Genomic DNA, 57,671 nt, shown 5'->3' on the forward strand with positions numbered 1-57,671 from the left:
CGCCCGCGGAAGCTTTCGAAACATCAGCATCAACGAAGAGCACAGACTTCCCTTGCTCCATCGCGATACTCAGCGCTAGATTAACCGCCGAAAATGTCTTCCCCTCTCCCGGCAACGCACTAGCTACCATGATTAGGTTAGCATGCTGCACTTCTGTAGCACCTTTGCCATCAATATTCAGCAACAAAGGTCGCTTAATACCACGATACTCTTCAGCGATTTGGCTGTTAGGCATCGAGGGAGAAAGCATACCCAACGCAGCCAAACGAGATACCGGAATATTAATAAAGCCATGTTCAGACTCTACACCCTCTGGCACAACAGAAGTAGCTGGCTGCTGCGGCGCGCTACTAACGGGCTCAGCAGCTACCACCTCTTCCTGAGAGGCCGACAGATTTGAGGAATTAGCGCCCACATCTTGATTCTTATCCAGATTGCGAATCGCTTTCTCTATAATACTCATGCGCCTCCCCTTATAGCCTGAAGCAGCGAGCTAACGCCTGACGTTTGAGCATCAAGCACTGAAATACCAACAAATACTAAAATCAAACACGAGAACACAGAGAAAAAGAGCACGTTATTTAGCAAGCTTCGACGCTTATCTGACGATGTTTTAATCTCAGCAACCGCACCCAACACAGGGAGACCTGTCACCTGCGTCAGCGACTCTCTGGTAATAAATACAGGCTTAAACAATGAAATAACAAATGCTAAACCAGCCCCTGCGCCAAGCGCTAAAATAAAGACAACAGCATTTAGCAGTAGCTTATTCGGCTCATTTGGTTCAAGCGGCACGAACGGAGGATCTATCACGCGAAACTTTACATCATTTGCTTGCTGCTCAACATTGTCCGAAATCCGAGCTGATTCACGGCGTTTCAGCAGTGTATTATGCTGAGCCGATATCACATCGTAATCACGGTTCAATTGCTGCAGCTCGCTTTCGATAAGCGGAATATTATCCACTTTCTCTTCAAGACTCTTAACGCGACGAGCATACTCATCCACTCGCGTTTTAAGCTCAGCTTCAGTCGCTTCAGTTTGCGCCAACATAGTTCGCATCTGCTGATAAACTGGACTATTCAAAAGCCCCGAGAATTGCTCAGGCAAATTGCTTTCAGCTCGCGCTATTGCACTTCCCTTCTTCGCCTCTAATGACGCAATAACCTCCTTGACTTGCAGGACATTAGGATGGCGATCCGTATACTTCAGCGCTAATGTATCCAACTGCTGTTCGAGTGCAGAGATACGCTCATCAATCGCTAGGACTTCAGGCGAGTCATCAGCCTGCCCTGCCAAGAAGACTGGTTCTTCTCCATCGATTTGGCGAACAAGCTCTGCTTTACGGTTGCGTGTTTCACGTAACTGCAAGGAAGCAGCCTCAAGCTGACCACGTTCGATCTCCAAACGCTTATAATAACCACCTGTCTCACCAGGCAACACACCTACGTTACGCTGTTTAAAGTCAGCTAGGCGTGCTTCAGCTTCAATAAGGCGCTGCTCATAATCTGCTATTTGCTTATCAAGGAACTCTTGCGCACCACTACTATCCTTACGCTTATCACCAAGGGCACTTTCAACAAATACAGTAATTAACGACTGAACGACTTTTTTGGCAGTATTTCGGTCTTCATGCTTAAAGGATATCGAGTAAAGCGAAGCGTTTCTTCGCTCTCCGGCCAACGAAATCGAGCGGCGCAAGTTATCGAGCAACTCCTCCTTCTCGCCGTCATTCTTTACATAAAGATCCAGATCCGCCATACGCATCAGCTTTTCCAGATTCGGCCGACTTAGCAGGGTTCGGCTCATAAGAGCAATCCGCTGATCCACATCAGGCTGGATTGCTAAACCACGCAACAAAGGCCTAAGAACCGAGTTGGTATCCACATGTATACGGGCCGTAGCAATATATTTTTCTGGTGTCAGTGATACAGCTAACCAACCACCCATGGCAATTAACCAAACCAGAACTAAACCGACCCAACGAAAGCGCCACGCGCCCCATAATGCACTGTGTAACTGAGCAACAATCTCACGCATTGATTTTTATACGCCCTTGTAAAAAGAAGATTAAAACCAGGCTTCAGGAATTACTACGATGTCGCCAGGCTTCATCGCCATGTTCGCAGCGATATCACCTTCATTAAGGAGCGAATCCAAACGCAAGCTATAAGTCTGCTGCTCACCGTCTACCATACGAATGAGCTTAGCCGCATCTCCGTCTGCAAACTCATTAAGGCCACCCACCAAAATCATGACATCAAGCAGAGTCATGTGCTTAGAGTAAGGGACACCTGTGGGGCTAACGCCATCACCAACAACCCTAATCTGCTGATCAGGAATGGTGACAAACTCGTCAATAATGACAGTTACAATAGGGTTCTTGATATATTGGGAGTAGACCTCTTCGATCTCGCGCGCGAGCTCGGTGGAGGTTCTTCCGCTCGCCTGCAGATCTTCTGCTAAGCGCGTTGTAATCTTGCCATCTGGGCGAACCGGCACGGTTACGGAAAGATCGTCATTACCCCATACGAAGATCTGCACGTCATCGCCAGGTCCAATAACATAGTTGTAGTCGTATTCAGCAAAGCGCTCCTCTTCAGCAACCATCGGATGATCTGAGTTAATGCTACAGCCGGATAACACAGCCGCACACACTGCCAAAGGTAGAGACTTTCTCAAAAACTTCGATACAAAAAGGTGCACTTCCTCGCCCTCCAAAATCAGGTTCCAATACTCTACAAAGTAGGACACTTTGGCCCATTACGCACACACCGTTGTCAATCTAACATACAAAAATGTCAGATCGAATAACTACTTATCGAGCCAATACGGGGAACACTATCGATATAGAATTAGGGGAGGCATGATACCCCCCTGAAAATGACGACAAGATGAACGCAGCCAATTGGCTACGCTGTTTGACCAAACTGAATGGCAGGTGGGGTAATTTCGATCATTTGTTTGTCAAGCCTAGCCACTGACAGCAAGTGCTTAAACTGATCAAATCCATTTTCAACGGGCACCTCAACATCTTCTAGGATGTGATAGTCAAAACCCAACTTTTTATGAAGCTTCATAAACAAGCGCGTACGAATACCTTCCGAGATGTATAGAGAGTACAAAAAACCTTTATTTTTGGCAGACTCAGTTAAAGCGTTGCAAAACTGCAACAGATCAACCTTATTACGATACTTAGGATCAATGGCTAAACGCGACCATTGGCAGTATTGCGATAACGGCTCTTGCTCGATGGAGAGGTATCTACGTATATCAACATCACCCGCTTCAAACGGCAGCCGGTGTCCGGGTAACTTCGCTGGATCAAGCATTCTAACACCACCAATACAACGATCCCCGTCACGAATGACCAGCACATCGCTCAACCCATCATAGCAGTCTTCCCCCCCATCAAAGCCCGCAACACCGAGCTCTAAACGGAAGCACTGTTCACGTATCCTGTAGTACTGTTGCAACATTCTCGGCTCACGAGACAGCTCAAAACTAACACTCATGTAGCTACTCTCTTTTCTGACTGTGTGATTGCGGCATAAAACAGCAGCGGGATTGCTATGAAAAAAACACGCCAATTAAAAAAGTTTCTTTTAACATCATAACTTTACGACCCACAGCACCCTCCAAAGGGCAGCAAAGTGTCACCACTTTGCGACAAAATAAGACCGCGAATTATTATTTTTAGCTAAATCATATAGTTACAGAAAGACACTATAATGACAGGTTTGCATTTGCTGCACACAAACTTAACGGCTCGAAACAAGTTAACAAATAAATAAGAAATGTGTAGTGTTTTTTTAGGAAAATGTGAAACTTTTGAACTTGAATCAAACACAAGTTTGATTAAGCGCAAATTAAAAGAGCAAGGAAGGGAAGCGCGCACCTAACAAAACGATGCGCGTCGAACTCTCAGAAAGCCAGTGATTAATGCAGGCTGTCAAAAAGAGAAATAAACTCTAGCGTAAGCTTGTGGCTCGGGGCTTGGAAGATCAATGGTAAGCAAGCAGCGTGAGACTCCTTCATTTTCACGGACGCGGACAGCTTTTGCTCTAGAATCGGCAGCCCTTCTGCTTTTAGCTCCGCAACAACTTGCTGCGGCAGAGATGCTCTAGCTTGATATTGATTCACCACGATCCCCTCTATTGTTAACGCCTCGTTGTGATCTAGGCACACCTCACGAACGTTTTCCATCAAGGCATACAAACCCGCCCGCGCAAAATCGTCACAATCAAACGGCACCAAGCACCGCTCAGCAGCTACTAAAGCCGACAAAGAAAAGAAGTTAAACGCAGGAGGCGTATCAATATAAATGGCATCAAACTCACTTAGTTGGTTTAAAGCATCTCGAAGTTTATATATTTTATGCTTACTCTCGAGCTTGCTTTGCAGATCGCCTAAAGAAGAATTCGAAGGGATAACAAACAAGTTGTCGTGATCAGTGGCGTGTATAAACTCTTGTGGAGCTTGAGGCTTAAGTTGAAAGGTTAGCACTTGCTCGAAAAAGTCCTTAATGTCCTTTCCCTCTCGAACCTCTTTGCCGAGAAGATAGTCCGTCGCATTCCCTTGAGGATCTAGATCAACCACGACTGTTTTCTTCCCTTGCGCAGCGCTAATAGCAGCCAAGTTAACAGCAATGCTCGACTTCCCAACACCACCTTTCTGATTGTATACAACTCGTTTCACAGCTATCCCTCCTGATGGTTAGCCCTGAGAAAGTAATTCACGAAGATCGATAATCGCCGCATTAGCTCGGGATATATAAGATGCCATCACCAGCGAGTGATTGGCCAAGAAACCAAACTCAGTGCCATTCAAAATGACAGGGCTCCAAATAGTGCCTTGAGTCGCCTCTAATTCGCGAATGATCTGCAACAGACTCACACGTGCGTTTTTCTTATCCAAAGCAGGCCCAAAATCGCGCTCGACCGCTTTTAACAGATGAATCAATGCCCACGCAGTACCGCGAGCTTCGTAAAAAACGTCATCGATCTCAAACCACGACGTTTTGACTTCAAGCTCGCTGGCAGAGGGGTTCGTAACACCTGCCGGTTCCGTATCAAGGTTGACGCGCTTTTGACCAACGCTAGCACTAAGGCGCTGAGATAAACTACCTAAACGAGTGCTTACATCCCCCAACCAACCATTGAGGTTGTCCGCACGGGCATAAAACTGGGCAGATTGCTCAGCAGGATTCTCTAAACGGGCTAAATAACCTCTAAACCCTTTTAACGCTTTCTTATACTCACTTTCTGTTGCTGGAAACAACCAACTATTATTGTTGAAGTTCAGCATGGGCTCTGCCTTGGCCAAAGACGAGTCTTCGGTTGATTGGGATTGAGAGCGGCTAAAATCCTTACGCATCGCACGCGCCATATCTCGCGCTTGCACAAGAACGCCGAACTCCCAGTTGGGCATATTATCCAACCAAATACCTGGAGGCAGCTTATCGTTGCTGATATAACCACCCTGCTTCTCCAATAAAGCCGCCGTCACATCGATCAGAGCTGTCGTCGTTGCCACACCCGCCACGTCTGACTTAGCAGGCAATGCAGGCTGGTCTGGCTCAATACTCCAGAAAACACCAAGCGCTCCAGCAACTGCTACATAAAGCAATACCAGCAAGGCTACACCTTTAAGAAGAACGCTTCCCGAAAACACGCCTAACACACCATCCCACAACGAAAACCAAACCCTTTGCAGTCGATCTAACATATCTATCCCCATCTAATTTACACTCAGTATGCCAAATTGTGCACCGCAATAAAATCTTAGCAGCAGAGCTCATTTAACTTGTTGCAGACAAACACAAACCCATCCACCTTTTACGCTAACAACAAAGTGGCTATTGTACATGTTTTGAACAGCAAAATTACGTGAACGCCAGATAACTAAGAGTTACGAACGTCGTCAAACTCGCATACATCCTGCTGATAATTACATAAAAACTGGACTCTTAAAATTCTTTAATGCAAACTTACCGCAGGTCATCCGTTATCTGGAATTATTAACCGTTTTAAGGCAGCTTTCATGTCCACGTTTTTGTTAATTAATGGTCCCAACCTTAATTTGTTAGGCACGCGTGAACCTGAAATCTATGGTGCTGACACACTCGCTGATGTCGAGCGATCGCTCAGTGCTGAAGCCACTACAAGTGGTCACGACTTGCTATGCTATCAAAGCAATAGTGAAGGCGACCTCGTAAATCGCATCCATCAAGCTCGCGATGAAAACGTAGCCGCCATCATCATCAACCCCGCAGCTTATACTCATACGAGCGTCGCGATTCGCGATGCACTCTTAGGAGTAGAGATCCCTTTCATCGAAGTTCATCTATCGAACGTACACGCAAGGGAACCTTTCAGGCATCACTCCTATCTATCAGACATCGCTAAGGGCGTTATCTGTGGCTTGGGAGTTGCAGGGTACAGCTATGCACTGTCATCTGCCATCCAGATAACCACCGATCAATAAACACTTAATTTACTTGAACGCAGAGATTACAGAATGGACATCCGCAAGGTTAAAAAGCTGATTGAACTTCTTGAAGAGTCAAACATCAACGAAATCGAAATCAAAGAAGGCGAGGAGTCTGTACGCATCAGTCGTGCGTCCAGCGTTCAACCACAGATGGCTATGCCAATTGCTCAACCAGCGGCAGTTGCTGCTGCACCAGCACCCGTAGCGGCGGCTGCGCCTGTTGCTGAACCAGCGGAAGCAAAGCATAACGGTCACGTTGTACTTTCACCGATGGTAGGTACGTTCTATCGCGCGCCATCACCAAGCTCACCTGCTTTCATCGAAGTAGGCAAAACAGTGAAAGCTGGTGATGTTATCTGTATCGTCGAAGCGATGAAAATGATGAACCAGATCGAAGCAGACAAATCAGGCGTTATCGAAGCCATTCTAGTGGAAGACGGACAGCCTGTTGAGTTCGACCAACCACTGGTCACTATCGTCTAACTTCACAGAATCTACAGCTAGAGGAATGAACCCCAATGCTGGATAAAGTCGTTATCGCCAACCGTGGCGAAATCGCGCTACGCATACTGCGTGCCTGTAAAGAGCTCGGCATCAAGACGGTGGCTATACACTCAAAGGCCGACCGTGATTTGATGCACGTACGCTTGGCAGACCAAGCTGTTTGTATTGGTCCTGCGCAATCAGCGCAAAGCTACTTAAACATCCCTGCGATCATCAGTGCTGCGGAAGTAACAGACGCCACAGCTATCCACCCAGGCTATGGTTTTTTGGCTGAGAATGCCGATTTCGCAGAGCAGGTTGAACGCTCCGGATTTACCTTTATAGGTCCTCGTGCAGATACAATTCGCCTAATGGGCGACAAAGTATCTGCTATCGATGCCATGAAGAAAGCGGGCGTCCCGACGGTACCAGGCTCCGATGGCCCACTACCAGATGACAACAGCAAGCTTCACGCGATTGCCAAACGTATTGGCTACCCTGTGATCATCAAAGCCGCTGCAGGTGGCGGTGGCCGAGGTATGCGCGTCGTGAACTCAGAAGCTTCCCTGATTAGCTCAATCCACGTGACTCAATCAGAAGCTGCAGCTGCGTTCGGTGATGCAACGGTTTACATGGAGAAATTCCTAGAAAACCCACGTCACGTTGAAGTCCAAGTCCTGGCTGACGGCCAAGGTAATGCGATTCACCTGTATGACCGTGATTGCTCATTGCAGCGCCGCCACCAAAAAGTCGTTGAAGAAGCGCCAGCGCCACACCTTGATCCAACAGCACGTGCAGAGGTATTGCAAGCCTGCGTGGATGCATGCATCGAGATCGGCTACCGCGGTGCTGGCACATTTGAGTTCCTATACGAAGATGGTCGTTTCTACTTCATCGAAATGAACACGCGTGTTCAGGTAGAACACCCGGTCACTGAGATGGTAACCGGTGTTGATATCGTAAAAGAGCAACTACGCATCGCTGCAGGACACCCACTGTCCATCAAGCAAGAAGATGTGAAGCTGCGCGGTCACTCATTCGAATGTCGTATCAACGCGGAAGATCCAAAGTCTTTCCTACCGAGCCCAGGCAAGGTTATCCACTTCCATGCTCCAGGTGGTAATGGTGTTCGCGTTGACTCACACCTTTATGATGGCTATACGGTACCGCCTCACTACGACTCGCTGATCGCTAAGTTGATCACGTTCGCAGATGACCGTGAAACCGCATTGATACGCATGAAGAACGCACTGGACGAGATGCTAGTTGAAGGCATCCGCACCAATATCGAGCTGCATCAAGATATTGTTGATGACGGCGCGTTCCAGCAAGGTGGGGTGAACATCCACTACCTTGAGAAGAAGCTAGGGCTATAAGTTAGCTCCCTGCAAACAAAGCCCGCCCAGTGCGGGCTTTTTTACACAAGTCACTCTTACTATCGTGTCTTTCGCTATAGTATTAGAAAGATCGAACCCTATTACGGAAACTTCCATGCCTTGGCTCCAAGTAAAGCTAGATATCGCTCCTGATCAATCAGAATCATATGAAGAGATTCTTATGGCAGCAGGCAGCGCAGCTGTGACCTATGAAGACGGCGCAGACCAACCTATTTTTGAGCCTGATTTAGGTACAACACCCTTGTGGAATAAAACCCGCATCACTGGGTTATTTTCAGCAGACCACAATATCAAGGCACTGCAAAGTTACATCACCGAAGCACACCAACTTGTTTTTCAGCAAGATGACGCGCCTCAAATCCACGCAGAGATCCTCGAAGATAAAGATTGGGAACGTGAGTGGATGAGCAACTACCATCCGATGCAGTTTGGCGAACGCCTATGGATATGCCCAAGCTGGCGTGAAGCACCCGATCCGGATGCAGTTAACCTATTGCTAGACCCCGGCCTTGCGTTCGGCACCGGAACTCACCCAACAACAGCATTGTGCCTAGAGTGGCTCGACCAACAAAATCTGGTTGATAAAGATGTCACCGATTACGGCTGCGGTTCGGGCATTTTAGGGATTGCTGCTCTTTTGCTAGGTGCGAAACACACGGTTGCCGTCGATATTGACCCGCAAGCCCTCACCGCGACCAATGATAACCTAGCGCGTAACAATCTTGCGCCAGCCAAGCTGGATACCTATCTGCCAGAGCACACACCCGCTCACCAAAGTGATGTATTAGTCGCCAATATTCTCGCCGGGCCTCTTGTGGAGCTCGCACCAACAATTGCCCAACACGTAAAATCAGGCGGCTTGCTGGCACTGTCAGGTCTATTAAAAGCACAAGCTGACGAGATCGTGACCACCTACAGCGAATGGTTTGATCTTGATCCTATCGCCTACAAAGAAGATTGGATTCGCGTTACCGGTACCAAAAAATGACCACAAAGCTCACAGCGCGCTGTCCAGCCTGTAATACAACATTTCATATTACACCGCAGCAATTGCAAGTTGCTGAAGGACGCGTGCGTTGTGGGCAATGCTCAGCCCTCTTTGATGCAAAGCCGAGTAGCACTGAGCCACTATTGCCACCGACGGGGTCCATGCCGCCTCTGACCTCAGCGGAAAAGGCACTGAGCATGACTGACGATACGCTGTTTACCCTCGACAGCACGCTACCAACCATTCGGCCTAAACAGCGCCACCTGTTATCGTGGTTATTAATTATTTTGCTCAGCTTGTTGCTGGTGTGCCAGGTTCTCTGGTTTAACCAGCAATACTGGCGCACCTCGCCGTTTCTCTTACCTCTGTACGAGCAGTTTAACTTGTCACCCTGGCAAAACATTAAACAGATTCGGAACGAGCAACTTGTGGTTCAGCCACACCCCGAATTCCAAGATGCCATCCGCGTCTCGTTGCGCCTAAAAAATACCGCTCCAATTCCACAACCATTCCCGCGCCTAAAGCTCACATTTTCTGACTTGAAAGGTCGCGTGGTCGCATCGCAAATTTTCACCCCAAAGACCTATTTAGACCGAGAGCGGTTCGACCCAAAATCGATGCCTTCCGGCACTCCCTTGCAGTTCCAACTCGACCTTCTAGCACCGAGTCGACGCGCTGTCAGTTACCAGCTTGAGCTCTTTCCTGCAAGCTAAAAAACGCTCAAAATTTCACCAAAAATCCTTGGACGATCTACCGCTAAACGGTATGATTACGCCCTTTCCTTTGAACACCCATCCAGCCATTATTTCGATAGCGGTTGGTATCTATTTATCTGAATTTAAGGTCTGTCATGTTCCAAATTGGCCCTTACAGGATTGACAGTCAGGTCGTACTTGCTCCCATGGCAGGCGTTACCGACCAACCCTTTCGAAAGCTATGTCGAAAGCTTGGTGCAGGTCTTGTTGTCTCGGAGATGGTCACGTCTGACACGCGCCTTTGGAACAGCCGAAAATCTCAGTATCGCCTCAATCACGCAGGCGAAGAGGAACCACGCTCAATACAAATTGCAGGCGGTGATCCACAGATGATCGCTGAAGCTGCACGTATGAACGTTGAGCGCGGTGCTCAGATAATCGATATCAATATGGGTTGCCCGGCGAAAAAAGTGTGTAACAAAGCAGCAGGCTCAGCTCTGCTTCAAGATGAGCCTCTTGTGCTTGAGATTCTTAAAGCTGCGGTAGCCGCCGTTGATGTACCTGTTACGCTCAAAATTCGCACCGGATGGTCACCAGAGAACCGCAATGCTGAGACGATTGCACGTATGGCAGAGGATGTTGGCATTCAAGCGCTAGCGATTCATGGCCGTACCCGTGCATGTGGGTACCGTGGTGACGCTGAGTACGACACCATCGCCCGCGTTCGCAACAGCATTGAGATCCCCCTGTTCGCCAACGGCGATATCACCAGCGCCCGCAAAGCCAAGGAGGTGCTTGACTGTACCGGCGCTGATGCAGTGATGATCGGCCGTGCAGCTCAAGGTAACCCTTGGATATTCAAAGAGATTAACCACTTCCTTCAACATGGAACAGAACTGCCCAAACCAACGTCTGAGGTGGTCAAAACCACACTCTTGAACCACTTGGCAGCTTTGCACGAGTTCTATGGCGAATACATGGGAGTGCGTATCGCGCGTAAGCACGTCGGATGGTACTTGCATCATCAGCCAAATGGCGTATCGTTCCGCGCTCGCTTCAATAAACTAGAATCAGCAGTCGAGCAGGTAGCCGCTATTGAGCACTATTTTTCCGCTGCTCACTCATCATCAACGGCCGCCTGATTCATTAATAGGTATATAAGAACTGTGGATATTAAAGAAAATACAAACACCTCTTTCACTCCTAACAACGGCACACTGGACACACCACAGCAACAAACGTTGCGTGACAGCGTTCAATCGTCATTAGGCCACTACTTTAAGCAACTGGATGGCCAACCAACGACTGACGTCTATCAAATGGTATTAGCCGAAGTGGAAGCGCCTCTGTTTGAAACAGTGATGGCATATACCAAGGACAATCAAACCAAGGCATCAGAGCTTCTGGGTTTAAATCGCGGTACATTGCGCAAGAAGCTTAAGCAGTACGGACTTCTGTAAATCAACCTTCCAACGATAGTGACAACACCATGGCCGAGCAGAACTACACTCCCATCCGACGCGCCCTAATCAGCGTCTCTGACAAAACCGGTATTGTTGAATTTGCCCGCGAGCTAAACGCTCAAGGCGTCGAAATTCTCTCTACAGGTGGTACCTATAAGCTACTGTGCGACAACCAGATTCCAGCGGTTGAAGTATCAGACTACACAGGTTTTCCAGAGATGATGGATGGCCGAGTCAAAACCCTGCACCCGAAAGTACATGGCGGTATTTTGGGTCGCCGTGGTCAGGATGATGACGTGATGAACGCTCACGGTATCAACCCTATCGACATGGTTGTGGTTAATCTGTACCCCTTCGAGTCGACCATTGCTCGCCCTGATTGCGACCTCCCGATGGCGATCGAAAACATCGATATTGGCGGACCGACCATGGTGCGTTCAGCAGCGAAAAACCACAAAGATGTCGCTATCGTCGTCAATGCTTCGAGCTACGATGTAGTATTGGCTGAGCTACAAGCAAACCAAGGTTTGTCTATGAAGACTCGCTTTGACCTCGCCGTGCAAGCGTTTGAGCATACCGCTAAATACGACGGTATGATCGCAAACTACCTAGGCGCGATTGTCGAAGACGAAACTCATGAAGTAGCCGCAGACTTCCCACGCACTTTCAATACTCAGTTCGTGAAAGCGCAAGACATGCGTTACGGAGAAAACCCACATCAGCGCGCTGCGTTCTATGTGGAGTCCAACCCAGCCGAAGCGAGCATTGCAACAGCACGACAACTGCAAGGTAAGGCGTTGTCCTACAACAACGTTGCAGATACCGATGCAGCGCTGGAGTGCGTTAAACCATTCCGTGAGCCTGCGTGCGTTATCGTCAAGCATGCTAACCCGTGCGGTGTAGCCATCGGTAGCGATATCCTAGAGGCGTATAACCTCGCTTTCCAAACCGACCCAACATCAGCGTTTGGTGGCATCATCGCGTTTAACCGTGAACTCGATGCACAAACCGCTGCGGCGATTGTTGAGCGCCAATTTGTTGAAGTCATTATCGCACCATCGGTCTCTCAAGAGGCATCTGATATCGTGGCCGCTAAGCCTAACGTCCGTTTGCTAGCATGTGGCGAGTGGGATGCGGTACGTGCAGCAGGTTTTGACTATAAGCGCGTTAATGGTGGACTGTTGGTGCAAGACCGCGACTTAGGCATGGTCGATGCATCTGAGCTTAAAGTGGTGACACAACAAGCACCTTCTGAGCAACAAATCCGTGACCTGCTGTTCTGCTGGGAAGTGGCGAAATTCGTTAAGTCCAATGCTATTGTGTACGCTAAAAATGGCCAAACGATCGGCATCGGTGCTGGCCAAATGAGCCGTGTTTACAGTGCCAAAATTGCGGGCATTAAAGCCGCTGACGAAGGCTTGGAAGTACGTGGCTCAGTCATGGCTTCTGATGCATTTTTCCCATTCCGTGACGGCATCGATGCCGCTGCGGCAGCGGGCATCAGCGCGATCATTCAACCGGGTGGCTCAATGCGTGACCAAGAAGTGATTGACGCAGCAAATGAGCATGGCATGGCGATGGTATTCACTGGCATGCGCCACTTCCGCCACTAATCAAAGCTCGCATTCCATATAACGGCCGCCGCACTGCAGCGGCACGAATATAGGCAGATTTTACAATGAAAGTACTCGTAATTGGTTCTGGTGGTCGTGAACATGCACTGGCATGGTCTGCTGCAAAAGACACGCGCGTCAGCGATGTATTTGTTGCTCCAGGTAACGCAGCAACTGCGCTTGAAGACAAAATGCAAAACGTCGCTATTGATGTAATGGATATCGATGGGCTACTCGACTTTGCGGCCTCAAACGCTATCGATTTAACGATTGTTGGTCCTGAAGCACCGCTAGTTGCCGGCGTTGTCGATAAATTCCGCGCAGCAGGTCTGGCGATCTTTGGTCCAACCGCAGGTGCAGCTCAACTTGAGGGCTCTAAGGCATTTACCAAAGACTTCCTCGCACGCCAACAGATCCCGACTGCTGAGTATCAAAACTTTACCGAGATCGAACCTGCATTGGCGTACGTTCGCGAAAAAGGCGCGCCGATTGTTGTTAAGGCAGACGGCTTAGCGGCGGGTAAAGGCGTAATCGTTGCCATGACACTGGAAGAAGCAGAAGCTGCGATCAAAGACATGTTAGCTGGAAACGCCTTCGGTGATGCGGGCAGCCGCGTTGTCATCGAAGAGTTTTTAGATGGCGAAGAAGCTTCTTACATCGTTATGGTTGATGGTGACAACGTATTGCCCATGGCAACAAGCCAAGACCATAAGCGTGTGGGCAATGGTGATACAGGCCTCAATACCGGCGGTATGGGCGCGTACTCCCCTGCTCCTGTCGTCACAGCTGAGATTGACCAACGCGTTATGGATGAAGTGATCATGCCAACCGTTAACGGCATGAAGGCTGAAGGTAACGAATACACCGGTTTCCTTTACGCAGGCCTTATGATCATGGCAGATGGCACGCCAAAAGTGATCGAGTACAACTGCCGTTTTGGTGATCCAGAAACACAGCCCATTATGTTGCGTTTAAAATCTAGCTTGGTTGCGTTGTGCGAAGCCGCGCTCGCTAAGAAGCTTGATAGCACAACAGCCGAATGGGATACACGCCGCTCAGTAGGCGTTGTTATGGCAGCCGGTGGTTATCCTGGCAGTTACGATAAAGGTGCGGTGATCAGCTTCCCTGAGCAAGAGCCAGAGGGCACCAAAATTTTCCATGCCGGTACCCAGCAAAACGATGCGGGAGAGGTGGTTACTGCTGGCGGGCGTGTTTTGTGTGTAACAGCACTTGGCGACACCGTTACCGAAGCTCAACAACGCGCTTATGCGCTAGTCGAGCAAACGGGCTGGCAAGATGCCTATTACCGTACGGATATCGCTTACCGTGCCATCGCACGCGAAAGCGAATCCTAATCAACAAAAGCCACCGCAAGGTGGCTTTTCTGTATCTAACTACGCAATTACCGCTATAATCGGCAAGCAATATTGTTGCAGGACGCGGCAAGCTTGCTACGATGTAAAACGTTGTAACTCGTTAATTTATAAAAAGATAGCGCTTCATGGATATTAAACCCACTCGGATTGCCCTACTGATCAGCCTAGCCTTGGCTGGCACCTACAGCCACAGTGCAGAGCAGACCTACTGCAACGATAACAGCGGTGCCTGTGATAAAGCTCTGGAACAAGGCGTTAGTGCTAAATCGCTCGCTTCAACGGACGAAGCATGGATGAACGGTAAGCTTAGAGAGATCAAAGCTTGGCTACACCAAGAGAAAGGCACAGCGACTGAGCAACTACCCAGCCCAACCGACCTCAAGTCGGCAATCCCTGCTAGTTCGCAAATTTCAGTACGGGACCCTCAAGCAGAAGATCCTGAGTTGATGCGTATCGAAGCCCTATCACAGGCGGGTAATCATCGTGGTGCGATGTCGGCAATCAACAGCTTTTTAGCAAACAATCCCGACAGCCTAGAGGGTCAGCTGACCAAAAGCCTTGTGCTCAATAAGATGGGCCAGCACAAAGAAGCTGAAGCACTACTAAAAACCAGTATCCGCAACAACCCTAACTCCCCAGAGCTTTACAACAACCTTGCTGTGCTTTACGCCGAGCAAGGCAATCACGGTAAAGCGATTGAAACACTGCTGAAAGCGTTCAGTACTCACCCAACTTATGCACAAGTGCATCAAAATCTGCGCGAACTGTATGCCACCGTTGCTTCACAAGCATACAACCGAGCGCTTGATATCAAAGATGAGACTGAAACGCCCAACCTTGTTATGTTGCGCCGTGCTGCCGACAGCACACCGAAGCCGCTAAACTATGAACCAGCAGCTGTGGCCATGCAGCCCGCCCAAGTCGCTACTGCACCTAAAACGACGGTAGCAACAGCGCCGGTTGTGAAGCCTACGCCTATGGCTAAACCTGAAGTCATCAAACAACCAGCAGCGCCTGTAAAACCCGTCACAACGGTTGAACCTGCGGTTGTCGAAGTCACTAAACCGGTCACTAAAACACCTGTAAATACAGTGACTGCTGCGCCGACCAAAACGCAAGCGCCAAAGCCAGACACAGCATTAGAAGTACAACGCATTCGTGAAGCGATTGCCGCGGTACGCAGCTGGGCGTCGGCATGGGAGCAACAAAATGTCGATGGTTACCTAGATGCATACGCTGATGGCTATCGACCCGGCAATGGCTTATCTCACCAAGCGTGGCGAGCCCAGCGTAAGCAGCGCCTCAACAAACCGAGCTTTATTAAAGTTGAGTTATCTGCTGTAACTGCTCGAATCGAAGGCGATTCAACAGCAGTCGTGAGCTTTAATCAGGCCTACCGCTCTAACACTTATCGCGATAACACACGTAAGCAAATCACGCTAAAGCAGAGCCCAACTGGCTGGAAAATCATCAAAGAAGCCTCACTCTAAGAGGCTTCATTACCTACAGGTCGAACATCAAGATTTAGCTCGTCCATGATAAAGAAGCGCTCTCCTACTGGCAGGATAAGGAGCGCTTTGTGGGTATTATCTTGATAATTGGGCGAGCGATAGAGCTGCCAAAACTCTGCGCGATATCCACCTTCCGTTTTGCTAAACGTCAATGGCCCTAATTCAATCCGGATCCATTCAGGGGAAAGCAGACGTTCAGTACGCCAATTCCGCCACTGGGTGGCCGACATATGTTGATACGCACTGTAAGCTGGCAGATAAAAACCAAAGTACGCCTCAATATCCCGCTGCTGCCACGCTCGCGACCAATCCGTCACTAGCCTCGTTAATGCCGCTGTTGGTATGTTAGCGACAGGGGCATCCTCTCTAGCCACAGGTTGATGGCTAATAGACGCCGATTTAACTATCGCATTTTCAATAGGCTGCTTGGGTTCTTCCGGTACAGCAAGGTACCCATAAAGACCAGCTGCCGTTAGCAGCGGTATGGCCCCTGCCGCTAGCCTGTAGGCCAATGGACGTGGGCGGGGGGGTGTCGAAACGGGCCGCTCTAACTGCACAACTCGCTGGCGAAGCTCGGTAAACTGAGGATCAGCAAGCTGTACTAACTCCCCTTCCAAAATAACTTTCAGGGCAAATTGGCAATCGGCATTGAGTGGAGATAAAGACAACAGCTCAGCAAGCTCGGCTGTGTTGCAGTCGGCTAAGCGGAGTATCAGCCATGCATCACCACCCGCTTCGGCCCAGCGATTTAGATAGAACGCTCGATACTCTGGCGCAACGTTGGGCAAGCCTAATTGCTCAAACATCGCACTTACCAACCCCTGTTGAGCATCAGGGCGCATGATCGTGAGTGCGTGGCCCTCTAGCACTGATTCTAAACCTGCTATTCGGGCGCTAGGCACCAGAGCCACGCCATATTCGGGTAAGACCCGCTGCAGAAAGGCGGCATCATTGGCGGCTAAAGCGTTGGTTTTAAGATTGGGTTGTTCCGCATGAAAGAACAGGCTGGTGTGTCGGCTACTCACTTACGGAATACCTTGGGACGGCTCCCCTTCGTAAGCGATCTTCCAGCGTCCTCCCTCTTTAACCCAATACTGGCGTTTAATGGAGTCGCTGTGGTAGTTATCCGACTTATAATGCTGCTCGAAAGAGGCAACCATCAGGTTAGGATCATTCGGGTAACGGAATAAGCTCACTTTGTTCAATTTGACATCAATGTAGCTTTTCGCACCGTTAACACGCTGCTTGTGTTTAGAAAACGCGGAGAAGTCTTTGCTGCCATCGCTAAAGGAGGGGGAGTAATGCGCAATATACTGATCATGCAAACGGCTCTCCCAGTCGCTACGCCATGCTTCGAGAACCGCTGTCATCTCTTTCTGCTGTTGCTGCCATTGTGCCACGGATATCCAGTTAAAGTGTTCACCTATCAGCACCGGCGTATTCTTAATATCGACCAGTTTATCGAGTTCCAGAAAGTCAGGGTTGGTCAACGATACACAGCCCTCACTTGCCAACGGCGGACGGCTATAGGTGTTCACCGGTGAGCCATGCACCCAAATACCACTGCCCGTGCGGCCATGGCGCTTATCCCACACATTCGGGTAGTTGATCGGCAGCGCTCCGGAGCCGTAACGCTGTGGAAGGTCCTTATCAAGCAAACGCTTCGTGACAAAGTAAACACCAAGCGGTGTTTTTAGGTCGCCACGCTTCTCTTTAACAACACCTCCGCGGCCATAAGAGGCGTAGTAATCTTTCACGACACGCGGCGTACCGTTGTGATTTTCGATCACAAAGAGGCGCGACAGGCCGGTATCTACCGCCAGCAGGTATTGCTGGTCTTCGCTCATCTTAATCAGGCTAGATGGAATCAAACCGGCTTGCGGTTTCTTGCTCTCCATCTGCAAACGCGCACGCGCCTCGGCAATTAAGCCCTCAATCTCTTTTTGGCGTTTCGCTAAATTGCTACCCACTTGCCCTAGAGGATTTACTTGTGCGGCTAGCAGGTCGGCATAAACCAACTGCGCTAAACGAAAATCAGGACGAATCTCGGTAAGCTCACGAAACTGCTCCAAGGCGGAATCAAAATCACGCGTTGAGAGCGACTGCAAGCCCTGAATCAAAAGCTCTTCATTTCCCTCAGAAACACCATAATCTGGCGCTGCTGACGTATTTAACGATGCCGCTAAAAGACACCCTGATAAGAGAATCGCTACTTTTTTCATCAACACCCTGTTATACCGAATTTACCGTTTATATCGCGTGGATTGACAACATTTAACCACCATTTATCCGTTAATCACAGCAATAACCTGTGATCCGCTCAACAGCGTAGCCAACGGACATACCTTAGAAAAATAGTCAGAAATGCTTCAATGCACAAAATTACCACAATCTGAACGCCTGTTTGAACAGCCATGCGCTGAAAAACCCCAAACATTGACTATTTTGCAGCGCAAAAATTCGACGCTGATTCACATAATTAGCGCTCTTTCGCTCGGAACTTTCTGATTTCTTGTGCTATCCAGAGTAATACAGGGCGGCCAAAAGCCGCTTTCGCATATCAGCTCGTTTTCCACCGCACGAAACCAACGGAGGACCCCGTTATGTTTACCCAGATGGAAACAGCAGGCATTGCAGAGAACCATCTCTACCACGATCACGCGACCGGCTTGCGCGCGATTATTGCCATACATTCGACACGTCTAGGGCCAGCGATTGGTGGCTGCCGTTTTATTCCATACGATCATGAAAGCGATGCCATCGCCGATGCCATGCGCCTTGCAAAAGGTATGAGTTACAAAGCCGCACTGGCAGGGTTGCCCCATGGGGGTGGTAAGTCAGTCATCATAAAGCCCGAAGGGGCGATGGATCGAACGGCCCTGATGCAAGCGTTTGGGCGCTTTATCGATACGCTGCAGGGGCGCTACATCACCGCCATGGACAGCGGCACACTCACATCCGATATGGACGCTATTGCCACCAGCACACCTTGGGTGACCTGCACAACAACCTTTGGAGACCCAGGCCCCTTTACCGCACGTGGCGTGGTACGCGGCATGATGGCCGCAGTCGAGCATAAGCTTGGCACCCCAACACTCGCTGGAATGCATGTTGCGATTCAGGGGCTTGGCAATGTGGGCATGGCAGTGGCGCAACTGCTCCATCAACACGGCGCACGTCTCACCGTAACTGATATCAACCCAGCGCTGGTTGCCAGCGCCGCCAGCCGCTTTGGAGCGGCAACGGTGATGCCCGATGCAATTTACAGCGTTGCGGCGGATATCTTCTGCCCTTGTGGCTTAGGTGGTGTGCTCAACCCCACAACGATTGATGCACTGAACGTTTCAGTGGTGGCAGGCTCTGCGAATAACCAACTGACCAGTACCGCTGCGGGTGAGCAGTTGCATGATAAGGGCATCTTGTATGCGCCGGATTATGTGATCAACGCCGGTGGATTGATCTACGTCGCACTCAAACACACCCACACTCCGCAAGAGGCGATCAGCGCCCAAACTGATGCGATTCAAGAGACACTCAGCGCGCTGTTTGCCGATGCCGAAACCGCAGGCCAAGCGCCCTTTCTTATCGCCGATGCGAAAGCTGAACAAGTGATCGCAAAAGGGTTAGCCACTGAACCGACGAGGGCTTTCGCATGAAGACACAATATGAAGGCAAGATCACACTCACTGAGTATCTAGCACCGTCAGGCGAGCTACTGCACCCATTGCCCGATACCGCACCTGATCGCGAGACACTGCTGCGCTATTACGAAAAGATGGTACTCGCGCGCCAGTTCGACAACAAAGCGATAGCCCTGCAACGCACGGGGCAACTCGGCACCTACGCCTCCCTTGCAGGTAGTGAAGCGATTGATGTTGTGACAGCGCTGCAGATGACCCAAAGCGATGTACTGGTGCCCTATTACCGAAACCACATCATGCAGCACCTCAGAGGGATGGATCTTGCTGATGTACTGCTTTACTGGGGTGGCGATGAACGCGGCAACAGTGCGGAAGCTCAGCATCAAGACCTCCCTAACTGCGTCCCCATTGCGACGCAGTGTTTACACGCCTGTGGCGTTGCGACAGCGATTAAATATCGCGAAGAGGCACGTGCTGTAGTAACGGTCTTAGGCGATGGCGCCACATCAAAAGGGGATTTTTTAGAGGCGCTCAATGTGGCAGGTATTTGGCAACTTCCTGTCGTATTTATCATTAATAACAACCAATGGGCGATCTCCGTACCACGCGCGTTACAAACCATCGCCCCCACCTTGGCGCAAAAGGCACTCGGGGCCGGTATTCGTGGCGAACAGGTGGACGGCAATGATGTCTTCGCCATGCACGAGCGGGTCTCTCAAGCGCTTGAGCGAGCGCGCTCCGGCAAAGGGCCAACGGTCATCGAAGCGGTTAGTTATCGTTTGTCAGACCACACCACCGCCGATGATGCGACGCGCTACCGCTCCCCTGATGCACTCAAGACCGGATGGGAACGAGAACCCATCAAACGGCTACAAACATACCTGCACCAGCAAGGCGCATGGGATGCAGAGCAGGAGCAAGCGCTACAAAACACTGTCGCCGATGCTATCCAGCAAGCGGTGGATCGCTACCTAGCAACGCCGGCACAGCCAGTTGCGTCGATGTTCGAACACCTCTACGCAGAGATGCCACGTTCACTCCGCCAGCAGCGAGATATCGCCGTTGCGCGGGAGGAGGAAACCTCATGAATACATTAGCAACCACGGCCCAACTCACCGAACCGCTTAGCATGGTTGATGCGGTCAATTTAGCGCTACACCGTGCCATGCGCGAGGATGCTGATGTCGTTCTACTCGGGGAAGATATCGGCCCAAATGGTGGCGTATTTCGCGCCACTGCAGACCTGCGCACCGCCTTTGGTGAAAAGCGGGTCATCGATACACCGCTGGCGGAAAACATGATCGCGGGTCTAACCGTCGGCATGGCAACACAGGGCCTCAAACCGGTGGCCGAAATTCAATTTATGGGATTTATCTTTCCTGCGATGGAGCACATCATCTGCCACGCTGCGCGCATGCGAAACCGCACACGTGGCCGCTTAAGTTGCCCGTTGGTGATTCGCGCTCCGTTCGGTGGTGGTATTCATGCACCCGAGCACCATTCAGAGAGCACCGAAGCACTGTTTGCTCACACGCCGGGTTTGCGAGTTGTTATCCCCTCATCACCACAACGTGCTTATGGTTTGCTGCTCGCGGCGATTCGCTGCCCCGATCCTGTTATTTTCTTGGAGCCGAAGCGGATCTATCGCAGCCACAATCAGCAGATCAAAGATGATGGCGAGGCGCTACCGTTAGATACCTGTTTCACCCTGCGTGAAGGTCAGGATGTCACGCTCATCAGTTGGGGCGCAATGATCAAAGAGACGCTCGCCGCAGCGGATCAGCTGCTTAGCGAAGGGATCGAATGTGAAGTGATCGATATTGCCACGGTGAGCCCACTCGACCGCGACACACTGCTCGCCTCTGTCAGTAAAACAGGCCGCTGTGTCATCGTGCAGGAAGCGCCACAAAACTGCTCAGTTGGTTCAGAGATCGCCAGCATGATGGCCACCGAGGCGCTATTCGACCTTAGAGCGCCGGTGGCGCGGGTATCAGGCTACGACACCGTGATGCCCTATTTCCGACTTGAACAGCACTACATGCCGCAAACCGATCAGATTGTGACAGCCGTCAAACAGACAATGGAGTTCAGCTGATATGAAATACTTCAAACTACCCGATTTAGGCGAAGGGCTTCCCGAAGCTGAAATTGTTGAGTGGCACGTAAAAGCGGGCGATAGCGTCTCTGTTGATCAGCTCTTGGTGTCCGTGGAAACCGCAAAAGCGGTGGTGGATGTACCCTCTCCTGTAGATGGAGTGATCGCTCACCTCTTTGGTGCCGAAGGGGACTCAATCCATACCGGTGAGCCTCTGGTGGAGTTTGTCAGCGACGCTGACGATGATACCGGTACGGTGGTCGGCACGCTGTCGCAGGCTGAACAAACCGGTGAAGATCACTTTATTATCGGTGCATCCCCAAGTACCCGCGCGCACCAACAGCAGCGCACAACGCCCGCTGTGCGAGCCTTAGCCCAGCGACTTGCAATTGACTTAGACACCCTGCAAGGGACAGGCCCCAGCGGTGTGGTAACCATGTCTGATCTTGAGCAGGCATCGCGCCTTAACAGCCAGTTTGGTGTTCCCCAAAAACTCAAAGGGGTGCGCAAGCAGATGGCTATCAATATGGCGGCATCTCATGAGCAAGTAGTGCCCGTATCCCTATTCGATGACGCTGATATCTCTGAATGGCCAGACAATACAGATATCACGATGCGCTTGATCCAAGCGCTTGCTCACGCCTGTACAGAGGTGCCGCTGCTTAACAGTTGGTTTGACGGCCAGCAACTCGCGCTACGCCAGCACGACAGTGTCGATCTAGGGGTTGCCGTCGATACCGAAAAAGGGCTTTTCGTACCGGTACTGCGTGATATCGGCAAACGCAGCGAAGAGGATCTTAGAGAGGGTTTAAACCGGCTCCGCGCTGACGTTGAGGCCCGCACGATCCCACCCAAAGAGCTGCAGGGGGCAACGATTACGCTCTCTAACTTCGGAACATTAGCTGGCCGCTATGCGACCCCGATCATTGTTCCACCGCAAGTGGCCATCATTGGTGCCGGAGTCATCCGAAAAGCACCGGTGGTGCGTAACGAGAATATCACTGCAGGTCGAATCTTGCCGGTCTCACTCACGTTTGATCATCGCGTGGCCACAGGCGGCGAAGCAGCACGTTTCTTGAAAGCTTTTATCCACCACTTAGAGGGTGTTTAGCCAAGCACTGAACCACCCTCTTTGCTAGGTATCTAATAAGTTAAGTTAATAAAAACTGGACATTTTTTATTCAATTGATAGGAAGACAGGGAAAAACCTGAACTACACTGAACATACTCGGCGAAAGAGATAATACGTGTCACACCATTAAAAGTTCGCCGCAGCAAGAGGGTAAATGCCATGAGTATTTTTGAGCACTACAAGTCGCGCTACTCCTCAACCGCACAAGAAGAGATGTCTCTTGATGAGTACCTCGAAATCTGTAAGAACGATCCTATGGCTTACGCGAGTTCCGCCGAGCGTATGCTCAAAGCGATCGGAGAACCTGAACTTGTCGACACCTCCCGCGATCCTCGCCTAAGCCGAATTTTTGCCAACAAAGTGATCAAACGTTATCCCGCGTTTGATGAATTTTACGGCACAGAAGAAGCGATCGAAAACGTCGTATCCTACTTTCGCCACGCCGCCCAAGGTCTTGAAGAGCGCAAGCAGATTCTTTACCTACTCGGCCCAGTGGGGGGTGGTAAATCATCGCTAGCCGAGCGCTTGAAACACCTGATGGAAAAGATCCCCTTTTATGCCATCAAAGGCTCGCCTGTCTTTGAATCTCCGCTTGGGTTATTTGATCCAGAAGAGGATGGTGACATCCTTGAGCAGGAGTACAAGATTCCAAAACGTTACCTCAAGGGCATTATGTCCCCTTGGGCCGTTAAGCGCTTGAACGAGTATGGTGGAGATATCTCTAAATTCCGGGTCGTTAAACTGTACCCGTCTATTTTAAATCAGACCGGCATCGCGAAAACGGAGCCGGGCGATGAGAACAACCAAGATATCTCGAGCCTTGTGGGTAAAGTGGATATCCGTAAGTTGGAAGAGTATCCACAACACGACCCTGATGCCTACAGCTTCTCGGGCGCGCTCTGCCGTGCTAACCAAGGCTTGATGGAGTTCGTCGAGATGTTTAAAGCGCCGATCAAGGTGCTTCACCCACTCTTGACCGCTACGCAAGAAGGCAACTACAACAGCACCGAAGGCATGGGTGCTATCCCTTACGACGGTATTATCTTGGCCCACTCGAATGAATCTGAGTGGCAGTCATTTAAGAACAACAAAACCAACGAAGCCTTTATCGACCGGGTTTACATCGTCAAGGTACCTTACTGTGCACGGGTTTCCGAAGAGATCAAAATCTACGAGAAACTGCTGGAAAACAGCTCCCTGCGCGAGGCACCGTGTGCTCCCGATACGCTCAATATGCTCGCACAGTTCTCAATTTTGTCGCGCTTGAAAGACCCAGAGAACTCAAATCTCTACTCCAAAATGCGCGTTTACAACGGCGAGAACTTAAAAGACACCGACCCTAAAGCCAAATCGATGCAAGAGTACAAGGATATGGCAGGCGTCGATGAAGGTATGACCGGACTATCCACCCGTTTCGCCTTCAAGATCCTTTCTAAGGTCTTCAACTTCGACCCCTCCGAGGTGGCCGCGAACCCTGTGCATTTGATGTATGTACTGGAGCGAGAGATCGAACAACAGCAGTTCCCGCAAGAGGTGCAGGATAAATACGTTGCGTTTATCAAAGAGTACATCGCGCCTAAGTACATTGAGCTGCTCGGTAAAGAGATTCAAACCGCTTATCTTGAGTCATATTCTGAGTATGGCCAAAACGTGTTTGACCGCTACGTCACCTATGCAGACTTCTGGATTCAAGACCAAGAGTATCGCGATCCAGAAACCGGCGATATTTTGGATCGTCAGGCGATCAACGATGAGCTTGAGAAGATCGAAAAACCGGCAGGCATTAGCAACCCGAAAGACTTCCGTCATGAGATCGTCAACTTCGTCCTACGCGCCCGCGCTAACAACGATGGAAAAAACCCGTCGTGGATGAGTTACGAGAAGATGCGTACCGTTATCGAGAAGAAGATGTTCTCGAACACCGAAGATTTGCTACCGGTTATCTCCTTCAATGCTAAAGCATCGTCTGAAGAGCAGAACAAACACGGCGAATTTGTGAAGCGCATGATCGAAAGAGGATATACCGAGAAGCAAGTTCGCTTGCTGTCTGAGTGGTATATCCGTGTGCGCAAGTCGCAGTAGCAGCCGCTGACTGATAAGGAGACCGAGCATGAGTTACATCATTGATCGGCGTCTCAACGGCAAGAAGAAAAGCACTGTGAATCGACAGCGCTTTCTTCGCCGTTACAAAAAGCAGATTAAGCGCGCCGTCGAAGACGCTATAAAAAATCGCTCCATTCAAGATATGGATCGCGGCAGTGAAATTACGATCCCTCGTAAGGACACTTCAGAGCCGTTCTTCCACCATGGTGCAGGCGGCCAGCAAACGCGCATCTACCCTGGGAACAAGGAGTTCACAACGGGCGACGAGTTTGATCGCCCGCAAGGAGGTGGCGGTGGTGGCGGCTCGGGTCAAGGCCAAGCCAGTAATCAAGGCGGAGGCGAAGATGACTTCACCTTCACCATTGATCAAGAGGAGTTTCTGGACTTTATGTTTGAAGATCTTGAGCTGCCTTACTTGGTTAAGAAGCAACTCAAGGATTCAACGCAGTTTGAATTACGCCGTGCCGGTTTTACCCAAACCGGCTCACCCGACAAGCTCAATGTGGTGCGTTCGTTACGTGCGGCTCATGCCCGCCGTATTGCGCTGGGCGGAAGCCATAAAGCAGAGGTGCGAGAACTTCGAAAACAGCTTTGGGCGCTGGAGTCCGAAGCTCCCTCTGATGAGAACAAACTGCAAATAGAAGCGCTTAAAGAGCAGATTAAAACGCTGACACAGAACCAAAAGAAGATCCCGTTTATTGACGACTTTGACCTGCGCTTTAACAACACAGTAAGGGTCCCAACCCCATCCAGCAAAGCCGTAATGTTCTGCCTGATGGATGTATCTGGGTCGATGACGCAGACCATCAAAGAGATCGCAAAGCGCTTTTTTATTCTCCTCTATATGTTTTTAAACCGAAACTACAAACATATTGAAGTGGTGTTTATTCGCCATCACACCCACGCTAAAGAGGTGGACGAGCAAGAATTTTTCTACTCTCGGGAGACTGGCGGCACCATCGTTTCCAGTGCGCTAGAGCTGGCAGCTGAAGTGCTTGAGGAGCGCTACCCAAACAATGATTGGAATGTATATGTGGCGCAGGCGTCTGATGGGGATAACTGGGAAGGCGACTCGCAACGTTGCTCTGAACTGCTGATCAAACGCATCCTACCGCTGGTTCAGTACTACGCATACGTGGAAATCACCAACGGTCCGCACCAAAACCTATGGGACGAGTACGAGGCCATCCACGAGCGTTTTCCTGATCAGTTTGCTATGCAACATATTGAAGACGTATCGGACATCTACCCGGTATTCCGCAAGCTCTTTGAGCGTAAAACGGAGGGGGCAGCATGAAAAAAAACAAACCGATTTCAACGGGGGCCGAGTGGACGTTTGAGCTCGTCGAGCGTTACGACCGTGAGATTGGCCGCGTTGCTGCAGAGTTTGGTTTAGATACCTACCCAAACCAAATCGAGATCATTACATCAGAGCAGATGATGGACGCATACGCCTCGGTTGGTATGCCCCTGAACTACCATCACTGGTCCTATGGTAAGCAGTTTGTCGAAACAGAACAGCGCTATCGACGCGGCCAAATGGGTCTGGCGTATGAGATCGTCATTAATTCCGATCCCTGTATCTCCTATCTAATGGAGGAGAACACCATGACGATGCAAGCGTTAGTGATCGCGCATGCATGTTATGGACATAACTCGTTTTTCAAAGGCAACTACCTTTTCCGCACCTGGACGGATGCATCAGCCATTATCGACTATTTAGTGTTTGCCAAAAGCTACATCGCTAAATGCGAAGAGCGCCATGGTGTTGAAGAGGTCGAGGCTATTCTCGACTCCTGCCATGCGTTGATGAACTACGGTGTGAACCGCTATCAGCGCCCCAAACCACTAACCGCGGAAGAGGAAAAGGAACGCTTACGCGCGCGCGAAGAGTATAACCAGCGTCATATCAACATGCTGTGGAACACAATTCCGCGTAAAGAGAACGCCGACCAAGCCGAGGAGCAACCCCGCTTCCCAGCAGAACCGGAAGAAAATATCCTCTACTTTATCGAGAAAAATGCTCCGCTCTTAGAACCTTGGCAGCGTGAGATCGTACGTATCGTGCGCAAAGTCTCACAGTACTTTTATCCACAGAAGCAAACTCAAGTCATGAATGAAGGCTGGGCTTGTTTTTGGCACTACACGCTACTGCACCAGCTTTTTGATGAGGGCCTCGTAACTGATGGCTTTATGATGGAGTTTCTGCACTCTCACACGAGCGTAGTGTACCAACCAAGCTTCGACAGCCCTTACTTCTCGGGCATCAACCCGTACACGTTGGGCTATCACATGATGCAAGATATCAAGCGCATCTGCGAGTCACCTACCGCTGAAGACCGAGATTGGTTTCCCGAGTGGGCTGGCTCACCTTGGCAAGAGGTGTTAGACAACGCGATGCGGAACTATAAAGACGAGAGCTTTATCCAACAGTTTTTGTCACCACGCCTTATCAGAGAGTTAAAGCTCTTTTCAATTTTTGATGATTCTGACAAACCCACCCTCAAGGTTAATGCGATTCACGACGAAGGGGGTTACAAAAAGATTCGTGAAGACCTTGCTGCGCAATACAATCTCGGTAACCGTGAGCCAAATATCCAAGTCTATAACGTCGATGTACGTGGTAACCGCTCACTCACTCTGCGCCACTTTATGCACAATAATCGCCCACTTGGCGACGAAACTGACGAGGTCATGAAGCATATACACAGGCTTTGGGGATTCGATGTACATCTTGAATCTGTCACCCCAGATAATAGTGTGATCGAAACGTTCCACTGTCCTGCTCGCAGCTCGCTCGTCCTCGAGTGAGCTGTCGTTTTTTCAGTCTGTCTAGTTGAGTGAGCGGATTAGCTATCGCTATACTGCCGAAAACAACACTAAAACGAGACAAGACCATGGATTGCCTTTTTTGTAAAATTATCGACAAGCAGATTCCCGCCGAGATCGTTTATGAGGACGATCTCGTGCTCGCTTTTAAGGACATCTCTCCACAAGCACCGTTCCACGCACTCGTTATCCCTAAAAAGCACATCGCAACGCTAAATGACATCGCCGAAGAGGATCGGGCTGTCGTTGGTCATATGGTGATAGTGGCAGGCAAAATTGCCAATGAGCAAGGGTTTGCCGAAGCAGGCTATCGAACGGTATTTAACTGCAACCAAGATGGCGGCCAAACGGTCTATCATATCCATCTGCATGTATTAGGCGGCAAAGCGATGGGCTGGCCACCTTATCAAGAGACGCTAAAGCAGCCGATCAACTAGCTAAAAGGATGCGAGGCAGATAGCGCAAAAATTGTTCAGTAGGTCTTCATACTAAAATCGCTAATATACGCCTGCCCTTGCAAAATGTTTGCTCCTCAAGCTGCAAGAGCGTGCAGTGGCAGTTTGGTAGAGGCGCTGTGGTCATACCGCAATCAGCACAAATCGCCTTGTTAGACAAACTGACATGAAGTCCTTAACTTTTCCTTTGCATCCTTATATTGCCCACCTCGTGTGGGCATTTTTTATCCTGTGATTAACAGAGCAGCTATTGTCCACATGACAAGCGCCACAAACAGCTCAACCCAGCGCCAATTCTTAGCCTGCCCAAGCCAACGTGATGCAAACTGCGCTGTCAGTGTTAATAAAATGAACCAGCTGACCGATGCAGCCATCGCTCCAAACCAGAAACCCATCCGCGCAGCACCTTCAAACTGGTTGCCAATTGAGCCAATCAGTACAACGGTATCTAGATAGACGTGGGGGTTTAGCAAGCTCACCGCCAACGTGGTTAATAGCGCCGTACGTAGATCTTGGGTCGCTTGCCCAGCAACCAGCGCGCTAGGATTTAAAAAGGCCTTAAATGCCCCCCAACCATACCAAGCAAGAAACAGCGCGCCGCCGAAGCGAAGCAGGTCAACTAACGCTGGCCACGCCTGAATCAAAGCGCCAGCACCTAAGATGCCAGCACTAATCAGAACCATATCAATGACAATACATACCGTGGCCACTGGCCAGTGATTCTGGCGTTTTACACCCTGCGCCAAAACAAACGCATTTTGCGCACCAATCGCCATGATGAGCGCTCCCGCCGTTAGATAACCTTGAAGTAAGTAGCTTGTCATGATCTCTCCTCATCTGTTGGCAGCATGATGTGGGAACGCTAAAATTAAATCTATTTAATAATTTTTATATTTAATTAATTTGTCTAATGATCGATAACAAACAACTTCAAGCCTTGGTCGCTGTACACAAAACGGGAAGCTTTGAGAAAGCTGCCGAGCAGCTCAGTGTAACGCAGTCGGCGGTATCCCAACGTATCAAGCAGCTAGAGGAGCGCATGGGCCGAGCTCTGCTGGTTCGTACCTCGCCCGTCACTCCGACACAGGCAGGCTTTAGACTGATCACACACCACCAACGAATCAGCCTGCTAGAGCATGAACTGCTGGCAGAATTAGAGCCTGATACGGCACGTGACACACCCAAACCCATCGCGATCGGTATCAATGCCGACTCGATCGCCACGTGGTTTCTTGATGCAATACAGCCGTTTATCCGTGCCAATAACATTGTTCTGGAAGTCAAAGTGGACGATCAAGATAACACCCACGAACTGTTGCGTAATGGTGAAGTTGTTGCCTGCGTCACTTCCAATGCAACACCAGTACAAGGTTGCCATGCCATCCCACTCGGTTTAATGCGCTACCGTATGCTCGCCTCTCCCGCGCTCAAGCACGTGTTCGAACAACATCAGGATTGGCAACAGCTCCCGATCGTAGAGTTCAACCGCAAGGACCAGCTACAGAAGCAATACCTGAAGCAGTTTTATAACACGCAGCCCAATGAGCAGCTGACCCACCGTATCCCCTCCTCAGAGGGCTTCGTTGAGTATATCCACCGTGGCTTTGCAGCCGGAATGATCCCGGATGAGCAATCCAGCGCGCTCTTAGCCACAGGAGAGCTGGTCGATCTAGCGCCGGGCAACTATCTCGATATTCCACTGTATTGGCACGTGTGGAGCCTCAAGTCGACATTGATGAAATCCCTTACTGACATAATTGTGATACATACAGAGGCTATACTACCTCCACAGAAGATCAGCTAGGTGACAGCTCCAAGGCATATCGCAGGCAAGCTTCGGGGTTCGTGACATGGATCAGTTCAATAACTGCGTGGCTCTCTATAATTCCACTATCGACTTTAGTCCAATATTTATAGACCCGTTTGCAACAACCAGAAGGTAGTAGCACCATGATTTTGAAGGATAAGCCTCCCGTTCATAACCAGCTCGAGTTTTTCATCGAACAAGCCGAAAAAGCCCGCCCCATTCGCACAGTCGTTGTTCACCCTGTGGATCACAATGGCTTGATGGGTGCGATTGAAGCTGCCGAACACGGCCTTATCGATCCTATTCTGGTCGGGCCAGAAGCTAAGATTCGCGCTGCGGCTGAGCGTGATGGCCTAAATATTGAGCCTTACACCCTGATCGACGTAGAACATAGCCATGCAGCGGCCGAAAAAGCGTGTGAGCTTGCAAGGCTGTCGGAAGCTGAAGCGATCATGAAAGGTGATTTGGGTAGCTCAGAACTTATTAGCGCTGTGATCCATAAAACCAAGGGCATTCGCTCTGACCGCCGCTTGAGTCATGTTTTCGTCTTTGATGTACCCAACTACCACAAGCCTCTTGTGATTACGGATGCAGCGATCAACGTCGTACCTGATTTAATGACCAAGCGCGATATCGTCCAAAACGCGATCGACTTCTGCCGCGCGCTCGGCATTGCCGCCCCGAAAGTTGCGCTACTCGCTGCGGTTGAGAAGGTAAAAGCCTATATGCCTAGTACGATCGACGCAGCCTGTCTGTGTAAAATGGCCGACCGCGGCCAGATTAAAAACGGCATTCTTGATGGCCCGCTCGCCTTCGATAACGCGATCTCTCTACAAGCGGCTATCGATAAACATATCGAATCAGAAGTGTCTGGGGATGCAGATATCTTGCTCGCACCGGACCTTGAAGCCGCAAACATGATCGCTAAGCAGTTGATCTACCTCGCCGATGCAAAATCTGCCGGCATTGCGGTCGGTGCACGTGTGCCAATTATTTTGACCAGTCGTGCTGAAACACCGCTTGGCCGCCTAGCGTCCTGTGCGCTGGCATCACATATGGTTCACCACCCCGTCTCTTAAGGATAGGTAGATAGAGTTATGCAAACGGTACTGACCATCAATGGCGGCTCATCGAGCTTAAAGTGCGCGCTGTTCAAAACGGAGCATCACCAAGAGTCGCCCATCTACCAATTCAAACTGGGCAATATCCTTGATACGCCACGAATCAGCGTTGCCGATGGTGAAGGTAATAAACTCACTCCACCAAAAGCCGACTTTAGCAATATCCCACAAGATAAGCGCCATGCTGCAGCGCTAAAAGTCGTCTTAGACTGGCTCTGCGAGCAAGCTCCACACCTTAAACTGACAGCCTTTGGTCACCGTGTAGTCCACGGGGGCGAGCGCTTTAGTGAGCCCGCGCGGGTCGACACAGCGCTGCTTGATGCGTTGGAGAAGTTTGTCCCGCTCGCGCCGTTGCATCAGCCATTTAACCTACTGCTGATTAGGGCCTGCCAAGAGCTCGCGCCTGAACTCCCGCAGATTGCCTGTTTCGATACCATGTTTCATGTGGGCCAACCCAGCGTTGAGCGCCACTATGCATTGCCACGCCACTTAACCGAGGCCGGTATTCAGCGCTATGGTTTTCACGGGCTATCCTACGAATTTATCCGCAAGTCACTGGCCACCCTTTCAGCGCAAGCATTAACCGCAAAAACGGTGATCTGCCATCTCGGCGCAGGTGCTAGCATGTGTGCAATGAGTGCTGGTAAAAGCGTTGCTTCCACCATGGGATTCACAGCCGTCGACGGACTGCCCATGGGCAGCCGCTGCGGCAATATTGATCCTGGGGTGATTTTACACCTGCAACAACACCTTGGTATGTCACTCAAAGAGGTGGAGCGCCTGATATACAAAGAGAGCGGCTGGCTGGGCGTTTCTGGCATCTCATCGGATATGCTCTCGCTGCATCAAGCCGACAGCCCTGCCGCTGAGGAAGCGATCGAGATGTTTACCTACCGTGCTGCGCTTGAAGTGGGCCGTTTAGCAGCAGCCATGGGTGGTATCGAGCAGCTCGTCTTTACTGGAGGAGTTGGCGAGAATGATGCAGATGTTCGCCGCCGCATTATGGCGCGTTGCGAATGGCTAGGCTTGAGTTGGAGCGCAGCAGCCAATCAAAGCAATAGCAGTGTCATTAGCGAGCCCACCAGCACGATCATGGTCCGTGTTATTCCTACCAATGAAGAAGCGATGATTGCACATCACGTTGTTGATGTGATTGGCGACTAAGGTTGAGCGCGCAGGCAGGTTTTTGCTTGCGCGCCGACTAACCGGATCAAGAGGCAGCCTGCCCAACACAATGTGACCTACGCTTCACGACACCAGCGAAATTCTGCTCGCAACCCACTGCCCTGTGCCTATCTAGTGATCACAGCTAGCGAACCCGACCGTTAACGCTATACTTTGCTTAGTAGTCGAAGAACAATTTAGTCGCTATAAGGATACTAAAATGATAAGTACAACGCAGTGTGTCCTTAAAAACAAACATTTAGAGTTAGATTTAGAAAGCTGGCAAGATGTCGTTAACATGATGGCCAGCATCTACAACGCCGCCAGTGCTGACATTGTCCAGCTAAGAGATGAGCAGTTTAACGTTGTTGCTAGCAGTAATAACGCTGACAACTTCTTAAGTGTGGACTACAGTTGGCCTTGGAATATGCATAGCTTCTGCCGACGAATGGTTGAGATTAAAGATGCCCTTTATGTCTCAAACGCCAAACAGTCAGCTGAGTGGTGCGATACGCCGCCTGTCGCTGAAGGGCCTGTGCGCTCCTATCTCGGCTTTCCACTCTATTGGCCTAACGGAGAGGTTTTCGGCTCTATCTGCGTTATCGACACCAAACCCACCAACTACCCAGAAAACTTTGTCACCCTGTTAAGCCAGTTGAAAAAGCTCATCGAGGCCAACTTAAGGCACGCTGATGATATGGCAAAACTCAAGCATACCGCGCTTCATGACCCATTAACGGGCTGCGGAAATCGAATACGTATGGCGGAGCGCTTAAAAAATCAGATTGCCAGGTTTGAGCGGCATAACACCCCTTTCTCCCTGATCGCCGTCGACCTAAATAAGTTCAAGCCCGTTAATGATCAGTATGGTCATCATGTTGGTGATATAGTGCTTCACACTATCGCTAACCGCTTACAAGCCTGTATTCGAAAAACAGACCTACTCATCAGAACAGGGGGTGACGAGTTTCTGATTATATTCTCAGACAAAGTATCGCCAGCCCAGGTTATCGCCAACCTTAGCGCAGAAACTGAGCGCGTCATCGACTGTGAAGGAATAGCAATACATATGACTGCAAGTTTCGGCCATGCTAGCTTCCCTGAGGATGGCACATCTGCCGACACACTGGTTAAGTCTGTTGATAAAAGGATGTACCAGAGCAAAAATCGTCTCTCTGGTTAATTCCATTTAAAGAAGAGAATTACCGGCTAATGCTGCTCAACAACTAGTCGCTCAACGCATTCAACCAAAGCATTACCGACCGTCGCGTGCTGATCTTCGTCAAGATGGATACCATCGACACGGCTTGATGCGGTTACCTGTCCCATATCAAAAAATGCTAAACCACGATCTTCAGCCACCTGCCGCAGAGCATCGCTTAAACCAGAGCTTTTCTCTTTTGCCCCTAGAAATTTGTCTTTAACAGGCCCTTTTGGCTCACTCATTGGTGGCGGAGCCACCAGCAGAATGGGAGGCACTGGCATACCCGGTTCAATGGGTGCGGACTTAATAATATCTAAGAGTTTCACAATGCCTTGAGCAGATGACCAAGCGTTATTGCTGTGCATCATCTGGAAGTCATTGGTACCCAAAACCACGATGACCAACGACAGCGGCGCATTAATCTCCATGACTTGCGCAAGCCCCTCTGATCCATCGCGCCCCTCTTTATAAGGATCACTGAAGACAGTGCGGCGACCATTCAGGCAATTTTCAATCACTCGCACATCGTGACCTTTTTGAATAAGGCAGCCCTCAAGTACCCCCGGCCAACGCTGTGCAAAGGAAAAGCGCTGGCGCGTACCAGGGATAATCCCCCAAGAAAGAGAATCGCCGTAAACTAAAATTTGCTGCACATAAACCTCCTGAATCCGAGCGGGAGTTAAGAAAGCCAATAATAACGTTATGATTAAACGAAAACAGCGAATACAGATAGCGCTCCAACTCATTAAAAAGAAGGCTAACAAAGGGAAATGGGAGACCAGCCTCCCACTGTCTTCTAGCTGCGCTGCCGTACTGCCTCAAACAAGCAAATGCCAGTGGCTACGGATACGTTAAGACTGCTCACCTCACCTGCCATGGGTATCTTGACGAGAAAATCACACGCTTCGCGCGTCAATCGGCGCATACCTTTTCCCTCAGCCCCCATCACCAAAGCCATTGGACCCGTGAGGTTAGCTTGATACACCGCTTCACTGGCTTCGCCTGCTGTACCGGTAATCCAAATACCCCGCTTCTGAAACTCGCCTAAGGTACGCGCTAGGTTTGTAACTTGCACATAGGGCACTACTTCAGCAGCACCACACGCGACTTTGGAAACCGTTGCATTTAAAGGTGCAGACTTGTCCTTGGCAGCGATCACCGCATGGACTCCAGCAGCATCGGCTGTTCGCAAACATGCGCCTAAATTATGGGGATCAGTCACACCATCTAAAACCAGCAAGAAGACTGGCTCTTCAAGTGAGTCAAGCAAGCGATCTAAAAAGCGCTCATCTTTGGCTTTCATCGGCGTACAGATAGCAACAACACCTTGATGCACCCCACCACCAGCAAGCTCATCCAGCTCTTGGCGTGTCGCTCGCTGAAGCGTCAGCTTGCCAGCTTTTTCTAACAGCGCGCTCAAACGCTCATCTTCTCGTCCTTTGAGCAATACTATTTTTTGTATGCGCGCAGCATCATACTTCAGCACGGTGCTGACCGCATGAAAACCAAAAACGACTTCGTTTGCCATTAACTCTTCTCGCTATGTACTTGACCGACCCAATCGCCAGCGTGTTCGTGCACCAATGTGCGTAATAAGTGAATAAATGCTGGAGAGCTATTTAAAGCGGGAATGTATCGATAGGTTTGGCCGCCCGCGCCTTCAAACTCTTCGCGGTTCTCCTCCGCAATCTCTTCCAACGTTTCTAAACAGTCTGCAGTAAAGGCAGGACAGATAACATCAACCGATTGCGTGCCGCTTTTAGCCAGCTTTTGTAATGTTTTGTCCGTGTAAGGTTGTAGCCACTCTTTAGGCCCAAAACGCGACTGGAAAGTCGAGATCCAAACATCGTCACCCAGGCCGAGTTTTTCAGTCACTAGAGCAGAGGTTGCATGGCAGTGTTCTGGATACGGGTCACCTTTATCGGCGTACTCTTTGGGGATGCCATGATAGGAGATCACCAACTTATCGGTTACACCATGTAGCTCCCGGTGTTCAGCAATACTTTGCGCCAACGCTTCAATATACAAAGGATGATCGTAAAAGGCGTTAACCAAACGAATATCCAACACGTAACGCTGTGCTAGCTGAAACTGCGCCACTTGGTCATAGATAGGAGCGGTTGTCGTCGCGGAATATTGTGGGTACATCGGCACCACCAACACTCGCCGATAGCCATGCTCTTTAAGCTCTTCAAGCCGATCTTTAAGGCCCGGAGTACCGTAGGTCATCGCCGAGAAAACAGTAATGCTGTTGCCACCCTCTTGATCCAGCGCCAACTGAAGATCACGTACCTGATCATCCAGTATTTTACGCATAGGAGAATCATCTTCCCAAATGCTCTGATATAGCTTCGCTACTTTGCGCGGCCGCAAGTTGAGGATGATACCGTTCAGTACTGCCAGCCAGAAGAGACGTTTTACGCACTTTCCTTCGACAACCCGTTGGTCGGAAAGAAACTCCTTAAGATACCGCTTTACCGAAACAGCATCCGGTTTATCCGGTGTTCCTAGATTAACGAGCACCACTGCCGTCTTCTTCTGTTCTGCCATTGTGTTATTCACTTTTCCTTTAAACCCCTATTATCCCGAAGACGAGCCTAAAAACCCAGCCAACAGGCGTCCGATTCTAATACGCGCGCGACATAAAAACCGATTTCGGGCATAAAAAAAGCCGCTAATGCGGCTTTTTTCTTAGGGTGGTTTTTACGCCAGACCTTCAAACACCTTGTTGCGGATATCGTCTACAGTGCCAACACCAGCTACGTAAACATATTTTGGCGCTGTTGTGGCGTCTTCTGTTTTCCAGCCTTTGTAGTAATCGATCAATGGTGCAGTTTGATCGTGGTAGACTTTCAAACGACCGCGCACGATATCTTCTTTGTCATCATCGCGCTGTACTAACTCTTCACCGGTTACGTCGTCTTTACCCTCTTCTTTTGGTGGGTTAAAAACAACGTGATATGTACGCCCAGATGCAGGGTGCACACGGCGGCCGCTCATACGCTTGATGATCTCTTCATCAGCAACATCGATTTCAACAACGGCATCAATCGCAACGCCCGCTTCTTTCAATGCATCTGCTTGTGGAATTGTACGAGGGAACCCATCGAACAGGAAACCATTCGCGCAATCAGCTTCAGCGATACGCTCTTTTACCAAGCCGATGATAATCTCATCAGAGACAAGTTCGCCGGCATCCATAACCGCTTTCGCCTTAACACCCAATGGGGTACCCGCTTTCACCGCCGCACGCAGCATATCGCCTGTAGAGATCTGAGGGATGCTGTACTTTTCAGTAATGTACTGCGCTTGAGTGCCCTTACCCGCGCCTGGAGCGCCAAGAAGAATAATACGCATTAAGGATGACTCCTGAGTTATCTTTTATAAGTGGTTAAAATTGGGTTGTGTCCGTCGATACGCAGGGATGAAGCGTTGCTCGTGCAGCCTCGTGTGCGAAAACACCATTATGCCTTGAACCATACTGGGGAGGCCTGATGTCGACAATTCGACGTTAGAACTAACACACTGATGAGAAAAATGGCGCTAAAGTGCACCATTGTTGTCAGCAATATGCTCGCCGCATCAAATACGGCCGACCGAGGTTAAGCTAAACAGGAGTGAAGCTCAACCCCGATCGAGAAGCGAATAAGACTTTACTGCTAACCGGTATTGCGCATCCCGGCGGAAATGCCCGCCATCGTGACCATCAACGCCTGCTCTAAGCGCTGATCCGGTTGGTTGCGATCACGGTGGAGCAGCTCCGCTTGCAGGAAGTGTAATGGGTCGATATATGGGTTACGTACTTCAATCGACTGGCGAATATTTGGGTGAGCATTAAGTAGTTGTTGCTGATCTTTGATCTTCAACACCATCTCAATCGCCGAATCACGCCTTGCACGTAAACTGGACCCTAGCACTTTAAGCTCTTCAGATACCAAGCGCGACTCGTAGTACGCCGAGATACTGGTATCTGTCTTAGCCAGCACCATTTCTAGCATATCCACATAGGATGCAAAGAACGGCCATTGGCTGTACATCTCTTGTAGTAGCGCCAACTTGTTCTGCGCCGCAGCGCCTTGGAGGGCTGTATCTGAACCAAGCCAAGCAGGTAGCATAAGGCGAATCTGAGTCCACGCGAATATCCAAGGTATCGCCCGCAAACTCTCAACGCCACCACTGGCTTTTCGTTTAGCCGGGCGTGAGCCCAATGGTAGCTTCGTCAACTCTTGCTCGGGCGTCACTGCGCGGAAATAAGGCACGAATTGGGGGTCCTCACGCACAATCCCACGATACGACTGAAGTCCCGCAGCGGCTAATGTATCCATGGCGTCACGCCAATGATCAAGCGGTGCAGGTGCTGGCGCTAGTGATGCTTTCAATACAGCACCGGCGTATAGCTCTAAGCTGCGTACTGCAAGGTCTGGTATACCAAACTTAAAGCGAATCATTTCACCTTGTTCAGTCACCCGAATGCTGCGATCAACCGAGCCTGGAGGCTGAGCCAGAATAGCCGTGTGGCTTGGACCGCCACCACGCCCGACGGTCCCGCCGCGGCCATGAAACAGCGTCAAACGCGTTTGATGTTGCTGGCAAAGCGCAGTCAGTGCCTCTTGAGCCCGATACTGCCCCCAAACCGCTGCTAGCTGCCCCGCATCTTTGGAAGAGTCAGAATATCCGATCATGACCTCCTGATGCCCTTGGGTATATTGCTTGTACCACGGGAGCGATAACAATGAGTCGATGCACGACCGCGCGTTATCCAAATCAGCGAGGGTCTCGAATAGGGGCACCACGCGCATGTTGTGGGTGATACCCATCTCTTTGAGTAGCAAAATAACACTCAAGACATCTGAAGGCTGCCCTGCCATGGAGATAACATATGACCCCAATGAAGCGGGGTCTGCTTGTGCGACTACGCGGCAAGTATCAAGCACCTCCTGCACATCATCGGAAGGTGTCCAGTGATGAGGGATCAGTGGCCGCTGCGATTGCAGTTCTTTGATCAGAAACGCTTGGCGCCCCTCTTCTGTCCACGCACTGTAGGAGCCCAGCCCATAAAACTGTGAGAGCTCCTCAAACACCTGCGCATGGCGGTCGGAGCTCTGGCGAATATCCAACTTAGTCAACGTCACACCAAAACATGCGACACGCCGGATGGTATCCTCCAATGGGCCTTCGGCGATAATATCCATCCCGCAATCGAGTAGCGACTGATGGCACAACAGCAACGGCTCAAGCAGTTGCTCACTCGAAGAGATCGGGCACTGCGTATCATGCGGTTGCTGATTTAAATCCGCCTCTAACCAACGCTGAGTTGCCTTTAGTTGATCACGCAGTTCCCCTAAAATCGCTCGATATGGCTCCGCTTCATCACCCACGCGATCACGTAGGGCAGCACTGCATTGATGCATCGAGAGCTCTGCCCGTAAAGCATCAATATCACGCAGATACAGGTCCGCAGCCATCCAACGGGATAGGTTCAACACCTCTCGCGTAATGGTGGAGGTTACGTTTGGATTCCCATCACGATCCCCTCCCATCCACGATGAGAACCTCACAGGAGCGCAATGCAATGGCAGCGGCTGCTTGAGTAACGCCCGTGTTTGGCTATCAAGATGCTTAAGGAATTTCGGCACCGCCTCCCACAGAGAGTTTTCAATAACGGTAAAACCCCACTTAGCCTCATCCAGTGGCGTAGGACGGATCTTACGAATCTCGTTGGTATGCCACACTTGGCTGATCAGTTCCTGCAAACGATGATATTGGGACTCGTCTCGGTCCAGTGCGCGCAGGCAATCAGTGATCGCGTCGTACTTTTGAATGAGCGTACGCCGGTTAACTTCTGTGGGGTGGGCTGTTAAGACAAGGTCCACATCCATCTGGACCAGAGTATTAATTATCTGCTCGCTAGGGATCCCTTGTGCCAACAACTGCTTTACGAGCTGCGCATAGGATTCATCACTATCCAAGTTACAAAACTCAGTATGCTGACGTGCTTTATGATGCTCTTCTGCGATATTGGCGAGATTAAGAAACTGCGTAAAGGCTCTGGCTACGGGTAGCACCTCGTCCTCGCTCAGGCTACTCAATGCAGCTAACAACTCAGAATGGTCAGAATCTGTATCAGAGCGCCCTGATTTAGATAGCTGGCGGATGGACTCAATACGGTCTAAAAAATCTTGGCCACGATGCTTGGCGATGGTTTGCCCCAAGCACTCACCTAACATCCGTACGTTGTCGCGAAGTTCCTCGTGCAGATCACTCATTACTTAGCTCCTTTAAGGATTTGCAGACCTTACAGAGCATAAGTAGTTTTTGTGCTGCGCACAAATCAAGATTATATGAAGAGAAAGGTGGGGGTAATGCGGCTAGGCCCACCCAGCCGCATAAAGAGCGCCTTAGCGTGCCATCGCTTTAGTCAAGCGCTCATGCGCATCACGCGCCAATGCTTCGTTCTCGAAACCAACCGGTTGAATTTTCCCCATAGACGGCGGCAAGTTGATCTCAACACGGAAGTTGCTCTCAACCTGCGTGCCCAAGTCATACTTCACTTCCGCAGACGCAATGCTTGTCAGTGGAAAAACGATATAATCGTTTGGTCCCACAACAGCAAACTGCTTCTTAGTGTTATCAATCACCAAGCGCGGGTTGCCGCGCAGGTCTTCCGACACTACAAAGCCAGATGCTTTTAGCTCTTTTAACTGCTGCTGGCTCTTTTGCCAGTTCCAATAACCCAGCCCTGCAAAGAGCGCAATTAAGCATAGTATCAGTGTCACTTTCATAACCCTTGCTGTTTAGCCTCGTCCCAAAATTTATCTAACTCTTCGAGACTATAGCTATCCCAGCCTTTACCTGAACTTGCTACCTGTTGCTCTATGTAATGAAAGCGGCGCTCAAATTTCTGATTGGTTGAGCGCAGTGCTGTTTCTGATTTAACACCCGCATGGCGTGCCAAGTTCACTTGCGCAAACAGCAGGTCTCCCATCTCATCCAAAATGGCTTCAGGTTTACCTGCGTGGATCGCCTCGCGTAACTCAGCGATCTCCTCTTCAATCTTATCCAGCACTTGCAAGGCTTGCGGCCAGTCGAACCCGACTTGAGCAGCGCGTTTCTGAAGTTTTTCAGCACGGGTTAGCGCTGGCAGCCCAAGCGGCACATCATCTAATACCCCTAAACTGGCTTTTTCTTGGCGCTCTTCTCGCTTGATCGCTTCCCAGTTTGCATTGATCTGCTCATCGCTCAAGATCACGGTACCCGGAGGGGTGCGCAGCTCGCCATCGGGGAAGACATGGGGGTGACGCCGAACCAGCTTCCTGACCAGTTGGTCAACAACGGAGCTAAAGTCAAACGATTGCTGCTCTTTACCGAGCTGGGCATAGAAGATCACCTGAAACAAAAGGTCGCCCAGTTCATCTTCAAGATGCGGCCAATCGCGGCGCTCTATCGCATCCGCGACTTCGTAAGCCTCTTCAAGGGTGTGCGGCACAATCGATGCAAAATCTTGCTTGAGATCCCACGGGCATCCGTGCTCGGGATCGCGCAAACGCTGCATCAGATAGAGCAGATCCTCGACTGAATACGGCTGACTCATGATTTAAATCCACTGCGTTGACGATGCACGTCTAGGACATTCGGAATCTGGTTAACTTTATCCATAATACGGCCTAACAGCTCAAGCCGAGAGACCTCAATCGTCAGCGACAGGTGCGCCATGCTACTTGTCTTATCTGTTACCGTATTGGCCGATATGATGTTCAGGTTCTCATTTGCCATCACCATCATCACATCACGTAGCAGGCCTGAACGGTCATACGCTTCGATGCTAATATCCACAGGGTATGTGGTTTCGCTCTCGCCACCCCAATCTACCGCTACAATACGCTGAGGCTCATTGTCACGCAGCGTTGCTAAGTTAGAGCAATCCTCGCGGTGAATCGATACGCCGCGCCCTTGCGTGATAAAACCAGCGATGGGATCACCAGGAACTGGCTTACAGCAGCTCGCCATCGTGGTGAGGACGTTTCCGACCCCAAGGATACGAATATCACTATCCTCAGTGCTTGCCGTTCTGCGGCTAGATGAGGAAGCCAGCGCCAAATCAAGCTGCTCATCTTGCTCAGGCGCATCCACTTGGCGCTGAGCTGCGTTGAGGAACTGTGATAAACGAATATCACCCGCACCCAAAGCAGCAAAGGCATCATTGATATTTTGGTAGTTCAGCTCTTTAGCAACCCGTGCAAGATCAAGCTCACGAATATCGATTGCTAGACGCAAGAACTCCTTCTCGACAATATGTCGGCCGGCATCTTCATTCTTATCGCGATCCTGGAACTTAAACCAGTGGGCAATCTTCGCGCGCGCTCGTGATGTCGTCACGTAGCTCAAGTTGGCATTGAGCCAATCGCGGCGCGGCATCGCCTCTTTCGAGGTTAAGATCTCCACTTGATCACCGGTTTTCAAAGGCCGGTTCAGCTGTACAATCCGGCCATTAACCTTCGCACCACGGCAGCGATGCCCAATTTCAGTGTGCACTCGATAAGCAAAGTCCACCGGAGTCGCACCCAATGGCATATCAACCACATGTCCATCTGGGGTAAAGACATATAGCCGGTCTTGAACAACGTCACCGCGTAGCATTTCACCAAATGCTTCTGACTCGCCCAAGTCCTCATGCCACTCAAGCACCTGACGCAACCAAGCAATTTTATCCTCATAGGCGTCGCTCTTAGAGCGCGTATCCGTACCCTTATAGAGATGGTGGGCACATACGCCAAGCTCCGCCTCTTCGTGCATATCGAATGTGCGAACTTGCACTTCAAGTACTTTCCCTTCTGGGCCAAAAACAGCGGTATGCAGTGAACGGTAGCCGTTTGGCTTAGGGGATGCGATGTAGTCATCGAACTCGTAAGGAATGTTTCTCCAGTGTCCGTGAATGATGCCTAATGCGGTGTAGCAATCGCGAATTTCGGGCACCAATATACGGACAGCACGCACATCGTACACTTGCGCGAAGTCGATGTTTTTCCGCTGCATTTTGCGCCAAATGCTATAGATGTGCTTAGCGCGGCCACTAACATCGGCTTCGATACTTTGTGCTTTTAGCTCACGCTGCAATACCTCAACGACCTGATCGATATATTGCTGACGGTCGATACGCTTCTCGTCGAGCAAGCTGGCAATGTGCTTGTAATCGTTAGGTTTCAAGTAGCGGAACGAGAGGTCTTCAAGCTCCCACTTGATATGACCAATACCGAGGCGATGAGCAAGCGGAGCATAAATATCGAACACTTCGCGTGCGACTAAGTAGCGCTTACGCCGCGATGCCTCTTTCACGCCACGAATAGCGCAGGTACGCTCAGCGATCTTAATCAGAGCAACGCGCACATCATCGATCATCGCCACCAGCATTTTCCGCACGGTGTCTATCTGCGGCGCACCCGTATTCAGTACGTCGTGCTCAGAACGAGGGTTAGCACGGCTACCAATAGCCGCCATCTGTAAAACACCCTCTATTAGAGAGCAGATTGTGTGCCCAAACTGGTTACGGACCGTATCAACTTTAAGCTTATCTTCGCGAACGCTACGATAAAGTATTGCAGCAACGATCGACTCTTGATCTTGCTGAAGTTCGGCCATGATCTGGGCCATCTCAAGGCCCGTCAAATAACTGCCGATGCTATTCTGTGACCAGGCATCTTCACTCGAATCGACTGAGTCATATACCTGCTTGGCTATTTCGCAGGCGTGACGCACCAGCTCAATATCTTCGATCTCAACTTGCTGCTGCAGACGCAGCAACCATAAATCCAGATCAACTGTGCCATCTTCGTGGACAGGATGATCTTCTCTTACCTTAACCATGGCTAACCGCCACTCCTCTGTATCCGACTGTGCTGCTCTGCTTGCCAATCACTATTATTATTTTTCTCGAGCGCTACCGGCACCGCGCCCTCCTGGCGCTGGATAAACTGTTCTACCGGTGCCGCTTATTCTAGTCGTTCTGACTGCCAAGCGCGAGCAAGTTCCCTTGAGCTAAAGGAAACTCGCAGCGAAGCTGGCTTAATTGATGTGAAATTTGAGAAGTAGACGATCTCTGTAATCGCTATGGGTTAAAGACGCCGGTAGAGAGATAACGATCACCGCGATCGCATATGATGCAGACAATCACCGCATTCTCAACCTCTTCGCTTAACCGTAAAGCTCCTGCCACTGAACCACCCGAAGAAACCCCACAAAAGATCCCTTCCTGCGTTGCTAATGTTCGCATTGTCGTCTCCGCGTCGTGTTGGTTAATATCCAATACGCGGTCGACGCGAGATGCTTCATAGATTTTAGGTAGATATTCTTCAGGCCAACGACGAATACCCGGAATTTGAGAACCATCTTCAGGCTGTAGCCCAACGATCGAGATGTCCGGGTTTTGCTCTTTCAGGAAGCGTGATGTGCCCATAATTGTCCCGGTTGTTCCCATCGAACTGACAAAATGCGTGATTTTTCCATCTGTTTGCTCCCAAATCTCTGGCCCGGTACCCACATAATGGGCCTCAGGGTTATCAAGATTGGAAAACTGATCAAGCACAACCCCTTCCCCGTTTGCGGCCATCTCTAACGCTAGGTCTCGAGCATACTCCATCCCCTGCTCTTGCGTCACAGTAACGAGTTCTGCGCCGTACGCAGTCATCGCAACCTTACGTTCCATGCTCATGTTATCCGGCATGATGAGAACCATGCGATAGCCTTTGATAGCTGCCGCCATCGCCAGCGCAATGCCAGTGTTGCCAGATGTAGCTTCAATTAAGGTGTCACTGGGTGTGATAGCGCCACGCAGCTCAGCACGCTCAATCATACTGAGTGCTGGCCGATCTTTGACGGAACCTGCGGGGTTGTTCCCCTCTAGCTTACATAGAATCGTGTTACCGCGCGTGTTCTCGCTGATGCGTTGCAGGCGAACTAGCGGCGTTTTTCCAACATAATCAGCGATGGTTGGAAAGTGCGTTTGCATAAGATGGCTCCGTCATAGTGACAAAACTAAATAGAATAAAAAAACCGGTATTTATTCCAACGAATAGGGCTTGGATCATAAGTAGTCACGCCGGTAGAGTCAATGTAAAAGCGAGCATAGCGAGTACTCACTTCAAGCGTTAGCATTTGATCAGCCGTCACCGCTCTATGTGCTTTTCAGCGCAGCACATGGCTATGTTGATATTATCAGCGATGATCATCACGCACGTGTCACGTGCAGATCAACAATGTGCTACCGACATCAATAATGGGTTGTTGTGTCATTACTACGTGAAAAATAAAATAATAGGTCTCAGTGGTTTGTATTTTCATCACCACCGAGAGCGCCAAGCTCTAAAGCAGAGAGACAAGCTCTAGATTTGGAGCAGAAGTAACCGCTTACATTGTGGATTTAACACCGAGAGACTATGGCTAAACCTCGCGCAAAAGCGCCGACCAAAACAGTCGTCGTGCGCTGCTCAGCATGCAGCACTGCACTATTTAAATATCACAAAGGCGGGAAAGGCAGTTTAGTGAAGTGCTTTAAAACACGTATAGCGAAGGACTACACGCTAACACCCTGTGTATGCCCCGAGTGTGGTTCTGAATTCGCTAGAGAGCAGATGATTCGGGGCGTACCAGCTTACAAAATCATTAGCGGCAAAGCGCGCATATAACGCAGCTCAGCGGAATACCCCCTTAGCCTGCCACTGTTTGTCACTAAATAGGTGATACTCTCCCCCTTTATCGCGATAAAGTTGATAGCACCGTTCGGTATGGGGGGGCTTTACGTCATACCAAAGGCAAAGCGCATCATCACGAAAGTGCCACGTCCCTTGGATATCACCCTTGCCCCAGTTTACCAATAGTGCACCATCTTGATAAAAGTGGCTCACGCCACTAATCCGCTTCGTCCGCCACGTAAATGTTGGCTCATTGGTCAGCACATCGCTGAGTTCGGCCGCACTGACTGGCGCCATTAGGTCTTGGTGATTCGGCGCAACTTGGCAGCCTGCCAATATTAAAAGGCTTAGATAAATCCCAAAACGTCCTTTGTTAGCTAACATGGTCTGTCCATTCCCTGTTACAAAAGCTTGAGTTGACACAATAGCAATAATCGCTAATTTAGAGCATCCCAAAAGCTAGCTAGGCGCAGGCTCTACAAACGTAGTGCTTTGCCGACAAAGGTGTATTAGTGGCGGTGGAACTGTAACTTACGCAGATAACCTTGAAGGGAAAAACCCAGCTGTGGCGTTAAAGCTTTGGCGGCCACTTGCAACCCTTTTTGGGTTTCAATTGTCTTGGATAGGCCAGCGAACACGACCCAGTTTCCGCTTTGTGTGATACAGCTGCGTACGTCTGGGCAACGATTCTGAAGGTAGGATAATAGCGCTTCGCTTTGATGCTCTCGCCAACAGTTCAGCACCAACCAACCTTGAGGCTTCAATTTATCGAGGCACCCTTCAATATAAGCGTGCGAAAGCTGGTCTTCGTTGACGCCAGACTCCTCGTAGATATCAGAGAAGATCACATCATAGCGCTGCGATAAGTCTGCCTCGACAAACGCCACCGCATCTTGTGTGTGTACAACCAGCCGCTTACCTCTTGGAAGTTGGAAATAGCGATAAGCCGCTTCCACTACAGCGGGACGAATCTCCACAGCCTCTTGCTTAGCAGCAGGTAATGCATGGTGCAAGCAGGTATTAAGAGCCCCGGCCCCCAAGCCTAAACTGAGTACCCGCTTAGGCTTAGACCACAACAGCACAAGTAGCATAATACGGGTGTACTCATGCTGCGGGACCATCGGCTCGCTTTTCAGAACACAGCTTTGCTCATCCACCGCGCCAAATGAGAGATAACGCTTCTGGCCGTCATCATGCACCCGGACCGCTCCAAAGTGATCATAACTTCGGTGAATCTCTTTGCCAGGAATCACGATTCGGTATCAGTACTTTGAGCAAAGATTCGATCTGTTTTGGCAGCGCAGATAAAGTCATTCTGATGTAAGCCGGTGATCTTATGCGTCCACCAGCAAACCTCAACTTTTCCCCACTCCAGTATCAACTTGGGATGGTGGTCTTCAGCCTCAGCAAGCGCAGCCACTTTATCGACAAAAGACCAAGCGGTCGCAAAGTCAGCAAAAGTGTAGACACGGCTGATCTTTGCTTCGGTGCTTTCATCAATGAGCGTCCATTGCGAGACCTGTTCTAGATAATGTAACAACGCATCGCCCTCGACACGGGGTGCATCGGCGCGGCATGCTTCACATGTTTTCTGCTCTAAGCTCATCTTTAGCCCCCTGCTCTGAGTTTCAAACCAATTTCACTACTATAGCCCATGCTTTTGCTTGCAATGAGCCCTTGTTCGTCGATCACATAATAGGTTGGAAAAGCGCTGATATTAAAGCGACGCATAACATCATCATGTCCTAACAGAACGGGGGCAGTCACATCGAGATCTTCGATAAATTCGGCCACCTCATCAACACTCTGGTAGCTCAGGGCAACCGCTTTCACCTGATAGTCGCCATCAAGAGTATTGAGGTTACCCATGCTGACGCGACAGATTGAGCACCAAGGCGCAAAGAAATAGACTAATGTGCGCTCACCGGGCTGATAGAGAGGCTCTGGCACATTTGTCGTTAAGCTGGGGAGCTGGAAATTGGGAGAAGCGCTTTCACTGGCTAATAAGTTTCGCTCTTGCCAAAACATAATGCCAACCACAACCAAAGCGAGGAGGAGAAATTCTCCTCCCCAACGTATTATGCGTTTCAAGCGACCTTCTCCGTCTGTTTAACCTCTGTTGTCGCTGCTCTCAGCCGCTGTTTGGCTTTCAGCATCGCCCAGCACTTCGGCCAAACTACGACGAGAAAGTTCCCCTTTCAGTTCACCCTCTTCATCAACCACCGGCAACGAATACTGTGATTCGAGCGTTTCAGGGATAACAGACTCCAAAATAGCATCCGGAGCAACATGCGGAATAGCTTCGACCACCTCTTCGAATGGCGTTTCGCTATTTGCATCCTCCAGCGCTTGCTGGGTAACGACACCTTGGTAGCCGTCGTCAGAAACATAGTAAGCATAATCGCCTCGAATACGCTTCATCTGCTCCAGTGCTTCACCGATTGTATCAGCGGTAATTCGCCTCGCTGGCGGTTTCATCACTGTTTCAACCGTCAGTGCTCGGGCACGGTTAACATCTTTAACAAAAGCTTCGACATAGCCAGTCGCAGGGTTGAGTAGAATTTCGTCCGGTGTGCCTTGCTGCACCATCTCTCCGTCTTTTAAGATTGCGATACGATCACCAATCCGCAGCGCCTCATCCAAGTCATGCGTGATAAAGATAATCGTTTTGTGCAACTGTTCCTGAAGCTGAATCAGTTGATCCTGCATCTCACTGCGGATAAGCGGATCAAGCGCGGAGAACGCCTCATCCATCAGGAGAATTTCAGCATCAGTGCAGAGCGCTCGCGCCAAGCCCACCCGCTGCTGCTGTCCGCCTGACAACTGCGCTGGGTACTGCTCTTCGTATCCAGCCAGACCAACCGTTTCAAGCCACTCACGCGCTTTTCCGTTGCGCTCGGCTTTATCAACACCTTGAATCGACAAACCATAGGCTACGTTATCAAGTACCGTACGATGCGGCATAAGGCCAAACCGCTGGAAAACCATCGACATTTTATGGCGCCTAAATTGCTCCAGCTCTTTAGCCGAGAGCTTCATCACATCCGTGTTTTCAACTCGGATAACACCTTCTGTTGGCTCGATCAAACGATTAAAGTGGCGGATCATTGTCGACTTACCAGAGCCGGATAACCCCATGATGACGAAAATCTCGCCCTTATTGATGGTCAGGTTAATATTCTTCAAACCAAGGGTGTGGCCGGTTTCAGCCAGAATATCCTCCTTTGATCGACCTTCGTGCACCAACGTCATCACAGACGCAGGGTTTTTGCCAAATACTTTGTAAAGGTTTTCAATTTGAATCAGAGGCTCAGCCATTCTGTACACCTTCCATATGACGCTGTGTACGCTTCGCATACGACTGTGAAACGCGGTCAAACATAATCGCCAACGCGACAATCGCTAAACCATTGAGCAACCCAACAGTAAAATATTGGTTAGTGATGGATTTCAGTACCGGTTGGCCTAACCCCTTCACCCCAATCATTGACGCAATAACCACCATTGAAAGGGCCATCATGATCGTTTGGTTGATACCGGCCATTATCGTTGGTAGGGCCAGCGGTAACTGTACTCCTAACAAACGTTGACGTGCATTAGCACCATACGCGGTAGCAGCCTCGAGGACTTCTCTATCGACCAATCGAATCCCTAGGTTAGTCAAACGAATCACTGGCGGTATCGCGTAAATTACAACGGCGATCACACCGGGAATCTTGCCGATACCCAATAGCATCACCACAGGTATCAGATAAACAAAGGCCGGCATCGTCTGCATGACATCCAGCATGGGGGTGATAATATTCTGCGCCCGATCTGAGCGGGCCATTAAAATTCCAATAGGTATGCCCAATCCAATGGCCACCAGCGTACACACGGTGATGATACTCATCGTTCGCATGGTGTCATTCCACATACCGAAATAGCCGATCAACAAGAACGAAATCAACACACCCGCGCACAGTTTCCAAGAGCGGCTCGCGGCGTAAACAAGGCCGACAATGATCGCAATCATCAACCACCAAGGCGTCGAGAGCAGCAGTTTTTCAAACCAAACCAAGAAGGTCAGTAACGGATCAAAGAAAGACTCAATAACATCGCCATACTCGCGGGAGAAGTCACGATAGGCAGAGTCTAGTGATTTACGGATCGCCAATAAGTCAGAACGATCCATTTGAGGGAATTTAGTTAACCATGACGAGTCCGCCATAGGTGGGTACCTCTTTTAGAGCAGAAAGACGCGCAGGCCCCGCGAATGGGGGCCTGCCAAGAGATTATAGATTTTCGAGCGCACTATTCACTTTGTTAGCCACATCTTGTGAAACCCATTTTTCCCAGGTATCACGGTAGTTCGTCAAGAAGTGCTCCATCGCGATGTCGCCATCGGCTTGGTTCTCTTCCATCCATGCAAGTAGCGTATTCATCTGCTCATTGGTGAAAGCACGCTTAGCGAGGTAGCCATACGCGGCAGGGCTCTTCGCTGCAAACGTTTCCGTCACAACGGTCTGTACTACTGATGGTGGATACATCGTGGTTTTAGGGTTTTGGCATGTCTCTTGAGTCGTACAGTTCACATACTCCTCTTCGTCGATACCTGAACCGAAGTCAACTTTCACCATTTTGTACTTACCTAGCACAGCCGTAGGTGCCCAGTAATAACCAAACCACGGCTCTTGGCGCTCATATGCTTTTGCAATTGAGCCAGCAAGGCCCGCACCAGAACCTGGATCAATCAGCTCAAAACCAGCATCGCCTAGCTTGAGTGCGTTAAAGAGGTTGCCGCTTGATATCTGGCAGTTCCAGCCTGCAGGGCAACCGAAAAACGCCGATGTACTTGGATCTTCAGGGTTTTCAAATAGCTTGGCATGTTTCACCACACCGTCGATCTTTGCCATCTCTGGGTATTTTTCCACCATATACTGTGGAACCCAGAAACCTTCCTCACCGCCATCAGAAAGCGAGTGGCCAGCATAACGCAAGCGCTTGTCAGCAACGGCTTTATCAAGGATCTCTTTCACCGCATTACTCCACATCTCCGGAGCAATATCAGGCTCATTCTTTTCGATCATTGAGGTACTTGTTGGCATGGTATCGCCCGGTACAAGCTCAGCACGGCAGCCGAAGCCTTCCTCGAGGATAAAACGGTCAATATTGGCGATAAGACTTGCAGAACTCCAGTTCATATCGGCAATAGTGACTTTTCCACAGTCATTCGCTTGCGCGAAGCTTGATACCAATACCAGTGACGCTACAGCGAAACTACGCTTCATATAATTCACCTTCCTAGATTTGATTATTAATAGTTATTATCACTTATACCTTACATCTCTAATCATTAGAACTCAAACTAATTTACCCTATTCAACGTGAGTATCATTTCGTAGAATATGAATCGTTCTACGTGATAATTAACCCAAGAGACCACTATGCAGCCTGCTCCTTACTGGCAAGATGTGCTCATTGCACTAAGGCGAATAATTCGTGCAACTGACCTACAATCCAAGCGTATCTCAAAGTCTTGTGGTCTAACGATTCCACAAGTGATGGTGCTACGGGCCATTGAGAATTTGGGAGATGTTACGGTACGTAAAATTTCTAGCGATGTTTCGTTAAGCCAAGCAACCGTTACCACCATCTTGAACCGTTTGGAGGATCGCCAGCTGGTTGAGCGGGTCCGCAGCACACAAGACCGGCGTATCGTTAATGCCCGCCTCACAGAAGCTGGGCGTGACATTCTCAACACCGCCCCCCCGTTATTGCACGAGCGCTTTATCGAACGTTTTGAGAGTTTGGATGATTGGGAGAAAACCCAGCTATTGTCATCGATGCAGCGCGTTGCCACGATGATGGATGCAGAGGAGTTGGATGCCGCGCCACTTTTGGATATCGCAAACCCAACTAAGGAACAAAGTAGCTAACTAGTTAGTTGCTGCGTTCAGCAACAGCAAACGCAACCACCCAGTCTTGCTCGTCTGTATAAGAGAGATGAATGTTTGAGATATTCGCGCGCTCCGCATAAGCCTGAGCGCCATCGAACAGCTGTACGCATGGCCGCCCCAATGCATCATGCGATATTTCAATATGCTGCCAACCTACCCCATTACCAATCCCAGAACCGAGCGCTTTGACAATGGCTTCCTTGGCTGCGAACCGCTTTGCGAAAAAACGCACCGCATCGGTTTTTTGCAAAAACTGCTCGTACTCTGCTGGGCGCAAAATACGCTGCGATATTTTAGGCGTCCGTTCGAGTGCTGCAGCTGCACGCGCGATCTGCAGCATATCCGTGCCAACGCCAGCAATCATTGGCGAATGGCGTCCCGCTGGGCTTGCACACGAGTTTGAGTCTCTATAATCAGCTGACGCATTTCACTCACGGCCTCTTTAAGGCCCACAAATAGCGCCCGTGCGATAATCCCATGGCCGATATTCAGCTCGTTCACTTCGGGGATCTCAGCAATCGGCTCAACATTGTGATAGTGCAAGCCATGCCCCGCATTCACGACCAGTCCTTTTTCAAACGCATAACGAGCTGCATCTTGAATGCGCGCTAACTCAGCTTGCTGCTCATCGCTGGTTTCAGCTTCAGCATATGCGCCGGTATGCAGCTCAATCACTGGCGCGCCACACGCGATAGTCGCATCGATTTGCGCGCGGTCAGGATCGATAAACAAAGAGACTTCAATACCTGCGTTTGCCAACTGCGCCGTTGCCGCTTTTACCTTCTCCAACTGGCCCACAACATCAAGTCCGCCTTCGGTCGTGAGTTCCTCGCGCTTTTCCGGCACCAAACAGCAGTGCGCCGGTTTCACATCACACGCGATACCCACCATCTCATCAGTAACGGCCATCTCAAAGTTCATGCGCGTTTGCAAAGTCTGACTCAGTAGATAGATATCTCGATCCTGAATATGGCGGCGATCTTCACGCAGATGAACAGTAATACCATCAGCACCTGCTTCTTCCGCCATCGCTGCAGCCTGTACGGTGTCGGGATAACGTGTGCCACGCGCCTGACGAATGGTAGCGATATGATCAATATTGACGCCTAACAGTAATCGTTTCGGATCTATCACAGTACTTTCCTTTATGATCTTTTAAATAGAAGCCGGCTCTGCAAGGGGCGCTCGCCCAGTTGCTGGTCAAGTGCCAAGCGCATCAGCCGCTTAGCCGCTTGAAGCTGTGCTGCTGTATCATAGCAATCTTGCTCAATGGCCAGTAGGTCATCACCGTGAAAACAGCGTCCCCATAACGGTTTTGCTGGATTCACAACAACCCTGAATTGGTTCTCAGACGGCTCGAATAGATAGAGTTGAGATGATGTAACTGTACGTAAATCAAAGCCATACCCGATCTCTTTAAGCAGTTGATGCTCAAAAGTTCTCAGCGCACCTTCAATGTCTTCGGCGCCGCGCAGCGCATTCATCACGTACTGATAGTAAACATAGAGCTTAGGGTGTGGATCTAGAGGAGGCAATAAACGCTGGACCAGCTCATTAACATAAAGCCCGCACATTAGCACAGGCCCTGACAGCAACCCGCTAACTCCCACCGGCTCTGCAGAACCCAGCGTTTTAAGCTCTTGCTTGCCACGCCAGTCCACTTGCAACGGCACAAAGGGCTGTAATACGCCTTTCAAACGAGAGCTCGGGCGGCGCATCCCTTTTGCAACAGCGGCCACACGACCATGCTCAAGCGTTAACAGCTCAACAATAGCACTGGTTTCAAGATAAGGGCGGGTATGCAGAACAAATGCAGCTTGAGCCTGAACTCGGCTGCTGGTCGTCATTCGTGATTGTACCCAAGGCTACGCAAAGCACGCTCATCATCCGCCCAGCCGCGACGAACTTTTACCCAAAGATTCAGCATCACTTTACAATCAAAGAGCTGCTCGATGTCTTTACGCGCATCACGGCCAATGGTCTTCATGCGGTCACCCTTGTTACCGATAACGATCTTCTTCTGACCATCTCTCTCAACAAGGATAAGTGCACTAATCGTTAACAGCCGACCGTCGTGGGTAAATTCTTCAATCTCCACCGTAGCGCCATAAGGTACTTCATCTCCCACGTTACGCATCAGTTTTTCACGGACAATCTCTGCCACCATAAAGCGAGAGCTTTTGTCGGTTAGCTGATCCTCTGGGAAATGGTGAAAGCCGGTAGGAATATGCTTTTCAACCAAGCCCTGCAACTGCTCAACGTTTGTTCCTAACTTCGCAGAGATCGGAACAATATCCGTAAAGGCCATTTTCGAGGAGAGCACTTCAAGCTGCGGAAGTAGCGTCGACTTATCATCTAGCTGATCTACCTTGTTGACCACCAAGATCACTGGGCATGCGGCATGCTTAACTTTTTCAAGGACGATCTGGTCCTCTTCTGTCCAAGCCGTGCGGTCGACTAGAAACAGCACCAAATCAACGCCACGCAGAGCCTCAGAGGCCGCCTTGTTCATGTAGCGGTTCAAGGCCTTATCTTTCTCTTTGTGCAAACCCGGCGTATCAACAAAGATAATCTGTGTATCGCCCTCAGTATGGATACCCATAATCTGATGACGGGTCGTTTGCGGCTTCCGTGAGGTAATGCTGAGTTTCTGCCCTAAGATGCGATTCATCAACGTGGATTTACCCATGTTAGGGCGGCCAACGATCGCAACAAAGCCACATTTTTGGTCGCCTTCTTCTTTCGGCAGTAACCAACTTTGCATATCTTCGCTCATTTCGAGACCTCCATCAGTGCTAAAGCCGCCTTTGCAGCTTCCTGTTCAGCTTGACGACGGCTACTCCCAACCCCTTTGGTGGGCTCAGTCAACGGCTCAATATGACATAAAATGTAAAAAGTTTGCGCATGCGCCTCACCTTCGACGTGGGTAAGCTCATATTGTGGCAACGCATGGCGGCGCGACTGCAAATACTCTTGTAAACGCGTTTTCGAATCTTTAAGCGCTTCGTCAATATCAAGATTTTCTAGACGCTCAGCGAACCAACTCAGAATGAAACCTCTTACCGTCTCCAGGTCACTGTCTTGATAGATGGCGCCAATCACAGCCTCTACGGCATCCGCCAGAATCGAGTCACGTCGAAAACCGCCGCTTTTGAGCTCACCTGGACCTAATTTTAGGTAATCTCCTAACTTCAGCTCCCGAGCGATTTCAGCCAGCGTTTCCCCCTTAACCATACGCGCACGCAGGCGGCTTAACTGCCCCTCTCGTGCTTCCGGGAAACGTTCGTATAGGTCATCTGCGATCACCATATTCACAATGGAATCACCGAGGAACTCTAAGCGCTCGTTATTGCGTTTACCGCAGCTTCGGTGGGTTAACGCTAACTCACAATGAGAAATATCTTTAAATGCGTATCCAATACGCTTGGCTAAGTCAGGAGCAGGTTTTATCAAGGTAATACAGCTTCGTAGGATTCTGAAAAGCTAACGACTGCATCAACGTTATGAAACATTGGCAGACGCACTTCATAGTTAACATTAATGGTGATGTCACCACGCTTTTTGGTGATTTCCAGTGACTCACGCGGCAACATATCGATCTGATTAATCAGGAAACGTTTTGCGATGGTAGAGCGGATCTCACGTGGCGACTGACTGATTTGATCGGGCTCTTGAATGATACCCTGCAAGATAGAGTCAATCGTGCGATGATCAAGATAAGGTTGATGCAGCTTAAACGCAATCGCGAACAGCGTTCCTGCCATCAAGAGTACAATTAACATGCTTAATAGCGACGCACCAACTTCTCTGTTCTTCACAACGCTCTACTCCATTTATTGAATCTTTTTAGCCACCGTCAGATCAGGAATACTCAGTAGTTCCGGCCAATGCATCCATACAGCGAACGCTTTACCGACCAGCAACTCATCAGGTACGTAGCCCCAATAGCGGCTATCGTTACTGTTATCGCGGTTATCACCCACAACAAAGTACTTTCCTTCTGGGACTGTCCACTGACCTACACGGTTAGGGGCCTGTACATCATTATAGATTTCATGCTGCACTTCGCCCAAACTTTCATTGAATAGCAACTGCTGCGGATTACGTGGCGGCAGCTTCGCCAGCAGCTCTTTAGACTGCGCTTCACCATTCACATAGAGTGTTTTGTTCTGGTAACGAATCACATCGCCCGGCAGACCAACAACACGCTTAATAAAGTTGATCGATGGGTTTTGCGGGAACTTGAATACAACAACATCCCCGCGCTCTGGCTCATTCATCTCAACGAATTTGCTGTTGAGTACCGGAACCCGCAAGCCATAATGAAACTTATTAACCAAGATAAAATCGCCGATCTTCAGCGTTGGTAGCATCGAGCCAGAGGGGATCTGAAACGGCTCGATCAAGAAAGAGCGCACCACTAGCACCACTGCCAAAACAGGGAACATAGAACGGGAAAAGTCAGCCCACCATGGTATTTGCGCTACAGCTTCTTTTGCATCGGTCGGCAGATCACCGCCAGCGGCGGCCTCTGCTGCACTGACACGTGCGTTACGCGCTTTTTCGAATAGTACTTTATCGACTAACCACGCAATACCGGTGATAAATGTGCCGGCAACAAGCACCAATGCAAAATCGAAGTTCATCGTTCTTCCTTAACTATCTACTTTGAGTACGGCAAGGAACGCATCTTGTGGGATCTCAACACTACCCACTTGCTTCATACGCTTCTTACCCTCTTTTTGCTTCTGCAACAGTTTCTTCTTACGGCTGACATCACCACCGTAACATTTTGCTGTCACGTTTTTACGCAGTGCTTTCACCGTTGTTCGCGCAATAACTTTACCGCCTAGCGCCGCCTGAATAGCAACATCGAACATCTGACGCGGAATAAGCTCTTTCATCTTTTCACACAACAGGCGGCCACGATATTGCGCATTATCACGGTGCAAAATCACCGCCAGAGCATCAACGCGATCACTGTTGATCAAAATATCCATGCGTACTAGCGATGCCGGGTCGAAACGGATGAAGTTATACTCCAATGACGCATAGCCTCGGCTAACCGACTTCAAACGATCAAAGAAGTCGAGCACAACTTCAGCCATAGGTAGCTCATAGGTGACTTGAACCTGCTGCCCAACAAACTGCATATTTTTCTGGATGCCACGCTTCTCAACACACAAGCCGATGACTTGGCCAAGATAGTCGTTAGGGACCAGAATATTGGCCTGAACAATAGGCTCGCGCATCTCTTTAATGCGTGCTGGATCAGGCAGTTTTGATGGGCTATCGATATAAACGACGTCACCGTTGTTTAACTCAATCTCGTAGATAACGGTTGGTGCTGTTGTAATCAGATCCAGATCATACTCACGCTCTAAACGTTCTTGAATGATCTCCATGTGTAACATGCCAAGGAAACCACAGCGGAAGCCAAAGCCAAGCGCATCAGAGGTTTCTGGCTCGAAGAACAGTGAAGCATCATTCAACGTCAGCTTGTCTAGCGCTTCACGGAAGTCTTCATAGTCATCTGAGCTGGTTGGGAAAAGCCCCGCATATACTTGCGGCTGAACCTTCTGGAAACCAGGTAAGCTCTCGACCTCTGGCGTTTTGGCGTGCGTAAGCGTATCGCCAACAGGTGCTCCGTGGATATCTTTGATACCGGCCACAACGAAGCCCACTTCACCCGCTTTCAAAATACCGGTTTCGGTACGCTTAGGTGTGAAAATACCCGCTGAGTCAACTAAATGGGTCTGCCCCGTCGACTTCACCAAAATCTTATCTTTTTTGCGTAGCGTACCCTCTTTCACCCGCACCAGCGAGACGACACCTAGGTAGTTATCGAACCAAGAATCGATGATCAAAGCTTGCAACGGTGCATCGACATCCCCCTCAGGCGCTGGGATCGTGTTAACTAAGGACTCTAATACGTCTTCGATACCTAAGCCGCTCTTAGCAGAACACGCGACAGCCTCCGTTGCATCAATACCAATCACCTCTTCGATCTCGACTCTAACCCGATCCGGTTCAGCTTGCGGTAGATCCATTTTGTTCAAGACCGGCAGCACCTCAAGACCCTGCTCGATGGCGGTATAACAGTTGGCTACGGACTGAGCTTCAACACCCTGTGCTGCATCGACAACCAGCAAGGCACCCTCACAAGCAGAGAGTGAACGCGACACTTCATAGGAGAAGTCAACGTGCCCCGGTGTATCGATAAAGTTCAGCTGATACGTTTCACCATCTTTGGCTTTGTAGTTGAGCGTCACGCTCTGCGCTTTAATGGTGATGCCGCGCTCTCGTTCCAGTTCCATTGAGTCCAGTACTTGCGCAGCCATTTCGCGATCAGATAGGCCTCCGCAAGTTTGAATAAAGCGATCGGCCAACGTCGACTTACCATGGTCAATGTGGGCAATGATGGAAAAGTTACGAATATGCTTAAGGTTACTCACAGCGATTAAAATCTCGACGTTGGA

Annotated in this window: 57 protein-coding genes (1 of these 57 running past the window's edge); 24 read left to right on the forward strand and 33 right to left on the reverse strand. The window is 50.0% G+C overall.

Translation table 11 applies throughout. The features are described from left to right. The 6 genes from EOE65_RS10665 to EOE65_RS10690 all read right to left on the reverse strand — a co-directional run. Window positions 1–463, reverse strand: partial view of an XrtA-associated tyrosine autokinase gene (locus EOE65_RS10665; RefSeq protein WP_127694298.1) — the 5' portion only. Its footprint begins 449 nt before the window's first position; 463 of the gene's 912 nt are visible here — the first part of the coding sequence; it begins with the start codon at window positions 461–463; its stop codon lies off the left edge, out of view. Next, a complete protein-coding gene (locus tag EOE65_RS10670; protein ID WP_127694299.1) occupies window positions 460–2,040 on the reverse strand; it encodes an XrtA system polysaccharide chain length determinant in 1,581 nt (526 codons plus the stop codon). The genes EOE65_RS10665 and EOE65_RS10670 overlap by 4 nt, the downstream gene beginning before the upstream one ends. Before the next feature lie 30 nt (window positions 2,041–2,070). Next, window positions 2,071–2,754, reverse strand: coding sequence for an XrtA/PEP-CTERM system exopolysaccharide export protein (locus EOE65_RS10675; protein WP_206052663.1), 684 nt, complete (start codon window positions 2,752–2,754; stop codon window positions 2,071–2,073). Window positions 2,755–2,912: 158 nt separating this feature from the next. Beyond that, window positions 2,913–3,515, reverse strand: a complete 603-nt coding sequence (locus tag EOE65_RS10680; protein ID WP_127694300.1) for a GNAT family N-acyltransferase — start codon at window positions 3,513–3,515, stop codon at window positions 2,913–2,915. A gap of 424 nt (window positions 3,516–3,939) precedes the next feature. After that, a complete protein-coding gene (locus EOE65_RS10685) occupies window positions 3,940–4,698 on the reverse strand; it encodes a ParA family protein (RefSeq protein ID WP_127694301.1) in 759 nt (252 codons plus the stop codon). Between the two features lie 18 nt (window positions 4,699–4,716). Continuing rightward, window positions 4,717–5,727: a DUF2333 family protein gene (locus EOE65_RS10690; RefSeq protein ID WP_127694302.1), complete on the reverse strand. Its 1,011-nt coding sequence runs from the start codon at window positions 5,725–5,727 to the stop codon at window positions 4,717–4,719. A gap of 315 nt (window positions 5,728–6,042) precedes the next feature. Here EOE65_RS10690 and aroQ point away from each other — a divergent pair, with 315 nt between their 5' ends. From aroQ to EOE65_RS10740, 10 genes are all read left to right on the forward strand, one after another. Further along, window positions 6,043–6,486: a type II 3-dehydroquinate dehydratase gene (aroQ, locus tag EOE65_RS10695; RefSeq protein WP_127694303.1), complete on the forward strand. Its 444-nt coding sequence runs from the start codon at window positions 6,043–6,045 to the stop codon at window positions 6,484–6,486. 33 nt (window positions 6,487–6,519) lie between these two features. Next, on the forward strand, window positions 6,520–6,975 hold the full coding sequence (gene accB, locus EOE65_RS10700) for an acetyl-CoA carboxylase biotin carboxyl carrier protein (RefSeq protein WP_127694304.1): 456 nt from the start codon (window positions 6,520–6,522) through the stop codon (window positions 6,973–6,975). Between the two features lie 35 nt (window positions 6,976–7,010). Next, on the forward strand, window positions 7,011–8,351 hold the full coding sequence (gene accC, locus EOE65_RS10705; protein WP_127694305.1) for an acetyl-CoA carboxylase biotin carboxylase subunit: 1,341 nt from the start codon (window positions 7,011–7,013) through the stop codon (window positions 8,349–8,351). Window positions 8,352–8,466: 115 nt separating this feature from the next. Beyond that, window positions 8,467–9,360 (forward strand): 50S ribosomal protein L11 methyltransferase, encoded by an 894-nt coding sequence (gene prmA, locus EOE65_RS10710; RefSeq protein ID WP_127694306.1) that lies wholly within the window; start codon window positions 8,467–8,469, stop codon window positions 9,358–9,360. Beyond that, window positions 9,357–10,073 carry a zinc-ribbon and DUF3426 domain-containing protein gene (locus EOE65_RS10715; protein ID WP_127694307.1) on the forward strand — a complete coding sequence of 239 codons (717 nt, stop codon included), beginning with the start codon at window positions 9,357–9,359 and terminating at the stop codon, window positions 10,071–10,073. Before prmA ends, EOE65_RS10715 begins: the two co-directional genes overlap by 4 nt. A gap of 137 nt (window positions 10,074–10,210) precedes the next feature. Next, complete coding sequence (gene dusB / locus EOE65_RS10720; RefSeq protein WP_127694308.1) at window positions 10,211–11,197, forward strand: tRNA dihydrouridine synthase DusB; 987 nt, start codon at window positions 10,211–10,213, stop codon at window positions 11,195–11,197. Between the two features lie 30 nt (window positions 11,198–11,227). Beyond that, on the forward strand, window positions 11,228–11,515 hold the full coding sequence (fis, locus tag EOE65_RS10725; protein WP_206052671.1) for a DNA-binding transcriptional regulator Fis: 288 nt from the start codon (window positions 11,228–11,230) through the stop codon (window positions 11,513–11,515). Between the two features lie 29 nt (window positions 11,516–11,544). Next, window positions 11,545–13,131 (forward strand): bifunctional phosphoribosylaminoimidazolecarboxamide formyltransferase/IMP cyclohydrolase, encoded by a 1,587-nt coding sequence (purH, locus tag EOE65_RS10730; RefSeq protein WP_127694310.1) that lies wholly within the window; start codon window positions 11,545–11,547, stop codon window positions 13,129–13,131. Window positions 13,132–13,196: 65 nt separating this feature from the next. Further along, window positions 13,197–14,486 (forward strand): phosphoribosylamine--glycine ligase, encoded by a 1,290-nt coding sequence (gene purD, locus EOE65_RS10735; RefSeq protein ID WP_127694311.1) that lies wholly within the window; start codon window positions 13,197–13,199, stop codon window positions 14,484–14,486. Window positions 14,487–14,632: 146 nt separating this feature from the next. After that, on the forward strand, window positions 14,633–15,997 hold the full coding sequence (locus tag EOE65_RS10740; protein ID WP_127694312.1) for a tetratricopeptide repeat protein: 1,365 nt from the start codon (window positions 14,633–14,635) through the stop codon (window positions 15,995–15,997). On the opposite strand, the gene EOE65_RS10745 is transcribed toward EOE65_RS10740, so the two are convergent. Continuing rightward, window positions 15,994–17,043, reverse strand: coding sequence for a L,D-transpeptidase Cds6 family protein (locus EOE65_RS10745; protein WP_127694313.1), 1,050 nt, complete (start codon window positions 17,041–17,043; stop codon window positions 15,994–15,996). The genes EOE65_RS10740 and EOE65_RS10745 overlap by 4 nt on opposite strands. Continuing rightward, a complete protein-coding gene (locus EOE65_RS10750) occupies window positions 17,044–18,240 on the reverse strand; it encodes a L,D-transpeptidase family protein (protein ID WP_127694314.1) in 1,197 nt (398 codons plus the stop codon). A 381-nt stretch (window positions 18,241–18,621) separates the two neighbouring features. Here EOE65_RS10750 and EOE65_RS10755 point away from each other — a divergent pair, with 381 nt between their 5' ends. From EOE65_RS10755 to EOE65_RS10790, 8 genes are all read left to right on the forward strand, one after another. After that, window positions 18,622–19,674, forward strand: a complete 1,053-nt coding sequence (locus tag EOE65_RS10755) for a Leu/Phe/Val dehydrogenase (protein ID WP_127694315.1) — start codon at window positions 18,622–18,624, stop codon at window positions 19,672–19,674. After that, the gene (gene pdhA, locus EOE65_RS10760; protein WP_127694316.1) at window positions 19,671–20,747 is read left to right on the forward strand and encodes a pyruvate dehydrogenase (acetyl-transferring) E1 component subunit alpha; all 1,077 of its coding nucleotides are present in this window, start codon (window positions 19,671–19,673) and stop codon (window positions 20,745–20,747) included. Before EOE65_RS10755 ends, pdhA begins: the two co-directional genes overlap by 4 nt. Further along, entirely contained in the window at window positions 20,744–21,754 is a 1,011-nt protein-coding gene (locus EOE65_RS10765; protein ID WP_127694317.1) for an alpha-ketoacid dehydrogenase subunit beta, read from the forward strand. The genes pdhA and EOE65_RS10765 overlap by 4 nt, the downstream gene beginning before the upstream one ends. Window position 21,755: 1 nt before the next feature. After that, the gene (locus EOE65_RS10770) at window positions 21,756–22,865 is read left to right on the forward strand and encodes a dihydrolipoamide acetyltransferase family protein (RefSeq protein WP_127694318.1); all 1,110 of its coding nucleotides are present in this window, start codon (window positions 21,756–21,758) and stop codon (window positions 22,863–22,865) included. Between the two features lie 180 nt (window positions 22,866–23,045). After that, entirely contained in the window at window positions 23,046–24,968 is a 1,923-nt protein-coding gene (locus EOE65_RS10775) for a PrkA family serine protein kinase (protein WP_127694319.1), read from the forward strand. Window positions 24,969–24,996: 28 nt separating this feature from the next. Further along, window positions 24,997–26,286, forward strand: coding sequence for a YeaH/YhbH family protein (locus EOE65_RS10780; protein WP_127694320.1), 1,290 nt, complete (start codon window positions 24,997–24,999; stop codon window positions 26,284–26,286). Further along, window positions 26,283–27,800, forward strand: coding sequence for a SpoVR family protein (locus tag EOE65_RS10785; RefSeq protein WP_127694321.1), 1,518 nt, complete (start codon window positions 26,283–26,285; stop codon window positions 27,798–27,800). The genes EOE65_RS10780 and EOE65_RS10785 overlap by 4 nt, the downstream gene beginning before the upstream one ends. Window positions 27,801–27,886: 86 nt before the next feature. Further along, window positions 27,887–28,255 (forward strand): histidine triad nucleotide-binding protein, encoded by a 369-nt coding sequence (locus EOE65_RS10790; protein ID WP_127694322.1) that lies wholly within the window; start codon window positions 27,887–27,889, stop codon window positions 28,253–28,255. A 242-nt stretch (window positions 28,256–28,497) separates the two neighbouring features. Here the strand turns inward: EOE65_RS10790 and EOE65_RS10795 are convergent, their stop codons facing one another. Beyond that, window positions 28,498–29,097 carry a LysE/ArgO family amino acid transporter gene (locus tag EOE65_RS10795; RefSeq protein WP_127694323.1) on the reverse strand — a complete coding sequence of 200 codons (600 nt, stop codon included), beginning with the start codon at window positions 29,095–29,097 and terminating at the stop codon, window positions 28,498–28,500. Window positions 29,098–29,183: 86 nt separating this feature from the next. Between EOE65_RS10795 and EOE65_RS10800 the strand changes: the two genes are divergently transcribed. The 4 genes from EOE65_RS10800 (at window position 29,184) to EOE65_RS10815 (ending at window position 33,548) form a co-directional block, all read left to right on the forward strand. Then, a complete protein-coding gene (locus tag EOE65_RS10800; RefSeq protein WP_127694324.1) occupies window positions 29,184–30,077 on the forward strand; it encodes a LysR family transcriptional regulator ArgP in 894 nt (297 codons plus the stop codon). A 146-nt stretch (window positions 30,078–30,223) separates the two neighbouring features. Next, entirely contained in the window at window positions 30,224–31,159 is a 936-nt protein-coding gene (locus tag EOE65_RS10805; RefSeq protein WP_127694325.1) for a bifunctional enoyl-CoA hydratase/phosphate acetyltransferase, read from the forward strand. Window positions 31,160–31,177: 18 nt separating this feature from the next. Next, window positions 31,178–32,365, forward strand: coding sequence for an acetate/propionate family kinase (locus tag EOE65_RS10810; protein WP_127694326.1), 1,188 nt, complete (start codon window positions 31,178–31,180; stop codon window positions 32,363–32,365). A 220-nt stretch (window positions 32,366–32,585) separates the two neighbouring features. Next, a complete protein-coding gene (locus tag EOE65_RS10815; protein WP_127694327.1) occupies window positions 32,586–33,548 on the forward strand; it encodes a sensor domain-containing diguanylate cyclase in 963 nt (320 codons plus the stop codon). Between the two features lie 26 nt (window positions 33,549–33,574). Here EOE65_RS10815 and EOE65_RS10820 read toward each other — a convergent pair whose 3' ends face one another. From EOE65_RS10820 to cysM, 9 genes are all read right to left on the reverse strand, one after another. Next, window positions 33,575–34,222, reverse strand: a complete 648-nt coding sequence (locus EOE65_RS10820; protein WP_127694328.1) for an SGNH/GDSL hydrolase family protein — start codon at window positions 34,220–34,222, stop codon at window positions 33,575–33,577. 143 nt (window positions 34,223–34,365) lie between these two features. Beyond that, window positions 34,366–35,097 carry a 23S rRNA (guanosine(2251)-2'-O)-methyltransferase RlmB gene (gene rlmB, locus EOE65_RS10825; RefSeq protein WP_127694329.1) on the reverse strand — a complete coding sequence of 244 codons (732 nt, stop codon included), beginning with the start codon at window positions 35,095–35,097 and terminating at the stop codon, window positions 34,366–34,368. Further along, a complete protein-coding gene (hemH, locus tag EOE65_RS10830; RefSeq protein ID WP_127694330.1) occupies window positions 35,097–36,119 on the reverse strand; it encodes a ferrochelatase in 1,023 nt (340 codons plus the stop codon). The genes rlmB and hemH overlap by 1 nt, the downstream gene beginning before the upstream one ends. Before the next feature lie 153 nt (window positions 36,120–36,272). Beyond that, complete coding sequence (gene adk, locus EOE65_RS10835; protein ID WP_127694331.1) at window positions 36,273–36,926, reverse strand: adenylate kinase; 654 nt, start codon at window positions 36,924–36,926, stop codon at window positions 36,273–36,275. A gap of 302 nt (window positions 36,927–37,228) precedes the next feature. Next, window positions 37,229–39,835, reverse strand: coding sequence for a phosphoenolpyruvate carboxylase (ppc, locus tag EOE65_RS10840; protein ID WP_127694332.1), 2,607 nt, complete (start codon window positions 39,833–39,835; stop codon window positions 37,229–37,231). A 132-nt stretch (window positions 39,836–39,967) separates the two neighbouring features. After that, entirely contained in the window at window positions 39,968–40,345 is a 378-nt protein-coding gene (locus EOE65_RS10845) for a hypothetical protein (protein ID WP_127694333.1), read from the reverse strand. A gap of 2 nt (window positions 40,346–40,347) precedes the next feature. Beyond that, entirely contained in the window at window positions 40,348–41,160 is an 813-nt protein-coding gene (mazG, locus tag EOE65_RS10850; protein WP_127694334.1) for a nucleoside triphosphate pyrophosphohydrolase, read from the reverse strand. Further along, window positions 41,157–43,430 carry a GTP diphosphokinase gene (gene relA, locus EOE65_RS10855; protein WP_127694335.1) on the reverse strand — a complete coding sequence of 758 codons (2,274 nt, stop codon included), beginning with the start codon at window positions 43,428–43,430 and terminating at the stop codon, window positions 41,157–41,159. Before relA ends, mazG begins: the two co-directional genes overlap by 4 nt. A 241-nt stretch (window positions 43,431–43,671) precedes the next feature. Then, the gene (cysM, locus tag EOE65_RS10860; RefSeq protein WP_127694336.1) at window positions 43,672–44,571 is read right to left on the reverse strand and encodes a cysteine synthase CysM; all 900 of its coding nucleotides are present in this window, start codon (window positions 44,569–44,571) and stop codon (window positions 43,672–43,674) included. Window positions 44,572–44,998: 427 nt separating this feature from the next. Here cysM and EOE65_RS10865 point away from each other — a divergent pair, with 427 nt between their 5' ends. Next, entirely contained in the window at window positions 44,999–45,247 is a 249-nt protein-coding gene (locus tag EOE65_RS10865) for a hypothetical protein (protein WP_127694337.1), read from the forward strand. Window positions 45,248–45,253: 6 nt separating this feature from the next. On the opposite strand, the gene EOE65_RS10870 is transcribed toward EOE65_RS10865, so the two are convergent. The 7 genes from EOE65_RS10870 to EOE65_RS10900 form a co-directional block, all read right to left on the reverse strand. Beyond that, the gene (locus tag EOE65_RS10870; RefSeq protein WP_127694338.1) at window positions 45,254–45,637 is read right to left on the reverse strand and encodes a hypothetical protein; all 384 of its coding nucleotides are present in this window, start codon (window positions 45,635–45,637) and stop codon (window positions 45,254–45,256) included. Between the two features lie 125 nt (window positions 45,638–45,762). Next, complete coding sequence (locus tag EOE65_RS10875) at window positions 45,763–46,452, reverse strand: spermidine synthase (protein ID WP_206052664.1); 690 nt, start codon at window positions 46,450–46,452, stop codon at window positions 45,763–45,765. Window positions 46,453–46,502: 50 nt separating this feature from the next. After that, the gene (locus EOE65_RS10880; protein ID WP_127694339.1) at window positions 46,503–46,859 is read right to left on the reverse strand and encodes a 4a-hydroxytetrahydrobiopterin dehydratase; all 357 of its coding nucleotides are present in this window, start codon (window positions 46,857–46,859) and stop codon (window positions 46,503–46,505) included. Between the two features lie 2 nt (window positions 46,860–46,861). After that, on the reverse strand, window positions 46,862–47,344 hold the full coding sequence (locus tag EOE65_RS10885) for a redoxin domain-containing protein (protein WP_127694340.1): 483 nt from the start codon (window positions 47,342–47,344) through the stop codon (window positions 46,862–46,864). Between the two features lie 18 nt (window positions 47,345–47,362). Next, on the reverse strand, window positions 47,363–48,571 hold the full coding sequence (locus EOE65_RS10890) for a quaternary amine ABC transporter ATP-binding protein (protein WP_127694341.1): 1,209 nt from the start codon (window positions 48,569–48,571) through the stop codon (window positions 47,363–47,365). Next, the gene (locus tag EOE65_RS10895) at window positions 48,564–49,463 is read right to left on the reverse strand and encodes an ABC transporter permease (protein ID WP_127694342.1); all 900 of its coding nucleotides are present in this window, start codon (window positions 49,461–49,463) and stop codon (window positions 48,564–48,566) included. Before EOE65_RS10895 ends, EOE65_RS10890 begins: the two co-directional genes overlap by 8 nt. Before the next feature lie 64 nt (window positions 49,464–49,527). Further along, window positions 49,528–50,523, reverse strand: a complete 996-nt coding sequence (locus EOE65_RS10900; RefSeq protein ID WP_127694343.1) for an ABC transporter substrate-binding protein — start codon at window positions 50,521–50,523, stop codon at window positions 49,528–49,530. A 156-nt stretch (window positions 50,524–50,679) separates the two neighbouring features. On the opposite strand from EOE65_RS10900, the gene EOE65_RS10905 reads away from it, so the two are divergent. After that, the gene (locus EOE65_RS10905) at window positions 50,680–51,171 is read left to right on the forward strand and encodes a MarR family winged helix-turn-helix transcriptional regulator (RefSeq protein WP_127694344.1); all 492 of its coding nucleotides are present in this window, start codon (window positions 50,680–50,682) and stop codon (window positions 51,169–51,171) included. 4 nt (window positions 51,172–51,175) lie between these two features. On the opposite strand, the gene acpS is transcribed toward EOE65_RS10905, so the two are convergent. The 8 genes from acpS to lepA are packed head-to-tail and all read right to left on the reverse strand — an operon-like array spanning window position 51,176 to window position 57,647. Then, window positions 51,176–51,556: a holo-ACP synthase gene (gene acpS / locus EOE65_RS10910; protein ID WP_127694345.1), complete on the reverse strand. Its 381-nt coding sequence runs from the start codon at window positions 51,554–51,556 to the stop codon at window positions 51,176–51,178. Next, complete coding sequence (gene pdxJ / locus EOE65_RS10915) at window positions 51,553–52,323, reverse strand: pyridoxine 5'-phosphate synthase (RefSeq protein WP_206052672.1); 771 nt, start codon at window positions 52,321–52,323, stop codon at window positions 51,553–51,555. The genes acpS and pdxJ overlap by 4 nt, the downstream gene beginning before the upstream one ends. Window positions 52,324–52,337: 14 nt before the next feature. Beyond that, window positions 52,338–53,039 carry a DNA repair protein RecO gene (gene recO / locus EOE65_RS10920; protein WP_127694347.1) on the reverse strand — a complete coding sequence of 234 codons (702 nt, stop codon included), beginning with the start codon at window positions 53,037–53,039 and terminating at the stop codon, window positions 52,338–52,340. Beyond that, window positions 53,036–53,968, reverse strand: coding sequence for a GTPase Era (gene era / locus EOE65_RS10925; protein WP_127694348.1), 933 nt, complete (start codon window positions 53,966–53,968; stop codon window positions 53,036–53,038). Before era ends, recO begins: the two co-directional genes overlap by 4 nt. Continuing rightward, complete coding sequence (rnc, locus tag EOE65_RS10930; RefSeq protein WP_127694349.1) at window positions 53,965–54,645, reverse strand: ribonuclease III; 681 nt, start codon at window positions 54,643–54,645, stop codon at window positions 53,965–53,967. The genes era and rnc overlap by 4 nt, the downstream gene beginning before the upstream one ends. Continuing rightward, window positions 54,642–55,010 carry a DUF4845 domain-containing protein gene (locus tag EOE65_RS10935; protein ID WP_240656972.1) on the reverse strand — a complete coding sequence of 123 codons (369 nt, stop codon included), beginning with the start codon at window positions 55,008–55,010 and terminating at the stop codon, window positions 54,642–54,644. Before EOE65_RS10935 ends, rnc begins: the two co-directional genes overlap by 4 nt. 15 nt (window positions 55,011–55,025) lie before the next feature. Then, complete coding sequence (gene lepB, locus EOE65_RS10940; protein WP_127694350.1) at window positions 55,026–55,838, reverse strand: signal peptidase I; 813 nt, start codon at window positions 55,836–55,838, stop codon at window positions 55,026–55,028. A gap of 9 nt (window positions 55,839–55,847) precedes the next feature. Beyond that, on the reverse strand, window positions 55,848–57,647 hold the full coding sequence (gene lepA / locus EOE65_RS10945) for a translation elongation factor 4 (protein ID WP_127694351.1): 1,800 nt from the start codon (window positions 57,645–57,647) through the stop codon (window positions 55,848–55,850). Window positions 57,648–57,671 lie beyond the last annotated feature (24 nt).

It is taken from the genome of Neptunomonas marina, from assembly GCF_004005935.1.
GTDB lineage: Bacteria > Pseudomonadota > Gammaproteobacteria > Pseudomonadales > Balneatricaceae > Neptunomonas > Neptunomonas marina.

What these genes read in the sequence shown, in the direction of transcription:
- rlmB (WP_127694329.1), bottom strand. Translation starts at nt 35,097, where the DNA reads ATGGCAAACGAAGTCGTTTTTGGTTTTCATGCGGTCAGCACCGTGCTG.
- EOE65_RS10870 (WP_127694338.1), bottom strand. Translation starts at nt 45,637, where the DNA reads ATGTTAGCTAACAAAGGACGTTTTGGGATTTATCTAAGCCTTTTAATA.
- EOE65_RS10880 (WP_127694339.1), bottom strand. Translation starts at nt 46,859, where the DNA reads ATGAGCTTAGAGCAGAAAACATGTGAAGCATGCCGCGCCGATGCACCC.
- prmA (WP_127694306.1), top strand. Translation starts at nt 8,467, where the DNA reads ATGCCTTGGCTCCAAGTAAAGCTAGATATCGCTCCTGATCAATCAGAA.
- EOE65_RS10890 (WP_127694341.1), bottom strand. Translation starts at nt 48,571, where the DNA reads ATGGCTGAGCCTCTGATTCAAATTGAAAACCTTTACAAAGTATTTGGC.
- EOE65_RS10750 (WP_127694314.1), bottom strand. Translation starts at nt 18,240, where the DNA reads ATGAAAAAAGTAGCGATTCTCTTATCAGGGTGTCTTTTAGCGGCATCG.
- EOE65_RS10765 (WP_127694317.1), top strand. Translation starts at nt 20,744, where the DNA reads ATGAATACATTAGCAACCACGGCCCAACTCACCGAACCGCTTAGCATG.
- lepB (WP_127694350.1), bottom strand. Translation starts at nt 55,838, where the DNA reads ATGAACTTCGATTTTGCATTGGTGCTTGTTGCCGGCACATTTATCACC.
- EOE65_RS10770 (WP_127694318.1), top strand. Translation starts at nt 21,756, where the DNA reads ATGAAATACTTCAAACTACCCGATTTAGGCGAAGGGCTTCCCGAAGCT.
- EOE65_RS10810 (WP_127694326.1), top strand. Translation starts at nt 31,178, where the DNA reads ATGCAAACGGTACTGACCATCAATGGCGGCTCATCGAGCTTAAAGTGC.
- EOE65_RS10755 (WP_127694315.1), top strand. Translation starts at nt 18,622, where the DNA reads ATGTTTACCCAGATGGAAACAGCAGGCATTGCAGAGAACCATCTCTAC.
- adk (WP_127694331.1), bottom strand. Translation starts at nt 36,926, where the DNA reads ATGCGTATTATTCTTCTTGGCGCTCCAGGCGCGGGTAAGGGCACTCAA.
- EOE65_RS10715 (WP_127694307.1), top strand. Translation starts at nt 9,357, where the DNA reads ATGACCACAAAGCTCACAGCGCGCTGTCCAGCCTGTAATACAACATTT.
- EOE65_RS10805 (WP_127694325.1), top strand. Translation starts at nt 30,224, where the DNA reads ATGATTTTGAAGGATAAGCCTCCCGTTCATAACCAGCTCGAGTTTTTC.
- purH (WP_127694310.1), top strand. Translation starts at nt 11,545, where the DNA reads ATGGCCGAGCAGAACTACACTCCCATCCGACGCGCCCTAATCAGCGTC.
- ppc (WP_127694332.1), bottom strand. Translation starts at nt 39,835, where the DNA reads ATGAGTGATCTGCACGAGGAACTTCGCGACAACGTACGGATGTTAGGT.
- dusB (WP_127694308.1), top strand. Translation starts at nt 10,211, where the DNA reads ATGTTCCAAATTGGCCCTTACAGGATTGACAGTCAGGTCGTACTTGCT.
- purD (WP_127694311.1), top strand. Translation starts at nt 13,197, where the DNA reads ATGAAAGTACTCGTAATTGGTTCTGGTGGTCGTGAACATGCACTGGCA.
- EOE65_RS10780 (WP_127694320.1), top strand. Translation starts at nt 24,997, where the DNA reads ATGAGTTACATCATTGATCGGCGTCTCAACGGCAAGAAGAAAAGCACT.
- EOE65_RS10690 (WP_127694302.1), bottom strand. Translation starts at nt 5,727, where the DNA reads ATGTTAGATCGACTGCAAAGGGTTTGGTTTTCGTTGTGGGATGGTGTG.
- aroQ (WP_127694303.1), top strand. Translation starts at nt 6,043, where the DNA reads ATGTCCACGTTTTTGTTAATTAATGGTCCCAACCTTAATTTGTTAGGC.
- EOE65_RS10865 (WP_127694337.1), top strand. Translation starts at nt 44,999, where the DNA reads ATGGCTAAACCTCGCGCAAAAGCGCCGACCAAAACAGTCGTCGTGCGC.
- EOE65_RS10775 (WP_127694319.1), top strand. Translation starts at nt 23,046, where the DNA reads ATGAGTATTTTTGAGCACTACAAGTCGCGCTACTCCTCAACCGCACAA.
- EOE65_RS10900 (WP_127694343.1), bottom strand. Translation starts at nt 50,523, where the DNA reads ATGAAGCGTAGTTTCGCTGTAGCGTCACTGGTATTGGTATCAAGCTTC.
- EOE65_RS10795 (WP_127694323.1), bottom strand. Translation starts at nt 29,097, where the DNA reads ATGACAAGCTACTTACTTCAAGGTTATCTAACGGCGGGAGCGCTCATC.
- EOE65_RS10800 (WP_127694324.1), top strand. Translation starts at nt 29,184, where the DNA reads ATGATCGATAACAAACAACTTCAAGCCTTGGTCGCTGTACACAAAACG.
- mazG (WP_127694334.1), bottom strand. Translation starts at nt 41,160, where the DNA reads ATGAGTCAGCCGTATTCAGTCGAGGATCTGCTCTATCTGATGCAGCGT.
- EOE65_RS10680 (WP_127694300.1), bottom strand. Translation starts at nt 3,515, where the DNA reads ATGAGTGTTAGTTTTGAGCTGTCTCGTGAGCCGAGAATGTTGCAACAG.
- acpS (WP_127694345.1), bottom strand. Translation starts at nt 51,556, where the DNA reads ATGATTGCTGGCGTTGGCACGGATATGCTGCAGATCGCGCGTGCAGCT.
- EOE65_RS10790 (WP_127694322.1), top strand. Translation starts at nt 27,887, where the DNA reads ATGGATTGCCTTTTTTGTAAAATTATCGACAAGCAGATTCCCGCCGAG.
- cysM (WP_127694336.1), bottom strand. Translation starts at nt 44,571, where the DNA reads ATGCAAACGCACTTTCCAACCATCGCTGATTATGTTGGAAAAACGCCG.
- recO (WP_127694347.1), bottom strand. Translation starts at nt 53,039, where the DNA reads ATGACGACCAGCAGCCGAGTTCAGGCTCAAGCTGCATTTGTTCTGCAT.
- EOE65_RS10905 (WP_127694344.1), top strand. Translation starts at nt 50,680, where the DNA reads ATGCAGCCTGCTCCTTACTGGCAAGATGTGCTCATTGCACTAAGGCGA.
- EOE65_RS10785 (WP_127694321.1), top strand. Translation starts at nt 26,283, where the DNA reads ATGAAAAAAAACAAACCGATTTCAACGGGGGCCGAGTGGACGTTTGAG.
- EOE65_RS10740 (WP_127694312.1), top strand. Translation starts at nt 14,633, where the DNA reads ATGGATATTAAACCCACTCGGATTGCCCTACTGATCAGCCTAGCCTTG.
- relA (WP_127694335.1), bottom strand. Translation starts at nt 43,430, where the DNA reads ATGGTTAAGGTAAGAGAAGATCATCCTGTCCACGAAGATGGCACAGTT.
- pdhA (WP_127694316.1), top strand. Translation starts at nt 19,671, where the DNA reads ATGAAGACACAATATGAAGGCAAGATCACACTCACTGAGTATCTAGCA.
- EOE65_RS10815 (WP_127694327.1), top strand. Translation starts at nt 32,586, where the DNA reads ATGATAAGTACAACGCAGTGTGTCCTTAAAAACAAACATTTAGAGTTA.
- EOE65_RS10895 (WP_127694342.1), bottom strand. Translation starts at nt 49,463, where the DNA reads ATGGCGGACTCGTCATGGTTAACTAAATTCCCTCAAATGGATCGTTCT.
- hemH (WP_127694330.1), bottom strand. Translation starts at nt 36,119, where the DNA reads ATGGCAGAACAGAAGAAGACGGCAGTGGTGCTCGTTAATCTAGGAACA.
- accC (WP_127694305.1), top strand. Translation starts at nt 7,011, where the DNA reads ATGCTGGATAAAGTCGTTATCGCCAACCGTGGCGAAATCGCGCTACGC.
- EOE65_RS10670 (WP_127694299.1), bottom strand. Translation starts at nt 2,040, where the DNA reads ATGCGTGAGATTGTTGCTCAGTTACACAGTGCATTATGGGGCGCGTGG.
- era (WP_127694348.1), bottom strand. Translation starts at nt 53,968, where the DNA reads ATGAGCGAAGATATGCAAAGTTGGTTACTGCCGAAAGAAGAAGGCGAC.
- accB (WP_127694304.1), top strand. Translation starts at nt 6,520, where the DNA reads ATGGACATCCGCAAGGTTAAAAAGCTGATTGAACTTCTTGAAGAGTCA.